This window comes from Citrobacter cronae, assembly GCF_016893685.1.
In the GTDB taxonomy this organism is placed as follows: domain Bacteria; phylum Pseudomonadota; class Gammaproteobacteria; order Enterobacterales; family Enterobacteriaceae; genus Citrobacter; species Citrobacter werkmanii.
In genome coordinates, this window is record NZ_CP069763.1 from 294,376 (window position 1) to 340,515 (window position 46,140).

44 protein-coding genes, 1 tRNA gene and 1 other RNA gene are annotated in these 46,140 nt (G+C 53.5%); 17 read left to right on the forward strand and 29 right to left on the reverse strand.

Features of this window, described 5'->3' with window-relative positions:
- Position 1: 1 nt before the first annotated feature.
- The 3 genes from JSN25_RS01305 to JSN25_RS01315 form a co-directional block, all read right to left on the reverse strand.
- A tRNA-Gly gene (locus tag JSN25_RS01305) sits at positions 2–75 on the reverse strand.
- Positions 76–154: 79 nt separating this feature from the next.
- A complete protein-coding gene (actS, locus tag JSN25_RS01310; protein ID WP_038642856.1) occupies positions 155–889 on the reverse strand; it encodes an amidase activator ActS in 735 nt (244 codons plus the stop codon).
- Between the two features lie 88 nt (positions 890–977).
- Entirely contained in the window at positions 978–1,841 is an 864-nt protein-coding gene (locus tag JSN25_RS01315; RefSeq protein ID WP_223229509.1) for a LysR family transcriptional regulator, read from the reverse strand.
- Here JSN25_RS01315 and JSN25_RS22310 point away from each other — a divergent pair.
- The 5 genes from JSN25_RS22310 to idi all read left to right on the forward strand — a co-directional run bounded on the left by JSN25_RS22310 (position 1,795) and on the right by idi (position 5,507).
- The gene (locus tag JSN25_RS22310; RefSeq protein ID WP_255366011.1) at positions 1,795–1,929 is read left to right on the forward strand and encodes a hypothetical protein; all 135 of its coding nucleotides are present in this window, start codon (positions 1,795–1,797) and stop codon (positions 1,927–1,929) included. The genes JSN25_RS01315 and JSN25_RS22310 overlap by 47 nt on opposite strands.
- A gap of 161 nt (positions 1,930–2,090) precedes the next feature.
- Positions 2,091–3,584 carry a UbiD family decarboxylase gene (locus JSN25_RS01320; protein WP_204525397.1) on the forward strand — a complete coding sequence of 498 codons (1,494 nt, stop codon included), beginning with the start codon at positions 2,091–2,093 and terminating at the stop codon, positions 3,582–3,584.
- A gap of 11 nt (positions 3,585–3,595) precedes the next feature.
- Entirely contained in the window at positions 3,596–4,174 is a 579-nt protein-coding gene (locus tag JSN25_RS01325; RefSeq protein WP_137351608.1) for a UbiX family flavin prenyltransferase, read from the forward strand.
- A gap of 14 nt (positions 4,175–4,188) precedes the next feature.
- Positions 4,189–4,905 carry a DUF554 domain-containing protein gene (locus JSN25_RS01330; protein WP_038633463.1) on the forward strand — a complete coding sequence of 239 codons (717 nt, stop codon included), beginning with the start codon at positions 4,189–4,191 and terminating at the stop codon, positions 4,903–4,905.
- Between the two features lie 53 nt (positions 4,906–4,958).
- The gene (idi, locus tag JSN25_RS01335; RefSeq protein ID WP_069324823.1) at positions 4,959–5,507 is read left to right on the forward strand and encodes an isopentenyl-diphosphate Delta-isomerase; all 549 of its coding nucleotides are present in this window, start codon (positions 4,959–4,961) and stop codon (positions 5,505–5,507) included.
- 85 nt (positions 5,508–5,592) lie between these two features.
- Here idi and lysS read toward each other — a convergent pair whose 3' ends face one another.
- The 5 genes from lysS to xerD all read right to left on the reverse strand — a co-directional run bounded on the left by lysS (position 5,593) and on the right by xerD (position 11,682).
- Positions 5,593–7,110, reverse strand: coding sequence for a lysine--tRNA ligase (gene lysS, locus JSN25_RS01340; protein ID WP_006686909.1), 1,518 nt, complete (start codon positions 7,108–7,110; stop codon positions 5,593–5,595).
- Positions 7,111–7,119: 9 nt separating this feature from the next.
- Positions 7,120–8,218 (reverse strand): peptide chain release factor 2 gene (gene prfB, locus JSN25_RS01345; RefSeq protein WP_100194817.1). Its coding sequence is split into 2 segments (ribosomal slippage): positions 7,120–8,142 and positions 8,144–8,218, totalling 1,098 coding nucleotides; the frame shifts between segments, so codons are not numbered across the junction.
- A gap of 91 nt (positions 8,219–8,309) precedes the next feature.
- Positions 8,310–10,043: a single-stranded-DNA-specific exonuclease RecJ gene (gene recJ, locus JSN25_RS01350; protein WP_069324822.1), complete on the reverse strand. Its 1,734-nt coding sequence runs from the start codon at positions 10,041–10,043 to the stop codon at positions 8,310–8,312.
- A 5-nt stretch (positions 10,044–10,048) separates the two neighbouring features.
- On the reverse strand, positions 10,049–10,762 hold the full coding sequence (gene dsbC, locus JSN25_RS01355; RefSeq protein ID WP_061382414.1) for a bifunctional protein-disulfide isomerase/oxidoreductase DsbC: 714 nt from the start codon (positions 10,760–10,762) through the stop codon (positions 10,049–10,051).
- Between the two features lie 23 nt (positions 10,763–10,785).
- On the reverse strand, positions 10,786–11,682 hold the full coding sequence (gene xerD, locus JSN25_RS01360; RefSeq protein ID WP_204525398.1) for a site-specific tyrosine recombinase XerD: 897 nt from the start codon (positions 11,680–11,682) through the stop codon (positions 10,786–10,788).
- Positions 11,683–11,795: 113 nt separating this feature from the next.
- On the opposite strand from xerD, the gene fldB reads away from it, so the two are divergent.
- Entirely contained in the window at positions 11,796–12,317 is a 522-nt protein-coding gene (fldB, locus tag JSN25_RS01365) for a flavodoxin FldB (protein WP_038633478.1), read from the forward strand.
- 100 nt (positions 12,318–12,417) lie between these two features.
- Here fldB and JSN25_RS01370 read toward each other — a convergent pair whose 3' ends face one another.
- Entirely contained in the window at positions 12,418–12,825 is a 408-nt protein-coding gene (locus tag JSN25_RS01370) for a protein YgfX (protein WP_038633481.1), read from the reverse strand.
- On the reverse strand, positions 12,806–13,072 hold the full coding sequence (gene sdhE, locus JSN25_RS01375; RefSeq protein ID WP_204525399.1) for an FAD assembly factor SdhE: 267 nt from the start codon (positions 13,070–13,072) through the stop codon (positions 12,806–12,808). The genes JSN25_RS01370 and sdhE overlap by 20 nt, the downstream gene beginning before the upstream one ends.
- 256 nt (positions 13,073–13,328) lie before the next feature.
- Between sdhE and ygfZ the strand changes: the two genes are divergently transcribed.
- Positions 13,329–14,309: a tRNA-modifying protein YgfZ gene (ygfZ, locus tag JSN25_RS01380; RefSeq protein WP_069324821.1), complete on the forward strand. Its 981-nt coding sequence runs from the start codon at positions 13,329–13,331 to the stop codon at positions 14,307–14,309.
- 94 nt (positions 14,310–14,403) lie between these two features.
- Here the strand turns inward: ygfZ and trhA are convergent, their stop codons facing one another.
- The gene (gene trhA, locus JSN25_RS01385) at positions 14,404–15,063 is read right to left on the reverse strand and encodes a PAQR family membrane homeostasis protein TrhA (RefSeq protein WP_038633489.1); all 660 of its coding nucleotides are present in this window, start codon (positions 15,061–15,063) and stop codon (positions 14,404–14,406) included.
- A 163-nt stretch (positions 15,064–15,226) separates the two neighbouring features.
- The gene (gene yqfB, locus JSN25_RS01390; RefSeq protein WP_085048763.1) at positions 15,227–15,538 is read right to left on the reverse strand and encodes a N(4)-acetylcytidine aminohydrolase; all 312 of its coding nucleotides are present in this window, start codon (positions 15,536–15,538) and stop codon (positions 15,227–15,229) included.
- 52 nt (positions 15,539–15,590) lie between these two features.
- Between yqfB and JSN25_RS01395 the strand changes: the two genes are divergently transcribed.
- Positions 15,591–16,319 carry a MurR/RpiR family transcriptional regulator gene (locus tag JSN25_RS01395; protein ID WP_061382417.1) on the forward strand — a complete coding sequence of 243 codons (729 nt, stop codon included), beginning with the start codon at positions 15,591–15,593 and terminating at the stop codon, positions 16,317–16,319.
- A gap of 120 nt (positions 16,320–16,439) precedes the next feature.
- Positions 16,440–17,873: a 6-phospho-beta-glucosidase BglA gene (gene bglA / locus JSN25_RS01400; protein WP_038633498.1), complete on the forward strand. Its 1,434-nt coding sequence runs from the start codon at positions 16,440–16,442 to the stop codon at positions 17,871–17,873.
- A gap of 93 nt (positions 17,874–17,966) precedes the next feature.
- Here bglA and JSN25_RS01405 read toward each other — a convergent pair whose 3' ends face one another.
- The 8 genes from JSN25_RS01405 to JSN25_RS01440 all read right to left on the reverse strand — a co-directional run bounded on the left by JSN25_RS01405 (position 17,967) and on the right by JSN25_RS01440 (position 28,174).
- Positions 17,967–18,710: an SDR family oxidoreductase gene (locus JSN25_RS01405; RefSeq protein WP_204525400.1), complete on the reverse strand. Its 744-nt coding sequence runs from the start codon at positions 18,708–18,710 to the stop codon at positions 17,967–17,969.
- 78 nt (positions 18,711–18,788) lie between these two features.
- Positions 18,789–21,662, reverse strand: coding sequence for an aminomethyl-transferring glycine dehydrogenase (gene gcvP, locus JSN25_RS01410; RefSeq protein ID WP_150345406.1), 2,874 nt, complete (start codon positions 21,660–21,662; stop codon positions 18,789–18,791).
- Between the two features lie 162 nt (positions 21,663–21,824).
- Positions 21,825–22,214, reverse strand: coding sequence for a glycine cleavage system protein GcvH (gene gcvH, locus JSN25_RS01415; RefSeq protein ID WP_006686886.1), 390 nt, complete (start codon positions 22,212–22,214; stop codon positions 21,825–21,827).
- Positions 22,215–22,238: 24 nt separating this feature from the next.
- Positions 22,239–23,333: a glycine cleavage system aminomethyltransferase GcvT gene (gene gcvT / locus JSN25_RS01420; RefSeq protein ID WP_110496904.1), complete on the reverse strand. Its 1,095-nt coding sequence runs from the start codon at positions 23,331–23,333 to the stop codon at positions 22,239–22,241.
- A 452-nt stretch (positions 23,334–23,785) separates the two neighbouring features.
- Entirely contained in the window at positions 23,786–24,988 is a 1,203-nt protein-coding gene (gene ubiI / locus JSN25_RS01425; protein WP_204525401.1) for an FAD-dependent 2-octaprenylphenol hydroxylase, read from the reverse strand.
- Between the two features lie 81 nt (positions 24,989–25,069).
- The gene (gene ubiH, locus JSN25_RS01430) at positions 25,070–26,248 is read right to left on the reverse strand and encodes a 2-octaprenyl-6-methoxyphenyl hydroxylase (RefSeq protein ID WP_204525402.1); all 1,179 of its coding nucleotides are present in this window, start codon (positions 26,246–26,248) and stop codon (positions 25,070–25,072) included.
- Positions 26,245–27,570 carry a Xaa-Pro aminopeptidase gene (pepP, locus tag JSN25_RS01435; RefSeq protein ID WP_085048758.1) on the reverse strand — a complete coding sequence of 442 codons (1,326 nt, stop codon included), beginning with the start codon at positions 27,568–27,570 and terminating at the stop codon, positions 26,245–26,247. Before pepP ends, ubiH begins: the two co-directional genes overlap by 4 nt.
- 25 nt (positions 27,571–27,595) lie before the next feature.
- Positions 27,596–28,174 (reverse strand): YecA/YgfB family protein, encoded by a 579-nt coding sequence (locus tag JSN25_RS01440; protein WP_087856780.1) that lies wholly within the window; start codon positions 28,172–28,174, stop codon positions 27,596–27,598.
- 167 nt (positions 28,175–28,341) lie between these two features.
- Here JSN25_RS01440 and zapA point away from each other — a divergent pair, with 167 nt between their 5' ends.
- From zapA to JSN25_RS01455, 3 genes are all read left to right on the forward strand, one after another.
- Positions 28,342–28,671, forward strand: coding sequence for a cell division protein ZapA (gene zapA / locus JSN25_RS01445; protein WP_003026980.1), 330 nt, complete (start codon positions 28,342–28,344; stop codon positions 28,669–28,671).
- A 41-nt stretch (positions 28,672–28,712) separates the two neighbouring features.
- Positions 28,713–28,896: non-coding RNA, 6S RNA (gene ssrS / locus JSN25_RS01450), on the forward strand.
- A 19-nt stretch (positions 28,897–28,915) separates the two neighbouring features.
- Positions 28,916–29,512 carry a 5-formyltetrahydrofolate cyclo-ligase gene (locus tag JSN25_RS01455; protein ID WP_038633522.1) on the forward strand — a complete coding sequence of 199 codons (597 nt, stop codon included), beginning with the start codon at positions 28,916–28,918 and terminating at the stop codon, positions 29,510–29,512.
- Positions 29,513–29,892: 380 nt separating this feature from the next.
- Here the strand turns inward: JSN25_RS01455 and serA are convergent, their stop codons facing one another.
- Together serA and rpiA are read right to left on the reverse strand one after the other, a co-directional pair.
- Positions 29,893–31,125, reverse strand: a complete 1,233-nt coding sequence (gene serA, locus JSN25_RS01460) for a phosphoglycerate dehydrogenase (RefSeq protein WP_006686878.1) — start codon at positions 31,123–31,125, stop codon at positions 29,893–29,895.
- A gap of 270 nt (positions 31,126–31,395) precedes the next feature.
- A complete protein-coding gene (gene rpiA / locus JSN25_RS01465; protein WP_016154364.1) occupies positions 31,396–32,055 on the reverse strand; it encodes a ribose-5-phosphate isomerase RpiA in 660 nt (219 codons plus the stop codon).
- 170 nt (positions 32,056–32,225) lie between these two features.
- On the opposite strand from rpiA, the gene argP reads away from it, so the two are divergent.
- The 5 genes from argP to JSN25_RS01490 all read left to right on the forward strand — a co-directional run bounded on the left by argP (position 32,226) and on the right by JSN25_RS01490 (position 38,772).
- Positions 32,226–33,119, forward strand: a complete 894-nt coding sequence (argP, locus tag JSN25_RS01470) for a DNA-binding transcriptional regulator ArgP (protein WP_032940465.1) — start codon at positions 32,226–32,228, stop codon at positions 33,117–33,119.
- A 233-nt stretch (positions 33,120–33,352) separates the two neighbouring features.
- Positions 33,353–35,497 carry a methylmalonyl-CoA mutase gene (gene scpA, locus JSN25_RS01475; protein ID WP_069324812.1) on the forward strand — a complete coding sequence of 715 codons (2,145 nt, stop codon included), beginning with the start codon at positions 33,353–33,355 and terminating at the stop codon, positions 35,495–35,497.
- A complete protein-coding gene (meaB, locus tag JSN25_RS01480) occupies positions 35,490–36,485 on the forward strand; it encodes a methylmalonyl Co-A mutase-associated GTPase MeaB (protein WP_137347451.1) in 996 nt (331 codons plus the stop codon). Before scpA ends, meaB begins: the two co-directional genes overlap by 8 nt.
- Before the next feature lie 10 nt (positions 36,486–36,495).
- Positions 36,496–37,281, forward strand: a complete 786-nt coding sequence (scpB, locus tag JSN25_RS01485) for a methylmalonyl-CoA decarboxylase (protein ID WP_038633533.1) — start codon at positions 36,496–36,498, stop codon at positions 37,279–37,281.
- Between the two features lie 24 nt (positions 37,282–37,305).
- Positions 37,306–38,772, forward strand: coding sequence for an acetyl-CoA hydrolase/transferase family protein (locus JSN25_RS01490; RefSeq protein WP_038633535.1), 1,467 nt, complete (start codon positions 37,306–37,308; stop codon positions 38,770–38,772).
- Here the strand turns inward: JSN25_RS01490 and srsR are convergent.
- The 7 genes from srsR to epd all read right to left on the reverse strand — a co-directional run bounded on the left by srsR (position 38,769) and on the right by epd (position 45,925).
- A complete protein-coding gene (srsR, locus tag JSN25_RS01495; protein WP_038633537.1) occupies positions 38,769–39,665 on the reverse strand; it encodes a LysR family transcriptional regulator SrsR in 897 nt (298 codons plus the stop codon). The genes JSN25_RS01490 and srsR overlap by 4 nt on opposite strands.
- 123 nt (positions 39,666–39,788) lie before the next feature.
- Complete coding sequence (locus tag JSN25_RS01500) at positions 39,789–40,535, reverse strand: oxidative stress defense protein (protein ID WP_003027002.1); 747 nt, start codon at positions 40,533–40,535, stop codon at positions 39,789–39,791.
- Positions 40,536–40,628: 93 nt separating this feature from the next.
- Positions 40,629–41,264 (reverse strand): arginine exporter ArgO, encoded by a 636-nt coding sequence (gene argO, locus JSN25_RS01505; protein ID WP_137347584.1) that lies wholly within the window; start codon positions 41,262–41,264, stop codon positions 40,629–40,631.
- 208 nt (positions 41,265–41,472) lie between these two features.
- Positions 41,473–42,333, reverse strand: a complete 861-nt coding sequence (locus JSN25_RS01510) for a small-conductance mechanosensitive channel MscS (protein WP_038633539.1) — start codon at positions 42,331–42,333, stop codon at positions 41,473–41,475.
- A gap of 192 nt (positions 42,334–42,525) precedes the next feature.
- On the reverse strand, positions 42,526–43,605 hold the full coding sequence (gene fbaA, locus JSN25_RS01515) for a class II fructose-bisphosphate aldolase (RefSeq protein WP_038633542.1): 1,080 nt from the start codon (positions 43,603–43,605) through the stop codon (positions 42,526–42,528).
- Positions 43,606–43,693: 88 nt separating this feature from the next.
- Positions 43,694–44,857 carry a phosphoglycerate kinase gene (pgk, locus tag JSN25_RS01520; protein ID WP_006686863.1) on the reverse strand — a complete coding sequence of 388 codons (1,164 nt, stop codon included), beginning with the start codon at positions 44,855–44,857 and terminating at the stop codon, positions 43,694–43,696.
- Between the two features lie 39 nt (positions 44,858–44,896).
- Entirely contained in the window at positions 44,897–45,925 is a 1,029-nt protein-coding gene (gene epd / locus JSN25_RS01525; RefSeq protein ID WP_038633548.1) for an erythrose-4-phosphate dehydrogenase, read from the reverse strand.
- Between the last annotated feature and the right edge of the window lie 215 nt (positions 45,926–46,140).

Sequence of the window (46,140 nt, forward strand, 5' to 3'; positions counted from 1 at the left end):
CTGGAGCGGGCGAAGGGAATCGAACCCTCGTATAGAGCTTGGGAAGCTCTCGTTCTACCATTGAACTACGCCCGCATTGAAGTGCGTAAGGGATTATAAACCTTACGCTCTTCTTGGCAAGGGACGAACCGACTGACTGGCGATTAATTCACCGTCAGCATTTTGGCTTACTGCCCTGCGGCGGTAAATAACGCAGCGGATCGATAGCCGTTGCGCGATAACGGATCTGGAAATGCAGACGCACCGTCGTCGCATCCGTGCTGCCCATCGTGGCGATCTTCTGCCCGGCTTTCACGTTTTGACCGTTGTTCACCAGCATGGTGTCATTATGCGCATAGGCAGTGATGTAATCCTCACTGTGCTTAATCATGATGAGGTTGCCATAGCCCCGCAGTTGATTGCCGACATAGACCACTTTCCCGGCTCCGGCCGCATAAATCGGCGTACCGCGTGCAGCAGAAATATCAATGCCCTTATTACCGCCGTCCGCCGTGGAATAAGGCAGGATCACCTTACCGCTGGCGGGCCACTGCCAGCAGCGTTGTCCTACCGGCGGCCAGGACGACTGAGGTACAGAAGAAGACGGTCTGACGGCAGCCGTTTTGGTAGAAGATTTGCTCGAGGATTTCGCGGTTGCTTTACGCGCTGTTGTACTGGTTTTCGCATCACCGTTAAGCTTCAGCTTTTGCCCCACCTCAATGGTATAAGGGGGGGAAATGTTGTTCAGACGGGCGAGATCCCGAACGCTGGTGCCAGTAGAGCGTGAAATGGCGTACAGCGTATCACCGCGCTTCACAGTATACGTGGAACCGGAATCAGATGAACTGGAACACCCTGCCAGGATCAGGCTGCTCACCAACATTATCGTGATATAAAAACGTTTATTCATCAGCCATTCTGCACTCAACACAACGTTTACCTCGAAATCAGAGGTCATTATCATACCAGCCAGCCGGACGATCCCCAATCGCTACGCTTCAATCGGTAGGGTTAAACGGATATCCCTGTGCGATAATATCCATTAACGCGGGTAGATAAGGCATAGAGGGTAATTTCACCAGCGCAGGATAAAATATTTGTGGCGAAGGAAAAACGTCTACCACGTAACATTGGCTAAGTTTATCAGCATCGACTTCCGAAGACGGTAATAACGTCGCAGCCTCAAGGCCGGACTCCAGCCAGTCGAGAATGACCCCCGGTTGCGTAATATGCATGATCACTTTTGCGCTTACTCCGGATTTACGAAACAGATCCATCAGCATCTCGTAAGTCCCTGAATCCTTTGCCCGATGCAGCAGCACCAACGGCATCTCCGCCAGCGCAGTGTAGTTATAGGGATTTGCAGGAGGGCCCGGCAGGCATTTTTTATTAATTACCGCCACCAGCTTAATCGGATCAAACGACACATAATCAAAGCCTTCACTGCGATAGGGACGCTGTATTAAAGCAATATCGATTCCCCCTTCCGTTAATAATGTCTCAAGATGGCTGGAGTCGGTAACAGAAATATTGATCGCCGTATCCGGATTACGTCGGTAAACTTCCATCAACAGTGCTTTAAAATAGTTCTGGTAGAGATGAGTTAAACCTATTCTTAATTCGGCTCTGTTTTTTTGTGCAATATCTGTCGTTTCCCTGGCGGTATCCTCCACCTGACGTAATATTTCACATCCTTTGCGATAGAGAAAAAAACCGGCCTCCGTGGGTTCAATACGATTTCCACGGCGAACAAAGAGCGAGACCTGAAGTTCTTCTTCCAGCTCCTGAATCCGCTTGCTGAGGGGGGGTTGCGCCATGTTCAACGATTTCGCCGCCTGGCTGACCGACCCTTGTTCCACCACCCGACAAAAATACCGTAAGCGCTTTAAATCCATCATCATCACCCGTGGTTTAACGTATCGCCAGTATCACACTTACCCAAAAAAATAAAAAGCCAGCCCGCTACATCTCATGTTAATTAATCATTATTTAACAGGTCATTAAAATAAACTTTTTTGATCTACTAACTATCCGGTAAACGGTATTTGTGTAAAAGCGCCACGGAAAATATTGTGCAGACAACGAAACATCTTTTCCGAAGGAACCATCCCATGGCAAATACTGATAACAAATCTCCCTCAACGGTGCATGATTTACGCTCTGCGCTCCAACTACTGAAAACACTTCCCGGTGAATACGTTGAAACCGATACCGAAGTCGACCCGCACGCGGAACTCTCTGGGGTGTATCGTTATGTGGGCGCGGGCGGAACCTGCCAGCGCCCGACCCGCAAGAACGGGCCGGTGATGGTATTTAATAAAATCAAAGGATTTCACGATATCAGCGTGGCAATTGGCCTCAACGGTTCGCGCCAGCGCGTCAGCCATTTTCTGCAGTGCGAACCAGCAAAACTAGGGCATCTGCTGAAAGATTCTGTGGAAAACGCCATAGCGCCAGTCATGACTCAGGGCGCGGCGGAATGTCAGGAAGTGGTGCATCTGGCGAGCGATGCCGATTTCGATCTGCGTAAACTATTACCCGCTCCGACCAATACAGAAGAAGACGCTGGTCCCTATATTACCATGGGCCTGTGCTACGCCTCAGACCCGGAAACTCACGAATCCGATATCACCATTCACCGCTTGTGTGTACAGAGCCGCGACGAACTGTCCATGTGGCTGACCCCTGGTCGCCATATTGATGCTTTCCGCATGAAAGCAGAAGCCGCAGGTCAGCCGCTACCGATTTCAATCAGCATCGGCGTGGATCCGGCGATTGAAATTGCCGCCTGTTTTGAGCCGCCAACCACCCCACTGGGCTTCAACGAATTGAGCATTGCGGGCGCGCTGCGCGGCAAAGCCGTTGAGATGGTGCAGTGTAAAACCATCAACGAAAAAGCTATCGCTCATGCGGAGATCGTCATTGAAGGCGAACTGCTGCCAAACGCACGCGTACGCGAAGATCAGAACACCCATACCGGGCGCGCAATGCCTGAGTTTCCGGGTTATACCGGCGAAGCGAAAGAGGCTATTCCGGTGATCAAAGTGAAAGCCGTTACTCACCGCATTAACCCCATCTGGCGCACCACCGTCGGACCTGGCGAAGAACATGTCAATTTGGCCGGTATTCCGACTGAAGCCAGCATTCTGGATATGGTAGAACGCGCCATGCCGGGCAAACTACTCAATGTTTTCGCCCACTCGGCGGGCGGTGGCAAACTTCTGGCGATTCTGCAGTTTAAAAAATCTTCTCCGACAGATGAAGGCCGGCAGCGCCAGGCTGCTCTACTGGCTTTCTCTGCATTCCCAGAACTCAAGCACGTCATCCTGGTGGATGAGGATGTAGATATTTTCGATAGCGACGACGTTCTCTGGGCCATGCAAACCCGCTACCAAGGGGATGTTGACACCATTACGATCCCTGGCGTTCGTTGCCACCCGCTCGATCCGTCACAGGTGCCGGAATACAGCCCGAGCATCCTGCAACAGGGAATGTCCTGCAAAACCATTTTCGACTGTACGGTGCCATTCCACCTGAAGCACAACTTCCAGCGTTCCAAATTTAAAGATGTGGACGTGAAGCGCTTCCTGCCGGATTTCGAGTAAAGGAGACCACCATGACAGCACGCATCATCATTGGGATCAGTGGGGCCTCCGGGTTTCAGTACGGCGTTAAGGCGCTGGAGTTGCTTCGCCAACACCCCGTTGAAGTCCATCTGGTGGTCTCAAAAGGAGCAGAAAAAACCTGCGAACTGGAGACAGATTACCGCCTGGACGATGTGACAGCGATGGCTGACGTGGTACATCCCATCGCGGATCTGGGGGCGGCTATCTCCAGCGGTTCATTTAAAACACTGGGGATGCTGATCGCACCATGTTCCATGCGCTCTTTGGGCGCAATCGCCCACTGCCTGACGGACAACCTGCTGACCCGGGCGGCGGACGTGGTGCTGAAAGAGCGTCGTCGTCTGGTGCTGCTGGCCAGAGAAACGCCGCTGAACCTCGGCCATATTCGCAATATGGCCTCAGTAACTGAAATGGGCGGGATCATCTTTCCGCCGGTTCCGGCGCTGTATCAGCGTCCGCAAACGGCGGACGACATCATCACCCATAGCGTTAATCGTGCGCTCGATCTGTTCGACCTTGAAGTCAACAATATCCCCCGCTGGGGTGAAGGCGAGCTAAATTTTACTTAACAGGACATTTCTCAATGTTAATCGGCCCATATGTAAATGGTTCCGCCGTCATTCTTGGCGGGCTAGTTGGCGCAATGGCGGGCGGCAAGCTCCCTGAACGTGTGAAAACGGCGCTGCCGATGACTTTCGGGCTTTGCTCCGTTGGTCTGGGTATCACGCTGGTACTGAAAGTGAAATATATGCCAGCAGTGGTGCTGGCAATGGTGATCGGCGCCATTCTCGGTGAATTGCTGCATCTGGAAAAAGGAATTGGTAAAGCCGCTGGCTCCACGCGCGGTTTAATCAACAAAGTTCTGCCGCCAGTTAATGGCCTGGGTCACGAAGAGTTCACAGAGAAATTTGTCGCCATCCTGGTACTGTTTTGCGCCAGTGGCACCGGGATTTTCGGGGCGATGACCGAAGGGATGAGCGGCGACCCATCAATTCTGTACATCAAAACGATCCTCGATCTGTTTACCGCAGGGATTTTTGCCACACTTCTCGGCTACGCGGTTATGACCATCGCCATCCCACAAATCATTATTCAGGTAGCGCTGGCGATGCTGGCAGTGATTATCCTGCCGATGATCACTCCTGACATGATGGCGGATTTCTCTTGTGCTGGCGGACTGCTGATGGTGGCCACCGGTTTGCGTATCTGTAACATTAAACTTTTCCCGGTCGCCAACATGTTGCCAGGGCTTGTTTTGGTAATGCCTTTGTCCCATTTATGGGCTACCCTAGTGGCCTGAGTGCATGACCCGGCGGGTTTGTGTCGGGTCATTTTTTATTTTCAGGAGTTGTCATGGCCGGGGAACATGTCATTTTGCTGGACGAGCAAAATAAACCGTCAGGCATGCTGGAAAAGTATGCCGCCCATACCTTCAACACCCCTTTGCATCTCGCGTTTTCCTGCTGGATATTTAACGACCAGGGACAACTGCTGGTGACGCGCCGTTCACTGCACAAAAAAGCCTGGCCTGGCGTCTGGACAAACTCTGTCTGTGGCCATCCGCAGTCGGGGGAGACAACCGAAGATGCCGTTATCCGCCGCGCCCGTTTTGAACTGAGCGCAGACATTACCGCGCTCGCCTCTGTATATGCGGATTTCCGTTATTGCGCTACGGATCCCAATGGAATTATGGAGAACGAAGTTTGTCCGGTCTATGCCGCGCAGCTTATCAGCCAACTACAGCCAAATGCGGATGAAGTGATGGATTACCAGTGGAGCAATCTTGAGGATGTGTTAAGCGGGATTGATGCAACGCCGTGGGCGTTTAGCCCGTGGATGGTGATGCAGGCTTCAAACGATAAGGCGCGAGAATTACTGCGCAAGTTTGCCAACGGGAATTAATTGCCTGATGGCGCTATGCTTACCTGGCCTACATAGCGAATTGTAGGCCAGGTAAGGCATCAGCCGCCATCGGGCATGTCACATCTTACTTAACCGGGCGCATCGCCGGGAACAGGATCACGTCGCGGATGGTGTGGCTGTTGGTGAACAGCATAACCATACGGTCGATACCAATACCCAGACCCGCAGTCGGCGGCAGACCGTGTTCCAGAGCGGTAACGTAGTCTTCGTCGTAGAACATCGCCTCGTCATCACCCGCATCTTTGGCGTTAACCTGATCCTGGAAACGCTGCGCCTGATCTTCTGCATCGTTCAGCTCGCTGAAACCGTTACCGATCTCACGTCCGCCGATGAAGAATTCAAAGCGATCGGTGATTTCCGGGTTTACGTCATTACGACGCGCCAGCGGAGAAACTTCGGCCGGGTACTCGGTAATGAAGGTCGGTTGAATCAGGTGCGCTTCCGCGACTTCTTCGAAGATCTCAGTCACGATACGGCCCAGACCCCAGCTCTTCTCAACTTTGATGCCGATAGATTCAGCGATCGCTTTAGCAGAGTCGAAGTTATCCAGATCGGCCATGTTGGTTTCCGGGCGGTATTTCTGAATCGCTTCGCGCATGGTCAGTTTTTCGAACGGCTTACCGAAGTCGAAGACTTCTTCGCCGTAAGGCACTTCGGTGGTTCCCAGTACGTTCTGCGCCAGCGTGCGGAACAGTGATTCGGTCAGTTCGATCAGATCTTTGTAGTCCGCATACGCCATGTAGAGTTCCATCATGGTGAACTCTGGGTTATGACGAACAGAGATGCCTTCGTTACGGAAGTTACGGTTAATTTCGAATACGCGTTCGAAGCCGCCAACCACCAGACGCTTGAGGTACAGTTCCGGCGCGATACGCAGGTACATATCCAGATCCAGCGCGTTATGATGGGTGATGAACGGACGCGCCGCCGCGCCGCCAGGGATCACCTGCATCATCGGGGTTTCTACTTCCATAAAGCCGCGACCCACCATGAACTGGCGGATGCCAGCCATAATCTGTGAACGCACTTTAAAGGTATTGCGGGATTCATCGTTAGAGATGAGATCCAGATAGCGCTGACGATAACGCGCTTCCTGGTCCTGCAGCCCGTGGAATTTATCCGGCAGCGGGCGCAGCGCTTTCGTCAGCAGACGCAGCTCGGTGCAATGAATGGACAGCTCACCGGTCTTGGTCTTGAACAACTTACCTTTCGCGCCGAGGATATCGCCCAGATCCCATTTTTTGAACTGCTCGTTGTAAACGCCTTCCGGCAGATCGTCACGAGCAACGTACAGCTGAATACGGCCGCCAACATCTTGCAGCGTAACGAATGAGGCTTTACCCATAATACGGCGGGTCATCATACGACCAGCAACGGATACCTCAATGTTCAGCGCTTCCAGCTCTTCGTTTTCTTTCGCGTCGAAGTCAGCATGCAGTTGGTCTGAGGTGTGATCGCGACGGAAATCGTTCGGGAACGGGATCCCCTGCTCACGCAGGCTCGCCAGCTTCTCACGGCGCGTTTTCAGTTCATTGTTAAGGTCGGCTACCGCGTCAGCGCCCTGTACGTGTTGTTCAGACATGTTGGTTCCTCATAACCCTGCTTTCAAACTTGCTTCGATAAATTGATCCAGGCTGCCATCCAGCACCGCCTGCGTGTTACGGGTTTCAACCCCGGTACGCAGATCTTTAATGCGGGAGTCATCAAGGACATAAGAACGAATCTGGCTACCCCAGCCGATATCTGACTTATTGTCTTCCATCGCCTGTTTCTCGGCATTCTTCTTCTGCATTTCCAGTTCATAAAGCTTCGCTTTCATCTGCTTCATGGCCTGGTCTTTGTTCTTGTGCTGGGAACGGTCGTTCTGACACTGCGTCACAATCCCGGTCGGAATGTGGGTGATACGCACCGCCGATTCTGTACGGTTAACGTGCTGACCGCCCGCGCCAGAGGCGCGATAAACGTCAATGCGCAGATCCGCCGGGTTGATGTCGATATCGATATCATCGTCAACTTCCGGATAGACAAACGCCGAGCTGAACGACGTATGGCGGCGACCGCCGGAGTCGAACGGGCTCTTACGTACCAGACGGTGTACGCCGGTTTCAGTCCGCAGCCAACCGTACGCATATTCGCCAGCAATTCTGATGGTCACGGATTTAATACCCGCCACTTCGCCTTCAGATTCTTCAATAATTTCAGTCTTAAAGCCGCGAGCTTCGGCCCAACGCAGATACATACGCATCAGCATGCTCGCCCAGTCCTGCGCTTCCGTACCGCCGGAGCCAGCCTGAATATCGAGATAGCAATCTGCGCTGTCATATTCGCCGGAGAACATACGACGGAATTCCAGCTGCGCCAGCTTATCTTCCAGGGTATCGAGTTCTGCTACGGCTTCGTTAAAGGTTTCTTCGTCGTCGGCTTCTACAGCCAACTCCAACAGGCCGGAGACATCTTCCAGGCCCTGGCTCATTTGGTCGAGTGTATCTACGATGGCCTCAAGGGAGGAACGCTCTTTACCCAGCGCCTGCGCGCGTTCGGGTTCGTTCCATACGTCCGGCTGTTCCAGCTCGGCGTTTACTTCTTCCAGACGCTCTTTCTTGGCATCATAGTCAAAGATACCCCCTAAGAACGTCAGAGCGCTCCGTGAGGTCCTGAATGCGGTTATTTACCGGATTAATTTCAAACATTGTCTGATTTCTTTTATTGGACTAGTCAAAATGCGGTTATAAGAGCGGGATTGTAACTAATCCACGCCCTTTTTTATAGCGATTAGTGACGCTAAAGTGGCCAGATATTATCGATTATTAGCTGCAAACTACGGTTGCCGCGAAACTCATTAATATCCAGTTTGTAGGCCAACTGAACATCGCGCACGCCGTTGTCCGGCCAGCAACTGGTATCAACGTTGAACGCAATTCCGTCCAGCAGAGGTCCGCCGCCAACCGGCTCCACCATCACCTTCAGATGACGCTCACCCACCAAACGCTGCTGAAGCAGACGGAAATGTCCATCAAACAGCGGTTCCGGGAACATTTGCCCCCACGGCCCAGCATCACGCAGCATTTGCGCGACCTCCATGGTCATCTCCGCGGCGCTTAGCGGGCCATCTGACACCACTTCGCCCTGCAGCAAGGCGGGATCCAGCCACTCGGTTACCAGTTCGCCGAAACGCTGCTGGAAACGCTCAAACTGCGCCTCTTCCAGCGACAAGCCCGCCGCCATGGCGTGACCGCCAAACTTGAGGATCATGCCAGGATGAAGGGTGTCCAGGCGCTCCAGCGCATCACGCATGTGCAGCCCCTGAATCGAACGCCCGGAGCCTTTGAGCGTACCGTCGCCGGCAGGAGCAAACGCAATCACCGGACGATGAAAACGCTCTTTAATGCGCGATGCCAGAATGCCGACTACTCCCTGATGCCACTCAGGATGGTACATCGCAAGGCCGCCCGGTAGCGTCTCGCTACTGCGCTCCAGTTTTTCACACAGGGTCAGCGCTTCCGCCTGCATGCCCTGCTCAATTTCTTTGCGTGTCTGATTGAGCGCGTCCAGTTCATTGGCCAGCATGCGTGCTTCGCCAATGTTGTCGCACAGCAACAGCGCCACGCCGACGGACATATCATCCAGACGGCCAGCGGCATTCAGCCGTGGCCCCAGCGCAAAACCTAAATCGCTGGCAGCCAGCTTAAGTGGGTCGCGGTTGGAAATCTCCAGCAGCGCCTTAATGCCGGGACGGCACTTTCCGGCACGAATACGGCTTAATCCTTGCCACGTCAGAATGCGGTTATTAGCATCCAGCGGGACCACGTCGGCCACCGTGCCGAGCGCGACCAGATCGAGCAAGTCCGCCAGGTTCGGCGGCGCAATGCCTCGTTCATCAAACCAGCCTTTGTCACGCAGGAAGGTGCGCAGCGCCAGCATCAGATAGAAGGCCACGCCAACCCCTGCCAATGATTTAGACGGGAATTCACAGTCGTGCAGATTGGGGTTGATGATTGCCTCTGCATTAGGCAGCGTATCCCCTGGCAGGTGGTGATCGGTCACCACCACCGGGATTCCCAGCGCTCTGGCATGTTCCACACCGGCGTGAGACGAGATGCCATTGTCTACGGTGACAATCAGCTGAGCGCCACGCGCATGCGCCTGCTCCACCACTTCCGGGCTTAAGCCATAGCCGTCTTCAAAACGATTAGGCACCAGGTAGTCAACGTTACCGCAACCTAACGCACGCATCGCCAGAATGCTGAGCGCCGTACTGGTCGCGCCATCGGCGTCAAAATCGCCGACCACAATAATGCGGGTTCCCGCGCGAAAGGCGTTATAGAGGATCTCAACTGCTTTTTCGACGCCGTTCAAATGCTGCCACGGCAGCATTCCTTTTACGCTACGTTCAAGTTCCTGGGCGCTGCGCACGCCGCGGCTGGCGTATAAACGACGCAGCAATGGCGGCAGGTCATCAGGTAGCTCGGTTGTCTCGTCGGCTTCACGCCGACGAAGTTGTATCTTTTGTTTCACGCGAATTATTTACCGCTGGTTTGTTTTGCATGTGCGTCGAGGAATTCTTTCATCTCTTTCGGGCCCTGATAGCCAGGCACGACATAGCCGTTGCTCAGCACAATCGCCGGCGTGCCGCTAACGCCAAACTGCACGCCCAGCGCGTAGTGGTTCGCGATATCCACATCGCAGGTTGCTGGTTTCACGTCCTTGCCTGCCATCGCGTCATCAAAGGCTTTGTTTTTATCCTTCGCGCACCAGATCGACTTCATGTCCTGCTCGGCCTGGCTTTCCAGACCCTGACGCGGGAAGGCCAGATAACGAACGGTGATCCCCAACGCATTATAGTCTTTCATCTCTTCATGCAGCTTGTGGCAGTAACCACAGGTGATGTCGGTGAAAACGGTAATGACGTGTTTTTCCTGCGGCGCTTTGTAGACGATCATCTCTTTTTCCAGCGCGTTCAAATGCTTCATCAGCAACTGGTTAGTAACATTCACCGGGCTTGCGCCGCTCACGTCATACATCGGTCCCTGAATAATATGTTTACCGTCTTCAGTCACGTACAGCACGCCGCTATTGGTCAGTACGGTTTTCATACCCGCCACCGGAGCAGACTGAATCTCGGTGCTCTGTACCCCCAGCTTTGCCAATGACTGGCGAATCGCCGCATCGTCTGCATGTACCATGCCGGAAAACGCCGTTGCCAGCAGGGTGAACATCATAAAACGTTTTTTCATAACCTATCCTTTCCTGTCAGCACTCACGCTCGCGGGTGATGCTGTTGATGTAGTTGACGCAAGCGCTCCGTTGCGACATGAGTATAAATTTGTGTTGTCGAGAGGTCGCTATGCCCCAGTAGCATCTGCACCACGCGCAGGTCAGCGCCATGATTGAGCAAATGCGTGGCAAAAGCATGCCGCAGGACGTGCGGTGACAGCTTCTCGCTGTCGATTCCCGCCAACACAGCATAGTGTTTAATACGATGCCAGAAGGTCTGACGGGTCATCTGTTGCGCCCGCTGGCTGGGAAACAGCACATCAATCGATACGCCATTGAGCAACCATGGACGCCCATGTTCCAGATACGTTTCCAGCCAGTAAACCGCCTCTTCACCCAACGGCACCAGGCGTTCTTTGTTGCCTTTACCGATCACCCGAACCACACCCTGACGCAGGCTGACGTCACTCATCGTCAGTCCCACCAGCTCAGATACGCGCAGGCCCGTTGCATACAATACTTCCAGCATGGCTTTGTCGCGTAGCTCCAACGGTTGCTCAATCAGCGGCGCCTGCAACAGTCGCTCCACCTGTGCCTCACTGAGATCTTTGGGCAGGCGCTGCGGAAGCTTCGGTGATGCAAGCGAGGCGCTGGGATCGTCTTCGCGAAATTTTTCGCGGTACAGATGCTGAAAAAAGCGCCGCGTGGTACTGAGCAAGCGAGCGGAACTGGTGGCTTTATATCCCCCATCCATCCGCTCGGCCAGTAATGCCTGCAGATCATCACTTTGCACCGTCGCCAGCGAGACGCCACGGTGATGTAACCATTCGACAAGCATGGTCAGATCGCGACGATACGCACTTAACGTGTTTTCCGCCAGATTTCGTTCCAGCCACAGGGCATCAAGAAACTGCTCGATGCGCGCCAGATCCTGTTCCACTCGCGCCCCTTATTCCACTCTCATTTTTGATGCATTATGCCTCATTGTGCCGGGATTGCGGCGATTCTGTTACACTACCCGCAACGCTACAGCAGAATTGAGATGTTTACGTCATGAACATGGGTCTTTTTTACGGTTCCAGTACCTGCTACACCGAAATGGCAGCAGAAAAAATCCGCGATATCCTGGGTCCCGAACTGGTGACACTGCACAACCTCAAAGATGATTCCCCGACCTTAATGGAGCAGTATGATGTGCTCATTTTGGGCATCCCGACCTGGGATTTTGGTGAAATTCAGGAGGATTGGGAAGCGGTCTGGGAGCAACTGGACGACCTCAACCTGGAAGGCAAAATTGTCGCGCTTTACGGGATGGGCGATCAGCTAGGATATGGCGAATGGTTCCTGGATGCGCTGGGGATGCTGCACGATAAACTGGTCACCAAAGGCGTCAAGTTTGTCGGTTACTGGCCAACCGAAGGCTATGAATTTACCAGCGATAAACCCGTCATTGCTGATGGACAGCTGTTTGTTGGTTTGGCGCTGGATGAAACGAACCAGTACGATCTCAGCGATGAACGCATCCAGAACTGGTGCGAGCAAATTCTTGGGGAAATGGCCGAACACTGGTCCTGATAAGCGTGTTGCCGGATGACGCCGTGAACGCCTTATCCGGTTTACCTCACGCATCAAACCTAAGGCCCTAAAGCGGCACGCCATCAGATATTTGTTGGCATTACCCCTGCTTGGCCTGTTGCAGCATTAACCGCCGTAAATCTCGCCACTCAGCCTCATCCATACTGTCTGCCGCCAGCCACAAATGCTGACGTTTCCCGGTATCTGAACGCAAACGCAGCATCATGCCTGTTTTGACCATCCAGGGCGCGCTAACGATAGTCCACTCCTGCCCTTGCCAGCGCAGACGGCCGTCCATCAACAGCCTAATCTCGCCCTGACAGGCATTAATTCTACGTTGGCTGCGTACGCTATCGAACACCACCAGAGAGAGCAGAACCATCCATAATGGGGTGTAGCTCAAAGGCCAGGGCATCAATAAAATAAATACCGCGACCAGCCCATGAACGAGCAACGAAAGCCACTGCGCGCGCCACGAAACGCGTAAATCAGATTGCCACTGGACCACGTTCCCGATTCCGTGTCTGGATAAGTCGCACCATCTGCTCCAACTGAGCATCAGCTGGTTTCCCATGATTCATCAACCAGTTAAATAAATCTGGATCGTCACATTCTAGCAGACGGATAAAGATACGTTTTTCTTCGTTACTTAAGCTGTCATATTCATGTTCGAAAAACGGCATGATAGAGATGTCCAGCTCGCGCATACCGCGGCGGCATGCCCAATGAATACGTGCTTTATTATTAATATCCATGTTCTTCTTCCTGTCTCGCGAAAACGAAGTATCCGGCTATTGTAACGTGTTTTTCACGCGCTTTTGCGGGATTATCAGCTAATGGAAGCACATTCGCTAAATAAAACCGCATTAAGTCAAAGGATTCATCATTTTTGGATGTCTCCTCGCAAAGCTAACTATATGGCACAAATAGCCTGTTTAAACCGCTTGCAATGGGCCATAGCTCTTTTACCATTAGTCATTATCACTGCGTTAAGCAAATCAGGACATTATTATGGCTTTTACATCTTTTCCTCCTCGCCAGCCTTTTGCGTCAACGCGTTTACCTCTGACGCTAATGACGCTCGATGACTGGGCGCTCGCCACCATTACCGGTGTCGACAGTGAGAAGTATATTCAGGGTCAGGTCACGGCTGATGTCAGCCAGATGACCGAGCATCAGCACGTGCTGGCAGCCCATTGTGATGCCAAAGGTAAAATGTGGAGCAATCTGCGCCTGTTCCGTAACAGTGACGGTTTTGCATGGCTTGAACGCCGCAGCTTGCGCGATGCGCAGCTTACAGAACTGAAAAAATATGCGGTCTTCTCGAAGGTAGTGATTGCGCCGGACGACGAGCGTGTTCTGTTGGGCGTAGCGGGATTTCAGGCACGAGCGGCGCTGGCCAATCTCTTTAGCGAATTACCGAACAGCGAAAAACAGGTTATTACCGAAGATACTTCCACAATACTGTGGTTCGAACACCCTGCCGAGCGTTTCCTGCTGATTGTTGATGTTGCAACGGCGGAAAGCCTGGTTGAGAAACTGCGCGGCGAAGCGGAGTTAAATAACAGTCAACAGTGGCTGGCGCTGGATATCGAAGCGGGTATTCCGGTCATTGATACTGCCAACAGCGGACAGTTTATTCCCCAGGCGACCAATATGCAGGCTCTGGGCGGGATCAGCTTCAAAAAAGGCTGCTATACCGGCCAGGAAATGGTGGCGCGCGCCAAATTCCGCGGCGCCAACAAACGCGCCATGTGGACTCTGGCAGGTACGGCCAGCCGGGTGCCGGAAGCTGGCGAAGATCTGGAACTGAAAATGGGTGAAAACTGGCGTCGTACTGGTACCGTACTCGCCGCAGTACAGCTCGCTGATGGCCAGATACTGGTGCAGGTCGTGATGAATAACGACATGGAAGCCGACAGCGTGTTCCGCGTTCGCGATGACGCAAAAACGCTGCATATTGTGCCGCTGCCGTATTCGCTGGAAGAGTAAAAGCTTAACGCCGGATGGCGGCTAACGCCTTATCCGGCCTACAGGCACATTTTGTAGGCCGGATAAGGCGTTAGCCGCCATCCGAAATCAAGGGTTACGCCTGTCCAACATACAAATAAATCGCCAGGAAGTGGCAAACGCTGCCGCCCAGTACAAAGCCGTGCCAGATCGCGTGGTTATATGGAATGCGCTTACAGACATAGAAAATAACGCCCAGCGAATACACCACACCACCAACGGCCAGCAAGGTCACGCCTCCCGCCGCCAGTTTAACCGCCAATTGATACACCACAATCAGCGATAGCCAGCCCATTGTCAGGTAAGTCACCAGCGACAGAACCTTAAAGCGGTGCGCAATGGTCAGTTTGAATAAAATACCGAGCAGCGCCAGGCTCCAGATAACAATCATCAGTCCACGTGCCAGCGGCGAATCAAGCCCCACCAGCAGAAATGGCGTATAGGTCCCGGCAATCAGCAGATAAATCGCGCAGTGGTCGAATTTTTTCAGCCAGACTTTCGCTCGCTGATGGGGGATCGCGTGATACAAAGTTGAGGCGAGAAACAGCAGGATCATGCTGCCGCCGTACAGGCTATAACTGGTAATCGCCATAGCGCTGGCGTTGGTATCCACTGCCTGAACCAGTAACAACACCAGCCCGACAATCCCAAACACCAGCCCGATACCGTGACTGATGCTGTTGGCTATTTCCTCTGCCAGCGAATATCCCTGCGCGATTAATGGTTTCTGAACCATAGCTTACTCCCGAGAAACGAACACTTTCGTTATTGCCCCTCTAGCGTAACTGAGAATGGTTCCAGTGAACACCTGTTAGCTGTAATATTTATCTTAAAATAAATAGTTCATAAAAATCATATAATTAATTTTAATCTTTCAGCTAACAAGTGCACGCATTAAATCAAACACATTTAAAATCAATCACATAAAATTGCGTTTGATCCGGGTAAATTTCGGCAATCACACGTTTCAGTTCTTCAAGCGACATGTTTTCCTGCTGAGCATGTTTTTCAGTCAGCGTATCCAGCGTGACGGTTGAGGTGCCAACAACTTCAATCGTGCAGAAGTATCCCTCATCTTCAAAGCGTCCAACCCGTAGAATGTCACCGGTTTTGAAGTGTGATTCGGACTCGTCACGAATAGTGATGGTTTTGCGTCCGGCCAGTATGTCATCCTGGAAACGCTGAAAAAAAGTGATGTCATTTGGCTGCATGTTATTATTCCCTGTAGATGAAGTCTGATGAGTGAGTTTTGCTATTGTGAGTATGTTCTCCCACGCTGCCATCGCCAGTCTCAACAATCTTGAGATGCTGGTCTACAACTATGTCATCAAAAATCGTGACAAAGTCATGTACATGACCATTCGCGAACTGGCCGATGCCGTGGGCGTTTCCACTACCACCGTACTGCGCTTTTGCCGCAAGCTTAAGTGTGAAGGTTACTCAGAATTTCGCGTACGCTTCAAATTATATTTAGAGCAGAATGAACCGCAACAGGCTAATTTCGGCGCCAGCGAAATTATCAGCTTTTTTAAAAGCGTCAATAACGACGAATTCGATAAACTGCTCGATCAGGCTGTTGATATTATATTATCTTCCGAACGTATTATATTTGTTGGCGCAGGAACGTCAGGAGCGCTTGCGAAATACGGCGCGCGTTTTTTCTCCAACGTTGGAAAATTCAGTAATCATATTGACGACCCTTATTTTCCGGTAACCAATGATATGGCCAGAAACGCGCTGGCAATCGTGCTTTCCGTCTCCGGCGAAACAGAGGAGATCCTGCGTTTTGCCAGCCAGTTCAGCCTGCACAACTGTAAAGTGCTGTCTGTAACCAGTCATGAACACTCACGTCTGGCGAAACTCGCCGACTTTAATCTCTCCTGGCACGTTCCACAAACACGCATTGCCGGGGTATACGATATAACCACGCAAATCCCCGTTATTTATATTCTGGAATCGCTTGGCCGCAAACTGGCGAAAAGAATAGCGTAAAAAAACAATCTGTTTTTTTGATGTAACAAATCACATTAATGCTATTTTGTTATATCGTGACATTTAGGTTTCCTTTGTTAGACTCAAAATCAGATTGTATTAATTTGAGACTGAGCGCAGATGAAAAAACTTACCTTAGCAAAAGATTTTTTATGGGGCGGCGCGGTTGCGGCGCACCAGGTCGAAGGTGGCTGGAACAAAGGTGGCAAAGGCCCCAGCATTTGCGACGTACTGACCGGTGGGGCACACGGCGTTCCACGAGAAATCACTCAGGAAGTCGTGCCCGGTAAATACTACCCCAACCACGAAGCCGTCGATTTTTACGGTCATTACAAAGAAGACATTAAGCTGTTTGCCGAAATGGGCTTCAAATGTTTCCGTACCTCCATCGCATGGACCCGTATCTTCCCCAATGGGGACGAAACCCAGCCGAACGAAGAAGGTCTGAAGTTCTATGACGACATGTTCGATGAATTACTGAAATACAACATCGAACCGGTCATCACCCTTTCCCACTTCGAAATGCCGCTACATTTGGTTCAACAGTATGGGAGTTGGACCAATCGCAAAGTTGTTGATTTCTTTGTTCGATTTGCCGAAGTCGTCTTTGAGCGTTACAAACACAAAGTCAAATACTGGATGACCTTCAACGAGATCAATAACCAACGTAACTGGCGCGCACCGTTGTTTGGCTATTGCTGCTCCGGTGTGGTGTATACCGAGCATGAAAACCCGGAAGAGACCATGTACCAGGTGCTGCATCACCAGTTCGTGGCCAGCGCGCTCGCAGTGAAAGCCGCACGCCGCATCAACCCGGAAATGAAAGTGGGCTGCATGCTGGCTATGGTGCCGCTCTATCCATTCTCCTGTAAGCCCGAAGATGTCATGTTCGCCCAGGAGTCAATGCGTGAACGCTACGTCTTTACTGACGTCCAGCTGCGCGGCTACTACCCAAGCTATGTGTTGAACGAGTGGGAACGTCGCGAATTTAACATCAGGATGGAAGACGGCGACGAGCAAATCCTGCGTGAAGGCACCTGCGACTATCTCGGATTTAGCTACTACATGACCAACGCGGTGAAAGCGGAAGGCGGTAGCGGTGATGCCATTTCCGGTTTTGAGGGTAGCGTGCCGAACCCGCACGTCAAAGCGTCCGACTGGGGCTGGCAGATTGACCCGGTTGGCCTGCGCTATGCTTTATGTGAGCTGTACGAGCGCTATCAGAAGCCGCTGTTTATCGTTGAAAATGGGTTTGGCGCCTACGATAAAGTGGAAACAGATGGCAGCATCAATGATGACTACCGCATCGATTATCTGCGCGCCCACATCGAAGAGATGATGAAGGCGGTCACCTATGATGGCGTAGATCTGATGGGCTACACGCCGTGGGGCTGCATTGACTGCGTTTCGTTCACCACCGGTCAGTACAGCAAGCGCTACGGCTTCATCTATGTGAATAAGCACGATGACGGCACTGGGGATATGTCGCGTTCACGCAAGAAGAGTTTTGAGTGGTATAAAGCGGTGATCGCCAGCAACGGCGAGAATCTGTGATTTTTCGCCGGATGGCRGCGTAAACGCCTTATCCAGCCTACAGGTATGATCCCGTAGGCTGGATAAGCGCAGCGCTATCCGGCCATTAAATCCCTACTTCCCGCCGGCCAGCTCCAGAAAACTGCCCGTGACGTAAGATGCCTTCTCGCTCAGTAGCCAGCAAATCGCCTGCGCGACTTCTTCCGGCTGCCCACCACGCTGCATAGGCAACATGGATTTCACGCGATCAACCCTTCCCGGCTCTCCACCCGACGCATGCATTTCAGTGTAGATCAGGCCTGGACGTACGGAGTTTACGCGGATCCCCTGCGCCGCCACCTCCAGTGCCAGGCCGGTGGTGAGCGTGTCCACCGCACCTTTTGAAGCGGCATAATCTACATATTCGAATGGCGCACCGAGCCGTGATGCCGCCGAAGAGACATTCACAATCGCCCCACCCTGACCGCCGCGCTTAAACGACATGCGCTTTACCGCTTCCCGACAGCACAGAAAATAGCCGGTAACATTGGTCGCCAGTACGCGGTTAATTCGCTCTGCAGTTAAGTTTTCCACCGTGGTCTGTTCAAATAAAATCCCGGCATTATTGACCAGCGCAGTCAGCGGTTCCCCTTCACGGTCGATCGATTCAAACATCGCCAGCACCTGACTTTCATCACTGATATCCGCACGCAGCGCAAATGCCTTACCACCTGCCGCGACGATGTGGTTCACCACCTCGGTTGCCGCACGAATATTGTGATGAAAATTAACGGCGACCGTGTAACCCTCCAGTGCCAGTTGCAGCGCGGTTGCTCGCCCAATACCGCGACTGCCGCCAGTAACAAGTGCGATTCCCATAGAGACCTCCAGATATGAAAAAGCCGGGAGGCGGCTTCGCCTTACCCGGCCTGGAAATTGTTTAACTACGCGGAAAAGTTACTGATATTCGCTCATCGGCACGCAGGAGCAGAACAGGTTACGGTCGCCGTAAACGTCATCAAGACGCTTCACGGTAGGCCAGTATTTGTTCGCCACGCCTGCCGGGAAGACTGCGATTTCGCGGCTATAACCGTGGTTCCACTCGCTCACCAGCTCATTCTGGGTGTGCGGCGAGTTTACCAACGGGTTATCTTCCAGCGACCACTCACCGGCTTTCACGCGCTCGATCTCAGCGCGGATTGCCAGCATCGCGTTAATAAAGCGATCCAGTTCCACTTTGCTTTCAGATTCGGTCGGTTCCACCATCAGCGTACCTGCTACCGGGAACGACATGGTTGGCGCATGGAAACCATAGTCGATCAGACGTTTGGCAATATCCAGTTCGCTGATGCCGGTCTCTTCTTTCAGTGGGCGAATGTCGAGAATACATTCATGCGCTACACGGCCATCGCGACCGGTATACAGCACCGGATAGGCATCTTTCAGACGGCTGGCAATGTAGTTAGCGTTAAGAATAGCGACCTGGCTTGCCTGCTTCAGACCTTCTGCGCCCATCATACGGATGTACATCCAGCTGATTGGCAGAATGGATGCGCTACCGAACGGTGCGGCAGACACCGCGCCCTGACGGGTAAGCATCCCTTCAATCTGTACCACGCTGTGGCCAGGCACAAACGGTGCCAGATGCGATTTAACGCCGATCGGTCCCATGCCCGGGCCGCCGCCGCCGTGCGGAATGCAGAAGGTTTTATGCAGGTTGAGGTGCGAAACGTCCGCGCCGATAAAGCCCGGCGTGGTGATTCCAACCTGGGCGTTCATGTTCGCGCCGTCGAGGTACACCTGGCCGCCGAACTGGTGCACAACTTCACACACTTCGCGGATCGTTTCTTCATATACGCCGTGGGTGGACGGATAGGTCACCATGATGCAAGAAAGGTTCGCAGCATGTTGTTCTGCTTTTGCCCGCAGATCGTCGAGGTCGATGTTGCCGTTCTTATCACAGGCGACTACCACCACCTGCATCCCCGCCATTTGTGCGGAAGCCGGGTTAGTACCGTGAGCAGAGGCCGGGATCAGGCAGATATCGCGATGGCCTTCGTTACGGCTTTCGTGATAATGACGAATCGCCAGCAGGCCAGCGTATTCGCCTTGTGCGCCGGAGTTCGGCTGCATGCAGACTGCGTCATAGCCGGTCAGTTTTACCAGCCACTCGGAAAGCTGACCGATCATCTGGTGATACCCTTCCGCCTGCTCTGGCGGGCAGAACGGATGCAGTTCAGCGAATTCCGGCCAGGTGATAGGAATCATCTCGGCGGCGGCGTTCAGCTTCATGGTGCAGGAACCCAGCGGGATCATCGCCTGATTCAACGCCAGATCTTTACGCTCCAGCGAGTGCATGTAGCGCATCATCTCGGTTTCGCTGTGGTAGCGGTTAAACACCGGGTGGCTGAGGATCGCGTCGTCACGCAGCATGCTGCTCTGAATGGAACGGCTGTCGAGCGCCACGTCTTTATCCAGTGTGTCGATGCTCAGGCCGTGGCTGTCGCCCAGCAGAACATTGAACAACTGCACCACGTTTTCACGGGTGGTGGTTTCGTCGAGCGTAATACCTACCGCGTTATGAATATCGCTGCGCAGGTTGATCTCTGCCGCTTCCGCACGCGCCAGTACCGCAGCTTTATCGGCCACTTCAACACACAGCGTGTCGAAGTAGTGCGCATGACGCAGCTTTAAGCCTTTCTGTTGCAGACCAGCCGCCAGAATATCGGTCAGGCGGTGGATACGATTAGCGATGCGCTTCAGACCGACCGGACCATGATAAACGGCATACAGGCTGGCGATGTTAGCCAGCAGTACCTGTGAGGTACAAATGTTGGAGTTCGCTTTCTCACGACGGATATGCTGCTCGCGAGTCTGCATCGCCATGCGCAGTGCGGTATTGCCCGCCGCATCTTTTGATACGCCGATAATACGGCCTGGCATGGAGCGTTTGAATTCGTCTTTGGCGGCAAAGAATGCCGCGTGTGGGCCACCGTAACCCATCGGTACGCCGAAGCGTTGCGCAGAGCCGAAAACGATATCCGCGCCCTGTTTGCCCGGTGCGGTCAGCAGAACCAGCGCCATAAAATCGGCAGCGACGCTGACCACAACTTTACGAGATTTCAGCTCAGCAATCAGTTTGCTGTAGTCGTGCACTTCACCAGTGGTACCAACCTGCTGCAACAGCACGCCGAACACATCCTGGTGATCCAGTGCTTTCGCTGCGTCATCCACAATAACGTCAAAACCAAAGGTTTCGGCGCGAGTGCGAACCACATCCAACGTTTGCGGATGAACATCAGCCGCCACAAAGAAACGGTTGGCGTTTTTCAGTTTGCTGACGCGTTTGGCCATCGCCATGGCTTCGGCCGCCGCGGTGGCTTCATCCAGCAGAGAGGCGGAGGCCATGTCCAGCCCGGTCAGGTCCAGCGTGACCTGTTGGAAGTTCAGCAGCGCTTCCAGGCGTCCCTGAGAGACTTCCGGCTGATACGGCGTATACGCGGTGTACCAACCCGGATTTTCCAGCATGTTACGCAGGATAACCGGTGGCAACTGCACGGCGGTGTAGCCCATGCCGATGTAGGACGTGAAGCGCTTGTTACGCCCGGCGATGGCTTTTAATTCGGCCAGCGCAGCGTATTCTGTCGCCGCCTCGCCTACCTGCGGCGGGGTTGCGAGCTGAATGTCTTTCGGCACAATCTGGCCGATCAGCGCGTTTAACGACTCGGCGCCAACCGCATTCAGCATCTCTTGCTGCTGCGCGGCGTCCGGTCCGATGTGGCGTTCAATGAAAGCGCCGCTGTTTTCAAGCTGGCTTAACGTCTGTGTCATGGGCGATGGTTCCTGAAACGTGCAGTGAATCGTGATTGTCTCTAACTCAATTGCCCGGTGGCGCTGACGCTTACCGGGCCTACGCGTGCGAAAACGAATACGCAAAATAATTCGCGTTGCAGTGAGTAGGCCGGATAAGCATTAGCGCCATCCGGCACAACATTATTCGTCTTCTAACAATGCTTCGTACGCAGTGGCATCCAGCAGCGATTCGATTTCGCTTTCATCGCTGGCTTTGATTTTGAAGATCCAGCCACCGGCATACGGTTCGCTGTTAACCAGTTCCGGGGAGTCGCTGAGCGCGTCGTTAACCGCAACAATCTCACCGCTTACCGGCGCATAAATATCAGAAGCCGCTTTTACGGATTCCGCAACGGCGCAGTCATCGCCCGCGCTGACGGTGGCACCAACTTCTGGCAGGTCTACGAAAACCATGTCACCCAACAGCTCCTGAGCATGTTCGGTGATACCAACGGTGTAAGAGCCGTCAGCTTCTTTGCGCAGCCATTCGTGTTCTTTGCTGTATTTCAGTTCTGCAGGTACGTTGCTCATCAATCAATCTCCAAAAAGGATGAATCACGCGACGGCTTTGCCGTTACGCACAAAAACAGGTTTAGTGACTTTTACTGGCATTTCGCGGTTACGGATCTGCACGATCGCTGTCTCACCGATACCCGCAGGGACACGCGCCAGCGCGATGCTGTAGCCCAGGGTTGGGGAGAATGTTCCGCTGGTGATAATGCCTTCATGTTGGTTACCGGAAGTGTCAGTGAAACGGACTGGCAGTTCATTACGCAGCACGCCCTTCTCGGTCATCACCAGTCCGACCAGCTGTTCATGGCCTTTGTCGCGCTGCATTTCCAGTGCTTCACGACCAATAAAGTCGCGGTCGGCAGGTTCCCACGCAATGGTCCAACCCATGTTGGCTTCCAGCGGAGAAATCCCTTCGTCCATCTCCTGACCATACAGGTTCATACCCGCTTCCAGACGCAGCGTGTCACGCGCGCCCAGACCGCAAGGTTTGACGCCTGCTTGTACCAGCGCACGCCAGAAATCAGCCGCTTTTTCATTCGGCATGGCGATTTCATAGCCTGCTTCGCCGGTATAACCGGTGGTTGCGATAAACAAATCACCCGCCTGAACGCCAAAGAACGGCTTCATACCTTCCACCGCATGGCGCTGTTCGTCAGTAAACAACGTGGCTGCTTTTTCCTGCGCGTTTGGCCCCTGCACCGCAATCAGCGACAGGTCGTCACGAACGGTGATGTCGATGGCGTAGGGTTCAGCGTGTTGGGTAATCCAGGAGAGGTCTTTTTCGCGGGTGGCGGAGTTTACAACGAGGCGGAAGAAATCTTCAGTGAAGTAATAGACAATCAGGTCATCTATCACACCGCCCGATGCGTTAAGCATACCGGAGTAGAGGGCTTTACCCGTCTTCGTTAGCTTCGCAACGTCGTTTGCCAGCAGATAACGCAAGAACTCCCGGGTGCGGCTGCCGCGCAGGTCGACGATGGTCATATGCGACACATCAAACATACCGGCATCGGTGCGAACAGCATGGTGTTCATCGAGCTGAGAACCGTAATGCAGTGGCATCATCCAGCCATGGAAATCTACCATGCGCGCGCCACATAGCGTGTGTTGTTCGTACAAAGGAGTCTGTTGAGCCATCTTTTCCTCGTTGAATAAGCGGGGCTACCAACTCTTTCGCGGTGAAATTTTCGCCACGAAACCCAGCACCGCAGCCGCTCCAGGGGCTACGACGCAAACGTTCTCTTTGTCCTGAACTTACCACCGAAACAGACGCTAAACCATAAGGCAAAATTAGCCATCACATTAGCTTATGGCAAAAAATGGCCAGATCGACGACAGAATAAAAATCCACAAGTACGCAAATAAATCAGAACAACAAACAGCATAGAGAAGAAAAAATCAGCATCAAACCACATTAAATATGGAAAAAATGTCAAAAATGGCGTTATGAAAAAAACGTGATATTAAAAAAACTAATGCGAAAAAAGGTGTGGAATTAGATTATTTCAAATGAGAGAAGCATCCCGGCGCGAGGGCCGGGAGAGGAAAATGTGACGGGTCTCAAACTCTTAAGATTGTCCTTACGGACGCTAGCGTAGCCACTCGGGAAGATCGTTCAGCCCCATCGCCTGACGGATGAGCTGCGGTTTTACACCCGGAAGGGTATCGGCCAGTTTCAGACCAATATCACGCAGCAGTTTTTTCGCCGGATTCTCGCCGGCAAACAGTTCACGGAAGCCCTGCATACCGGCCAGCATCATTGCTGCGCTGTGCTTACGGCTGCGCTCATAACGACGCAAATAGAGATACTGGCCAATATCTTTGCCCTGACGTTGTAGCCGCTTAAGCTCATCGATAAGCTCTGCCGCATCCATAAAGCCGAGGTTAACCCCCTGGCCCGCCAACGGATGGATGGTATGCGCCGCATCCCCCACCAGCGCCAGACGATGGGCGGCGAACTGACGAGCATAGCGTCCCGTTAGCGGAAACGTCTGCCGTTCGCTTTCAACGTTGCACAGGCCCAGACGGTTATCAAAAGCGATATTCAGCGCCTGATTAAACTCATCAACGCTTGCCTGCTGCATGCGTTCGGCTTCCTGCGGAGAAAGTGACCAGACGATAGAGCACAGATGCGGGTCACTGAGCGGCAGGAATGCCAGGATACCCTCGCCGTGAAACGCCTGGCGCGCAACCGCGCCGTGAGCTTCCTGCGTACGGATCGTCGCCACCAGCGCATGATGACGGTAATCCCAGAAGGTGAGCGGAATGTCTGCTTTATTACGCAGCCAGGAGTTAGCGCCATCCGCGCCGATCACCAGGCGAGCCGTCAGCATTGTGCCCTCTTTCAGAGTCAGAAATGCCTCGTTCTCCCCCCAGGCTACCTGCTGTATTTCAGCGGGCGCCAGCAGCGTAATATCCGGCGAACGCTGCGCCTTTTGCCATAGCGCGTAATGGATCTCTGCGTTTTCGACGATGTGGCCCAAATGGCTGTAGCCCATGCTCTGGTCGTCAAACTCAATGCGCCCGAAGCTGTCTTTGTCCCAGACTTCCATACCGTGATAGCAGCACGCGCGACGGGCAGCGATATCTGACCAGACGCCCAAACGAGTAAGCAGTTTTACACTGGCGGCATTGATTGCCGACACGCGGAGCTGAGGAGGTGCATCCACCGCCAACGGCTGCGGAACATGTTGTTCTAACACCGCAACGCGTAACCCGCTGCCCTGCAAGCCGCAGGCAACCGCCAGTCCCACCATGCCGCCACCGACAATTGCTACATCAACACTTTGCACTGTTTACTCCTGGAAACCGGAACAATCAAAACCGTAGGCCGGATAAGGCGTTTRCGCCGCCATCCGGCCTACAGGCCATATTTATCGCGCAACCCAACCCAGGGTCCGCTCCGCCAGCGCATCGCGCGCGGGTGTGAATAACTCCATCGCCATCAGCCCGGCATTTCGCCCAACAACCAGCGGGGCCCAGCGGTTGGCAAACAGATACACCAGATTGTTGGTTACGCCAATTGTCGTTTCGCGATCGCGCTCACGACGTTGCTGATAGCGTGCCAGCACTGCGTAATCACCAATATCTTCCGCGCAGTTTTGCGCCTGAGTTAACGTCTCAGCCAGGCTCATTACGTCGCGCAGACCAAGGTTGAAACCTTGTCCGGCAATGGGATGTAGCGTCTGAGCGGCGTTCCCCACCAGCACGGTACGATGGGTAATCGCCTTCAGCGCAGTGGTTAATGACAGCGGATAAGCGCTGCGTTTACCGGCCTGGGTAATACGTCCCAGCCGCCAGCCAAACGCGGTTTGCAATTCACGGCAAAACCGTTCGTCGGACCAGGCCATGATCTCATCGCGCTGATCCAGCGGATGGCACCACACCAGCGAGCAGCGACCATCAGACATCGGGAGCATTGCCAGCGGGCCATACTGCGTGAAACGTTCAAACGCGCGCCCATCGTGGGGAACGGAGGTCGAGACATTGGCGATTACCGCCAGTTGTTCATAAGGCTGCTGCAGCCAGTCCACGCCGCAGGCGGTAGCCAGCGCGGAACGTGTACCGTCAGCGGCGACCACCACGCGACCGGTAATGGCCTCGCCATTTTCCAGTGTGACCTCAACATGGCCCTGCGTACGCGACACGCTGGCTACGCGATCGGGACAATGCAGCGTGACGCCCGGCGCTTTACGCAGTAGCGCAAACAGACGCAGCCCAACATCGTGGAGTTCCACCACCTGACCCAGCGCCGGGAGACGATATTCCTGCGCATCCAGCGTAACAAATCCGGCATGGCCGCGATCGCTGACGTGGACCGTTTTGATTGCCGTTGCGCAATCGGCAATCGCCTGCCACACGCCAATTCGCGCCAGCTGCTGACAGGTTCCTGCCGCCAGCGCAATCGCCCGGGCGTCAAACCCAGGATGACGGTCAGTTTCAGGTTCGCTCGCTTCTATCAGATGAACTGGCAGCGTCCCATGACTAAGCTGGGAAATGGCCAGCGCCAGCGTCGCGCCGACCATGCCACCACCAACGATAATTACGCTCATTGCAGTCGCGCCGCAGCCATTAAGGCTTCAATATCATCCGCTTTCTTCACCACGCTGGCGGTCAGATTTTCATTACCGTCTTCGGTGATAAGGATGTCATCTTCTATACGAATGCCAATGCCCCGATAAGCAGCCGGTACATCGGCATCCGGCGCGATATATAACCCTGGCTCGACGGTCAGCACCATTCCTGGCTCAAGGATACGCGAACGATCCTGACCATAAACGCCAACATCGTGCACATCCAGCCCCAGCCAGTGGCTAAGGCCATGCATAAAGTATGGCCGGTGCGCATTCTCGGTAATTAACTGGTCGACGTCACCGCGCAATATGCCAAGCTTCACCAGACCGGTAATCATGATGCGCACAACTTCACCGGTGACGTCCTGAATGGAAGTTCCGGGGCGATACAGACGTAGGCTGGTCTCTAAGGATTCCAGCACGATATCGTAGATTTCGCGCTGCGCGGGGGTAAATTTGCCATTAACCGGAAAAGTACGCGTAATGTCGCCCGCATAGCCTTTGTATTCACAGCCAGCGTCAATCAGCACCAGGTCGCCATCGCGCATTTCACTTTCATTTTCGGTGTAATGCAGGATACAGCCGTTTTCACCGCTTCCGACAATGGTGTTATAGGACGGATAACGCGCGCCGTGGCGGGTAAATTCGTGGTGAATCTCCCCTTCCAGTTGGTATTCAAACATCCCCGGACGGCATTTTTCCATCGCGCGGGTATGCGCCAGGGCGGTGATCTCTCCGGCACGGCGCATGATCGCAATCTCTTCTGGTGATTTGAACAGGCGCATTTCATGCACCATCGGACGCCAGTCGATGATCGCGCCAGGCGCGTGCAGATTTTGTCTGGAACCTTTGCGTAGTTTATCCAGCGCCGTGCAGACAATTTCGTCCGCCCAAGCGTATTCGCCCTGTGCGTGATACACCGCGTCCAGGCCATTGAGCAGCAAGTGCAGCTGTTGGTTGATTTCACTGAAGGCCAGCGCCCGGTCAACGCCGAGTTTTGCCGGCGCGGCATCCTGGCCCAGACGGCGGCCAAACCAGATCTCCGCCGTCAGATCGCGAACCCGGTTGAACAAAACGCTGTGGTTATGAGTATCATCACTTTTAATCAGCACCAGCACGGCTTCAGGCTCGTTAAAGCCGGTGAAATACCAGAAATCACTGTTCTGGCGGTACGGGTATTCACTGTCCGCGCTGCGCGTCGCTTCCGGCGCGGCAAAAATCAGCGCGGCGCTGCCGGGCTGCATTTGTGCCAGCAAAGCCTGACGACGACGCTGGAATTCTTGCTGAGATATCTCACTCATAACACTCTCCTTGGCGTTGTTGTATTTAGTGCAGAGTCGGTTTACGGACTTCCGGCGCAGTCGGCTGCTGACGCGTAAACGTGTCATGGCACAGCAAGGCGGCTACACGCACGTATTCGATGATCTCTTCGAGCGACATTTCCAGCTCTTCCTGATCTTCGTCTTCGTCATAGCCCAACTGGGCGATATTGCGCAGGTCGTCAATCGCTTCACCGGTTTCGCCGGTCACTTTGTCGAGCTTAGGCTGCGTGACGCCGAGGCCCAGCAGGAAGTGGTTTACCCAGCCAGCCAGCGCATCGGCGCGATCGAATACGCTGACGTCATCACCTTCAGGCAGAAAAAGCTGAAAAAGGAAGCCGTCGTCCTCAAGGGCATCGCTGGTAGCAGAGTGCATTTTCAGCAGCGCCTGAGCCAGCTCGTGACCAAAGGCCAGACCTTCGTTCGTCAGGTCGTGCAACAGCGGCTGCCATGAGCTGTCGTTGTTACCGCCACAAATTATCCCGCTGATTAAGCCGTGCATTTCGGCCGGGGTTAATCCAGCCCCTTGTTGGTTCAAAAACTGGCTAACTTCGCTGTAGCCAGGCATTTCGTTCTGTATAGACATAAGCATTCGTCATCAAAGGGAGGAATATTCATGATATGCTACCACTTTGGACCCTGGTGGACCAGAAAAGGGCTTGTATCTTGATACCAGGGTAGCTATAGTGTCGCCCCTTCGCGGACCCAAGGTCTGGAGACGAAGGCAGCGCAGTCAATCAGCAGGAAGGTGGCATGTCTGCACAACCCGTCGATATCCAAATATTTGGCCGTTCACTGCGAGTGAATTGCCCGCCTGAACAAAGGGATGCGTTGAATCAGGCTGCGGACGATCTCAATCAGCGATTGCAAGATCTGAAAGTTCGCACTAGAGTCACAAATACTGAGCAGTTGGTTTTCATCGCCGCGTTGAACATCAGCTATGAATTAACTCAGGAAAAAGCGAAGACGCGTGAGTACGCGGCGAGCATGGAACAACGTATTCGGATGCTGCAACAGACCATCGAACAAGCGTTGCTTGATCAGGGTCGCATAACCGAAAAAACGGGCCAAAACTTTGAATAACACTTTTCGGTTTACTGTGGTAGAGTGACCGTGAAGACAAAATTTCTCTGAGATGTTTGCAAGCGGGCCAGTCCCCTGAGCCGATATTTCATACCACAAGAATGTGGCGCTCCACGGTTGGTGAGCATGCTCGGCCCGTCCGAGAAGCCTTAAAACTGTGACGACACATTCACCTTGAACCAAGGGTTCAAGGGTTACAGCCTGCGGCGGCATCTCGGAGATTCCCTTCTACCTGGCAACAGCCATGACACTACTTTCTGAACTCCCTTTATCCCGACAAGAAATACGCACACTGATTCGTCAGCGTCGCCGTGCGCTTACCAGCGATCAGCAACAACAATTTGGTCAGCAAGCCGCGACCAGAATGCTCAGTTTTCCCCCTGTTGTTCTTGCCCATACCGTAGCGGTGTTTCTCTCTTTCGATGGCGAACTCGACACCCAACCGCTGATCGAACAGCTGTGGCGAGCGGGTAAGCGCGTCTACCTTCCGGTTCTTCATCCCTTCAGCCCTGGCAACCTGCTGTTCCTGCACTATCATCCGCAGAGTGCGCTGGTGACCAACCGCTTAAAGATCCAGGAGCCGCGACTTGATGTCCGCGACGTATTGCCGCTGGCAAAGCTGGATGTACTGGTTACGCCGTTAGTCGCGTTTGATGAAGACGGGCAGCGCCTGGGCATGGGCGGCGGATTTTATGACCGTACGTTGCAAAACTGGCAGCAGCATAAGATCCAGCCCGTGGGCTACGCGCATGATTGCCAGTTAGTGGAAAAGCTGCCTGTCGAAGAGTGGGATATCCCACTGCCTGCGGTGGTAACGCCGTCCAAAATTTGGCAGTGGTAGCCGTTTTTTGCCGATTGACAGCGCCGTTTTTTTGACCTAAATTCCTCGGTGAAGGGTGAGGGAGGCGAACCTCCCTCCTGCGTACTCTCTGTTAATATGCTGGGCAAGCGATGATTAACAGGATCAGCAGCATGATGACGTATCTCATCATCGTCCCTTTCCTTTTTAGAGCCCCTGCTTCGGTAGGGGCTTTCCCGTTTCAGCGCGATGCTGAGCCCCTATCGTAAATTTCTTTTAGTGCTGTACAACACGCAGCACTGCCTTTAGTTGCCAATTGCGGCAAGGCTCGAAAACAGAATGTATGCGTTACAGAAAGAAATTTTGAGGCAGGGAAATCAGAGGAAAGATGGGCAGGTCATCGCCTGCCCATTTAGAGGAAATTAGTACAGCAGACGGGCGCGAATGGTTCCCGGAAGGGCTTTCATCGCCAGCAGCGCTTTTTCCGCCACATCTTCATCCGCTTCAATATCGATGACCACATAACCTACCTGCGCGGAAGTCTGCAGGTACTGCGCGGCAATGTTGACGCCCTGCTCGGCAAAAATCTGGTTCAGCGCGGTCAGAACGCCAGGACGGTTTTCGTGAATGTGCATTAGACGACGACCTCCGTGCAGCGGCAGCGAAACTTCCGGGAAGTTAACCGCAGACAGCGTGGAGCCGTTGTCGGAATACTTGATCAGTTTCCCCGCCACTTCCAGACCGATATTTTCCTGTGCTTCCAGCGTGGAACCACCAATATGCGGCGTCAGGATCACGTTGTCGAAATCACACAGCGGCGAAGTGAACGGATCGCTGTTCGTTGCCGGTTCGGTTGGGAACACGTCAATTGCCGCCCCTGCAAGATGTTTGGTCGCTAACGCGTCGCACAACGCAGGAATATCAACCACCGTACCGCGTGCGGCGTTAATCAGCAGAGCGCCCGGTTTCATCAGCGAAATCTCACGCGCGCCCATCAGGTTTTTGGTAGAGGCATTTTCCGGCACGTGCAGGCTCACCACGTCGCTCATATTGAGCAGATCGGAAAGATGCTGAACCTGCGTGGCGTTACCCAGCGGAAGTTTATTTTCAATATCATAGAAATAGACATGCATCCCCAGCGATTCCGCCAGAATGCCTAACTGAGTACCAATGTGCCCGTAGCCGATGATCCCCAGTTTTTTGCCGCGCGCTTCAAAAGAGCCAGTAGCCAGTTTATTCCACACGCCGCGGTGCGCTTTGGCGTTCGCTTCTGGTACACCGCGTAGCAGTAGCAGCAGTTCGCCAATCACCAGTTCAGCAACGGAACGTGTGTTAGAGAATGGCGCGTTAAACACCGGGATCCCGCGCTTTGCCGCAGCGCTAAGATCAACCTGGTTGGTGCCGATGCAGAAGCAACCAATCGCGACCAGTTTTTCTGCGGCGGCAATTACATCTTCAGTCAGATGGGTACGGGATCGCAGGCCAATGAAGTGAGCATCACGGATGGACTCTTTCAATTGTTCGGTGTCCAGAGCGCCTTTGTGAAACTCGATGTTGGTATAACCTGCTGCACGAAGGCTCTCGAGTGCTTTTTGGTGCACGCCTTCTACCAGCAGAAATTTAATCTTATCTTTCTCCAGTGATACCTTTGCCATTTCCCCGACCCTGTCTTTTTTGTCCAATCTGATGTGTTGTGTGTGGGATTTTCATCCGCCTCTTCAACATATCAAAAAATAATATTGCAGCAATATGAACGTTTGCGTCGTCATGCTGAGGAAATGTCATTCAGCGGGAAATGTCAGAGGAAAATACTGGCGATAACTTTTTCTTTGGAGAGATCGGCAGGGCAATATTGTAAACGTGACACAAGTCACCAAATTTGCCCTGCCAAAATTTTTTTAACGGGAGAAGACGCTCCCATCAGATCATTTTACGATAGTTTTCACGCCGTCTGGGGTACCGATCAGCGCGACATCCGCACCACGGTTAGCGAACAAACCTACGGTTACCACGCCCGGAATCGCATTAATGGCGTTTTCCAGCGCGATAGCATCGAGGATTTCCAGACCATGCACGTCAAGGATCACGTTACCATTGTCAGTTACCACGCCCTGACGGTATTCAGGGCGACCGCCCAGCTTCACCAACTGGCGAGCCACTGCGCTACGCGCCATTGGGATAACTTCTACCGGCAACGGGAAGTTACCGAGAATATCGACTTCTTTGGACGCGTCAGCGATGCAAATAAATTTCTTCGCCACAGAAGCAATGATTTTTTCACGGGTCAACGCTGCGCCACCGCCTTTAATCATCTGCATATGGCCGTTGATTTCATCTGCGCCGTCAACGTAGACGCCGAGGCTGTCCACTTCGTTAAGATCGAACACGTGGATGCCAAGGCTTTTGAGTTTTTCGGTCGAGGCGTCAGAACTGGACACCGCGCCTTCAATCTGACCTTTCATTGTGCCCAGCGCATCAATAAAGTGTGCGGCTGTTGAACCTGTACCTACGCCCACAATGGTACCGGGCTGTACATACTGAAGTGCCGCCCATCCTACTGCTTTTTTCAGTTCATCCTGCGTCATGATCGTTTCGCCTGTGGTGTGAATATGGTGGGAAAATTCACGCGCATTATAGAACATTGTGCAGAAAAATGTCCCCACACCCGCTCCCGGGTGGCTGATTTCGTCTTTACCCAACCAAAATTTGTGTCATAGTGCAGAACAAGCAAAAATTTCAGGAGTGCGCCAAAGCAATGAAACGTCCGGACTACAGAACACTACAAGCACTGGATGCGGTTATTCGTGAACGAGGATTTGAGCGCGCGGCGCAAAAGCTGTGCATCACGCAATCCGCCGTTTCACAGCGCATAAAACAGCTTGAGAATATGTTCGGACAGCCGCTGCTGGTGCGTACCGTACCGCCTCGCCCGACTGAACAAGGGCAGAAACTCCTGGCGCTCTTACGCCAGGTTGAACTGCTGGAAGATGAGTGGCTGGGTGATGAGCAAACTGGCTCCACGCCGCTGCTGCTTTCGCTGGCGGTGAACGCCGACAGTCTGGCAACCTGGTTGCTTCCGGCGCTGGCCCCGGTACTGGCTAATTCGCCGATTCGCCTGAACCTGCAGGTTGAGGATGAAACGCGCACGCAGGAACGTCTGCGCCGTGGTGAAGTGGTCGGTGCGGTGAGTATTCAACATCAGGCGCTGCCAAGCTGTCTGGTGGATAAACTTGGCGCGCTGGATTACCTGTTTGTGGGTTCAAAAGCGTTCGCCGAGCGCTATTTCCCGAACGGCGTCACTCGCTCTGCCCTGCTGAAAGCCCCGGCGGTCGCGTTTGACCATCTTGATGATATGCATCAGGCGTTCCTGCAACAAAACTTCGATCTGCCGCCAGGCAGCGTGCCTTGCCATATCGTTAACTCATCAGAAGCCTTCGTCCAGTTGGCCCGTCAGGGCACGACCTGCTGCATGATCCCGCACTTACAGATAGAAAAAGAGCTGGAAAGCGGTGAGCTCATCGACTTGACGCCGGGCCTGTTCCAGCGTCGGATGTTGTACTGGCACCGTTTTGCGCCGGAAAGCCGCATGATGCGCAACGTTACCGACGCGCTGCTGGCTTACGGTCACAACGTACTGCGTCAGGATTAAACTGTTTGTAGCCTCTGAGTGCCGGATGGCGGCGTAACGCCTTATCCGGCCTACCCCCTCTTACCGCTTTTTCATGTTATTCCCGCCACGTCTTTGAAATACATCACAAAATAAAACATACCACGCGGCAAAAAACGACGCCCTGTTGGCTATTTTTTGCTGGCGACAAGCCAAATGAAAAAGCTCACCGTATCTCGTAAAGATTCAACTTATTGCGTAATACGGAGCAAAAAATGGCTAACGTGCAAGAGTGGCAAACACTTGCCAATAAAGAACTCAGTCGACGGGAAAAAACCGTTGAGTCGCTGGAAAGACAGACGGCGGAAGGGATTGTCATCAAGCCGCTGTACACCGAGGCTGACCTCGATAATCTGGAAGTCACGGGCACCCTGCCCGGCCTGCCGCCTTACGTGCGCGGCCCACGCGCCACCATGTATACCGCGCAGCCGTGGACCATCCGCCAGTATGCCGGTTTCTCTACCGCCAAAGAATCCAACGCCTTTTACCGTCGCAACCTCGCCGCCGGACAAAAAGGACTTTCCGTTGCCTTTGACCTTGCCACCCACCGCGGCTATGACTCTGACAACCCGCGCGTGGCGGGCGATGTCGGCAAAGCGGGCGTGGCGATCGATACCGTCGAAGATATGAAGGTGCTGTTTGATCAGATCCCGCTGGATAAGATGTCGGTGTCGATGACGATGAACGGCGCGGTGCTGCCGGTCCTGGCGTTTTATATCGTCGCGGCTGAGGAGCAAGGCGTAACGCCGGAACAGCTCACCGGGACCATTCAGAACGATATTCTGAAAGAGTATCTGTGCCGCAACACCTACATCTATCCACCAAAACCTTCAATGCGCATCATCGCCGACATCATCGCCTGGTGCTCCGCCAATATGCCGCGCTATAACACCATCAGTATCAGCGGTTATCACATGGGGGAAGCCGGAGCGAACTGCGTCCAGCAGGTAGCGTTTACGCTGGCTGACGGCATTGAGTACATCAAAGCCGCACTGTCTGCCGGGCTGAAAATTGATGACTTCGCCCCGCGTCTGTCATTCTTCTTCGGTATCGGCATGGATCTGTTTATGAACGTCGCCATGCTGCGCGCGGCTCGCTATTTGTGGAGTGAAGCCGTCAGCGGTTTTGGCGCAACCAACCCGAAATCTCTCGCTCTGCGTACCCACTGCCAGACCTCCGGCTGGAGTCTGACCGAACAGGATCCCTACAACAACGTGATCCGCACAACCATTGAAGCACTCGGCGCCACGCTTGGCGGTACCCAGTCTCTGCATACCAACGCCTTTGATGAAGCGCTCGGTCTGCCCACCGATTTCTCCGCCCGCATCGCGCGTAATACGCAGATCATCATCCAGGAAGAGTCAGAGATCTGCCGCACCGTCGATCCGCTGGCCGGATCGTACTACGTGGAGTCATTGACCGATCAAATCGTGAAGCAGGCGCGCACGATCATTAAACAAATTGATGAAGCGGGCGGCATGGCGAAGGCGATTGAAGCTGGACTCCCCAAACGGATGATCGAAGAAGCTTCGGCGCGCGAGCAGTCGCTGATCGACCAGGGCAAACGCGTCATCGTTGGCGTGAACAAGTACAAGCTGGATAAAGAAGACGAAACGTCGGTACTGGAAATCGACAACGTGAAGGTGCGCAACGAACAGATTGCTTCGTTGCAGCATATCCGCGCAACTCGCGACAATGATGCCGTCAACGCCGCGCTGACGGCGCTGACCCACGCCGCGCAGCATAATGAAAATCTGCTGGCCGCCGCCGTTAACGCCGCCCGCGTTCGCGCCACGCTCGGTGAGATCTCCGACGCGCTGGAAGCCGCTTTTGACCGCTATCTGGTGCCCAGCCAGTGCGTCACCGGCGTGATTGCGCAAAGCTATCACCAGTCCGACAAATCCGCCAATGAGTTCGACGCCATTGTTGCGCAAACCGAACAGTTCCTCGCGGAAAATGGTCGCCGACCTCGGATCCTGATCGCCAAGATGGGCCAGGATGGTCACGATCGCGGCGCGAAAGTGATCGCCAGCGCCTACTCCGATCTCGGCTTCGACGTCGATCTCAGTCCGATGTTCTCCACGCCAGAAGAGATCGCCCGTCTGGCGGTAGAAAACGATGTACATGTCATAGGCGCATCGTCACTGGCTGCCGGGCATAAGACGCTGATCCCTGAACTGGTCACGGCGCTCAAAGGCTGGGGACGCGCAGATATCTGCGTGGTGGCAGGCGGTGTGATACCACCACAGGACTACGCCTTCCTGTACGAGCATGGCGTGGCAGCCATTTATGGCCCCGGCACGCCAATGCTCGACAGCGTCCGCGATGTATTGACCCGGATCAGCCAGCATCATGATTAACGCCGCCACGCTTGACGATGCCGTCCGACGCTTGCGGCGCGGTGAACGGGCCACGCTTGCCCAGGCTATGACGCTGGTTGAGAGCAGCCACCCGCGCCACCAGCCACTGAGTACGCAATTGCTGGACGCGATAATGCCGTTCACCGGTAACGCGCTGCGTCTGGGCATCACTGGCACGCCGGGCGCGGGCAAAAGCACCTTTCTGGAGGCGTTCGGTATGCTGTTGATCCGTCGGGGATTACGGGTGGCAGTGATTGCGGTCGATCCCAGTAGTCCCGTTAGCGGCGGCAGCATTCTTGGCGATAAAACCCGGATGACGGAACTGTCCCGCGCAGAATCGGCATTTATTCGCCCGGTTCCTTCCAGCGGTCATTTAGGCGGCGCCAGCCAGCGTGCTCGTGAATTAATGCTGTTGTGCGAGGCGGCGGGCTTTGAGGTGGTGATTGTGGAAACCGTCGGCGTCGGGCAGTCAGAAACTGAAGTCGCCGGCATGGTGGATTGCTTTATCTCACTGCAAATTGCCGGCGGTGGCGACGATTTGCAGGGCATCAAAAAGGGCCTGATGGAGATGGCGGATCTGGTCGTCATCAACAAGGACGACGGTGATAACCGTAACCAGGTTGCCATCGCCCGCCATATGTACGAATCCGCCCTGCATATTCTGCGCCGCAAGTATGACGAGTGGCAGCCGCAGGTTCTGGCCTGTAGCGCTCTGGAAAAACGTGGCATCGAGGAGATTTGGCAGGCGATAACTGACTTTAAAACGTGCCTTACCGTCAGCGGTCGACTGGAAAAAGTCCGCCAGCAGCAAGCGGTGGACTGGTTACACAAGCAGGCTGAAGAAGAAGCTTTGCATCTGCTGTTTACCCGGACTGATTTCGACCGTTATTTCCAGCAGACACTGCAGGCCGTCAAAAATAACGACCTTTCGCCGCGTACCGGTTTGCGTCACATCAGTGAATTTATCCAGCATCATTACTTTGAATAAAGAGAACATTATGTCTTATCAATACGTCAACGTAGTCATCATCCAGAAAGTCGCGGTCATTGAGTTCAATTACGCCCGCAAGCTCAATGCGCTGAGCAAAGTGTTTATCGACGATCTGATGCAGGCGCTGAGCGATCTTAATCGTGCGGAAATTCGCTGCATCATTTTGCGCGCCCCGAGCGGGGCCAAAGTGTTCTCTGCCGGACATGATATTCATGAACTCCCCTCCGGACGTCGCGATCCGCTCTCCTATGACGATCCGCTGCGCCAGATCACCCGCATGATCCAAAAATATCCAAAACCAGTGATCTCCATGGTCGAAGGCAGCGTCTGGGGCGGCGCGTTTGAGATGATCATGAGTTCCGATCTCATCATCGCCGCTGAAACCTCTACCTTCTCGATGACACCGGTCAACCTCGGGGTACCGTATAACCTGGTCGGCATCCACAACCTGACCCGCGATGCTGGATTCCACATCGTGAAAGAGCTGATCTTTACCGCCTCGCCGATTACCGCTCAGCGTGCGATGGCCGTCGGGATCCTCAACCATGTGGTTCCTGTCGACGAACTGGAGGATTTCACTCTGCAAATGGCGCACCACATCTCGGAGAAAGCGCCGCTGGCCATCGCCGTCATTAAAGAAGAACTGCGCGTGCTGGGCGAAGCGCACACCATGAACTCAGACGAATTTGAGCGTATTCAGGGCATGCGCCGCGCGGTGTACGACAGCGAGGATTATCAGGAAGGGATGAACGCGTTTATGGAAAAACGTAAACCCAATTTTGTCGGCCATTAATCACGCCCGAGGAAGGAGACGGCCATGAAACGGATGAGTGCCGAAGAAGCGGCAGAAATTATCCAGCACGACGATATGGTGGCATTCAGCGGCTTTACCCCTGCGGGTTCGCCAAAAGCATTACCTAACGCAATTGCTCAACTCGCCTGCGAACGGCATCAGGTCGGGCAACCTTTTCAAATCCGCCTGCTGACAGGAGCTTCAATTGGCGCTGCCGCTGATGATGCGTTATCCGCGGCGGATGCCGTTTCCTGGCGGGCTCCCTATCAAACATCATCGGGCCTGCGCGAGAAAATTAATCAGGGTCAGGTGAGGTTTGTCGATCTCCATTTGAGCGAAGTGGCGCAAATGGTCAATTATGGCTTTTTTGGCGAGATCGATGTTGCCGTCATTGAAGCCTCCGCCATTGCGCCAGATGGTCGGATTTGGCTTTCCAGCGGCATCGGCAACGCGCCGACCTGGCTGCTGCGGGCGAAAAAGGTGATTATCGAACTGAATCATTACCATAACCCGCGCGTGGCGGAGTTTGCCGACATTGTGATACCCGGCGCGCCGCCGCGGCGAAACAGCGTACCGATTTTTCACACCATGGATCGCGTGGGCAGCCAGTGTGTGCAGATAGACCCGAAAAAAATTATCGCGGTCGTGGATACCGAACTACCCGATGCCGGAAATGCCGCGGATAAAAGCAACCCGGTCAGCCAGCAAATTGCCGATAACGTGGTGACATTTCTGCTGGCGGAAATGGCGCACAAACGCATCCCAGCGGAATTCCTGCCCTTACAAAGCGGCGTGGGCAATATCAACAACGCGGTAATGGCGCGACTGGGCGAGAACCCGGATATTCCACCCTTTATGATGTATTCCGAGGTGTTGCAAGAATCTGTGGTGCATCTGCTGGAAACGGGCAAGATAACCGGCGCCAGCGCCTCCAGTTTGACCATTTCAGCCCCATCGCTGCAGAAGATTTATGACAACATGGACTTCTTCGCCAGCCGGATTGTGCTGCGCCCGCAGGAGATTTCCAATAACCCGGAAATCATTCGTCGGCTGGGCGTCATTGCGCTCAATGTCGGTCTGGAGTTTGACATCTACGGTCATGCCAATTCCACACACGTAGCAGGTGTGAACCTGATGAATGGCATTGGCGGCAGCGGTGATTTCGAGCGCAACGCCTACCTGTCGATCTTTATGGCGCCGTCGATTGCCAAAGGCGGGAAAATCTCCACCATCGTACCGATGTGCAGCCATGTCGATCACAGCGAACATAGCGTCAAAGTGATCGTTACCGAACAGGGAATTGCCGATCTGCGTGGGTTATCTCCGATGCAGCGGGCGCACACGATTATCGATAACTGTGCGCATCCTCTGTATCGGGACTACCTGCACCGTTATCTGGAGCGAGCGCCCGGCGGGCATATCCATCACGATCTCAGCCATGCGTTCGATCTGCATCGTAACCTGATCGAAACCGGATCGATGCTCGTTTAACTTGCCGTACCCTCACGATCTTCAGCAATATGCTGAAGCATCGTGGCGGTATAACGATGGTTTTTCAGCGAATAGAGAAATTCCTGCATATACATAGGGCTGCCGGGCGCATCAAAATATTTCAACGTCGAGGGGTTAACCAGCCGCCAGGCAAAATGGGGGATCACCGTCAAAAACTGCCCACGCTCCACCGCGCTAATCTTGGCCATAAAGCTGTACGGGCGGTAGATAATCGTCGGATGAATTCCGCAGGGCCGCATGTAAGCATCGAGCATCGCCTCAAAGTTGGCGCGATTCTGGAAGCGCATTTGCAGCCATGGCAGCTCACGTAGCAGCTCATGCGGCTGTTTTTCTTCGTAGCGCCGGGAAACGAGAAACCCCAGACGCAGCGGAGACAACTCGCTAATCGCCAGATTTTCCAGTTCCTGCACGCGAGGGGAAACGTGCTGCGGTGAGATAATAAAATCCAGTTTCCGATCGAACAGGTTATCGATCACCCCATTCTCGCTGAATTCAATGGCCTGAGCCGTCACACCATCGTACTTGTCGCCAAGGCTAATCAACTGGTCGAAAATAATCGTTGGATAGGTATTGTCGATGCCGATGACGATTTCTCGCGAGCGGCGAGAGGCGTTATGGATTTCGTTATCAATAGCAGAGAGACGCTGATAAACAGGGAACAGTTTCTGATAGAGCTCCTGCCCGGCTTTATTCAGGCTGATGTTGTTATCTTTGCGGGTAAACAGCGTATAGCCGATTTGATCTTCCAGTGCAGCAATGCTTTTACCGAAAGGCGATGCGGTCATATGGATTTTTTCTGCCGCTCTGGCGATGTTATTGGTTTGCGCCAGCAGAATGAAATTACGCATCTTTTTCGAGATAAAAATATCCATAGCGTCCCCTTAAAAATCGCTATGGCCTATCCTCATTACGGCGAAAAAAAAGACTGGATGTGAGATCTCATTTTTACAGTTGCTCACAGAAAAAACCCGGCTGGAAGGCCGGGTTTGAAAAGATTACTGGGTTTTGGCAGGTGTTGCTGCCGGCTGCCCCGCAGTCGGTTCAATCTGGAAGACCACATCAACCTGATCGTCAAACTGGATAACCGGCTGTTCGTAGGTTTCCTGAGCGGATGCCGCAGGCGCTGCATCTGCTTTCATCATCCGTACCATCGGGCTCGGCTGATAATTGGACACGTGGTAGCGCACACTATAAACGGGTCCCAGTTTGCTGTTAAAGCCTGCCGCCAGCTGTTCAGCCTGATGAATTGCATCATCAATTGCCGCTTTACGCGCCTTATCTTTGTAGGCATCCGGTTGGGCGACGCCAAGCGATACCGAACGGATCTCATTCAGACCAGCCTTTAGCGCGCCATCAAGCAGAGCGTTGAGTTTGTCCAACTGACGCAGCGTCACTTCAACGGTACGCACCGCACGATAACCTTTGAGGATGCTTTTGCCGTTCTGGTAATCGTAGTCCGGCTGCGTGCGCAGGTTGGCAGCGCTAATGTCTTTCTTCGCTATCTGATTCTGCTCAAGGAAGGACAGATATTGCGCCACGCGCTCATCGGCTTGCTTCTTCGCTGAAGCCGCATCCTTCGCAGCAACATTGACTTCAATCGCCAGGGTGGCGATATCAGGCGTTGCATCCACGCTTGCCGTTCCGGAAGTCACGATGTGCGGTCCGTTTGGCAGCTCATTTGCCTGTACCGATAGTGCGCTGAATCCGACTAATGCCGCCAGGGCCATTATTTTGAACTTCACGGTCGTTCCTCCATGTTTCATTAATTACCCCGAAACTCAGGGCACATGCAGGCAAGCTTAGCCGATCTCGCTGCGTTGTCCATCAGACAACACTTAGTTGAACAGCGCATGAACATGCGTAACACCTTCTTTTGCCAGCTGAAAAGCGATAAACCACATCACTAATCCTACTAAGATATTGATGACGCGCTGTGCTTTAGCAGTGCGCAGACGCGGCGCCAGCCAGGCCGCCAGCAATGCCAGACCAAAGAACCACAGGAACGAGGCGCTGACGGTACCCAGCGCAAACCAGCGCTTAGGTTCAACGTCCAGTTGGCCTCCGAGACTCCCCAACACCACAAAGGTATCCAGATAAACGTGTGGGTTAAGCCAGGTCACCGCCAGCATAGTGGCGATGATTTTCCAGCGCCCCTGCTTCATTACTTCAGCGCTGGCCAGTTCCAGATTACTGCTCATCGCCGTTTTTAACGCACCGAAACCGTACCAGAGTAGAAACGCCACTCCCCCCCAGGTGACCAGCGCCATCAGCCACGGTGACTGCATCAGCAAGGCGCTACCGCCAAAAATCCCCGCGCAAATCAGCACCAGATCGCTGATGGCACAGAGTAATGCAATCATGATGTGATACTGGCGACGAATGCCCTGATTCATTACAAAGGCGTTTTGCGGACCAAGCGGCAGTATCATGGCCGCGCCAAGCGCAAGCCCTTGAAAATAATAAGATAACACGTTACTCATCCCGAACTATTTCTCTTAGGAGCAGACTATAGCGCGGGAGAATCATTAGCGGAAATTGATAATATTAATCGTAGATTAGAGAAATTAATGAGAGGATATTTTGCCGGATAGCAGCTAACGCCTTCTCCGGCCTACAGTATAGAAATCTGACCAGGCCGGATAAGCGAAGCGCCATCCGGCACCGTGGTGCAGAAAAAGATTACTCTGCCGCGTTCTCTTTCACACGCTTGAAGTTCACATCCATCTGCGGATACGGGAAGCTGATGCCGTTGGCGTCAAACTCGCGCTTAATACGCTCCAGTACGTCCCAATAGACGCTTTGCAGATCGCTGCTGTTGCTCCAGACGCGTACAACGAAATTAATCGAAGAAGCGCCCAGTTCATTCAGGCGCACCGTCATTTCACGATCTTTAAGGATACGCTCGTCGGATTGGATGATATCGGTGAGGATTTTCTTCACCTGATCGATATCGGAATCGTAGGCCACGCCGATAATGAATTCGTTACGGCGAACCGGTTCGCGAGAGAAGTTAATGATGTTCCCGGCAATGATTTTTCCGTTTGGGATCACCACAATCTTACCGTCTACGGTACGCATGGTGGTAGAGAAAATCTGCACGTTAAGTACGGTTCCCGCTACGCCGCCGAGGTCTACATACTCACCCGCGCGGAACGGACGGAACATCACCAACAGCACGCCTGCGGCAAGGTTGGACAGCGAACCTTGCAGCGCCAGACCCACGGCTAAACCTGCGGCACCGAGAACGGCGATCACGGAGGCGGTTTGCACCCCAACGCGGCCCAGCGCGGCAATCAGCGTGAACGCGATAATACCGTAGCGCACCAGTGCGGAGAGAAAATCGGCAACCGTTGCATCAATTTTCCGCGACACCATCAGACGATTAACGGTGTTTGATACGATACGCGCCACAATCATACCGATGATAACAATGGCGATGGCCGCAACGATGTTGACGGCATAGCTCAACAGCAGTTCCTGATTGCGGACCAGCCAGGTGCCCGCCCCGTTTATGCTGTCGACAACATTCAAATCTTCCATTCACTATTCCTTTTTTGCTTACCCAAATGGGAAAAAATAAAGCCGCCCCGCCGGGACTGGCAATCTGACAAGAGTAAACAATAAACCTGATTTTTGCCAAACAGATCACAGAAATCTCTGCCAGCAGCCTGTTGAAATGGCAATAAAAAAGGCCCGCATTGGCGGGCCTCATGTCACGTAGAACGGCGTAAATTACAGAACGTCAACCGCGTTCAGTTCTTTGAAAGCCTGTTCCAGACGGGTGATCATGCTTGTCTGACCAGCACGCAGCCAAACGCGCGGATCGTAGTATTTCTTGTTCGGCTGATCTTCGCCTTTCGGGTTACCCAGTTGGCCCTGCAGGTAAGCTTCGTTTGCTTTGTAGTAGTTCAGAACACCTTCCCAGGTCGCCCATTGGGTATCGGTATCGATGTTCATTTTCACTACGCCGTAGCTTACGGAGTCTTTGATTTCCTGAGCAGTAGAACCGGAACCGCCGTGGAAGACGAAGTTCAGGCTGTTGTGCGGCAGGTTATGTTTCTTAGAAACATAGTCCTGAGAGTCGCGCAGGATGGTCGGGGTCAGAACCACGTTACCCGGCTTGTAAACGCCGTGTACGTTACCGAAGGAAGCGGCGATGGTGAAACGCGGGCTGATTTTGCTCAGCTCGGTGTACGCATAATCAACGTCTTCCGGCTGGGTGTACAGTGCGGAAGCGTCCATGTGGCTGTTGTCCACGCCGTCTTCTTCGCCACCGGTGCAACCCAGTTCGATTTCCAGGGTCATGCCCATTTTGGACATGCGCGCCAGGTATTTGGAGCAGATTTCGATGTTCTCTTCCAGAGACTCTTCAGACAGGTCGATCATGTGAGAAGAGAACAGCGGTTTGCCGGTTGCTGCGAAGTGTTTTTCACCCGCGTCCAGCAGACCGTCGATCCACGGCAGCAGTTTCTTCGCGCAGTGGTCAGTGTGCAGGATAACCGGAACACCGTAGTGTTCAGCCATCTGGTGAACGTGATGCGCGCCAGAGATAGCACCCAGGATTGCAGCGCCCTGAGGCACGTCGGACTTCACGCCTTTACCCGCGATGAAAGAAGCACCACCGTTGGAGAACTGTACGATTACCGGCGCTTTAACTTTTGCAGCGGTTTCCAGTACGGCGTTGATGGAGTCGGTACCAACGCAGTTAACAGCTGGCAGAGCAAAGTTGTTTTCTTTAGCTACCTGGAAAACTTTCTGTACGTCATCACCAGTGATTACGCCTGGTTTTACGAAATCAAAAATTTTAGACATGTTGCGAGTCCTGTATCTTCGGCCTTGGAAAGGGCGCGCGCTCTAAAGCGCGCTAATAATTGGGCAGGTTACCCTGCCCATTAAATGCTTACTTTTTAGCGCGCTCTTCGAGCATCGCTACTGCTGGCAATACTTTACCTTCCACGAATTCGAGGAATGCGCCGCCGCCAGTGGAGATGTAGGAGATTTTGTCAGCAATGCCGAACAGGTCGATTGCTGCCAGGGTATCGCCGCCGCCCGCGATGGAGAACGCTTCGCTGTCTGCGATAGCGTTAGCAACGATTTCAGTACCTTTACGGAAGTTCGGGAATTCGAACACGCCAACCGGGCCGTTCCACAGAATGGTTTTCGCATTCTTCAGGATTTCAGCCAGCTGCTGTGCAGAAGCGTCGCCGATATCCAGGATCTGCTCGTCTTCTTTCACGTCGCTAACGGATTTCAGCGTCGCCGGCGCAGTTTCGGAGAACTCAGTCGCTACGCGAACGTCGGTCGGAACCGGGATATCGCAAGTGGTCAGCAGACGCTTAGCTTCGTCAACCAGGTCGGCTTCGTACAGGGATTTACCGACGTTGTGGCCTTGAGCGGCAACGAAGGTGTTCGCGATACCGCCGCCAACGATTAGCTGGTCAGCGATTTTAGACAGGGAGTCCAGAACGGTCAGTTTGGTAGAAACTTTAGAACCACCAACGATAGCAACCATCGGACGAGCCGGTTCTTTCAGCGCTTTGCCCAGCGCGTCCAGCTCAGCAGCCAGCAGCGGACCCGCGCAAGCTACATCAGCGAATTTGCCGATACCGTGGGTAGAAGCCTGCGCACGGTGAGCCGTACCGAAAGCATCCATGACGAATACGTCGCACAGCGCCGCATATTTTTTGGACAGAGCTTCGTCGTCTTTCTTCTCGCCTTTGTTGAAGCGAACGTTTTCCAGGACCACCAGCTCACCGGCAGCGACTTCAACGCCGTCCAGATAATCTTTTACCAGGCGAACCGGAGCAGACAGTTTGTCTTTCAGGTAGTTAACAACCGGCAGCAGAGAGAATTCTTCGTTGTACTCGCCTTCGGTAGGACGACCCAGGTGGGAAGTTACCATCACTTTAGCACCCTGCTTCAGGGCCAGTTCGATGGTCGGCAGGGAAGCACGGATACGCGCGTCGCTGGTTACTTTCCCTTCTTTAACTGGTACGTTCAGGTCGGCACGGATAAAAACGCGTTTACCAGCCAGATCCAGATCGGTCATCTTAATTACAGACATGGTGAATCCTCTCGTTGATACTTAAAGTTTTGTCGACGCTCAAGCGTCGAGCCTGAAACCAATAGCAGCCATCGCTAACGTTGTGTCGAGCATACGGTTAGCAAAGCCCCATTCATTATCACACCAGACCAGAGTCTTGATCAGGTGAGCACCACTCACGCGCGTTTGCGTACCATCAACGATGGCGCTGTGCGGGTCATGGTTAAAATCTACAGAGACCAACGGTAATTCCGTATAGTCAACTATACCATGAAATGCACCTTGTGCTGCTTTTTGCAGCAACTGGTTGACTTCGCTGGCTTTTACCGGTTTTTTCACCGTCACGCTTAAGTCGATCGCCGTCACATTTATGGTCGGTACACGCACCGCGATCGCTTCAAAACGATCGTTAAATTGCGGAAAAATTCGCGTAATACCCGCCGCCAGTTTGGTATCAACCGGAATAATTGACTGGCTGGCCGCTCGCGTACGACGCAGGTCAGGATGATAGGCATCAATCACCTGCTGATCGTGCATCGCAGAGTGGATCGTTGTAACGGTACCAGACTCAATGCCGTAAGCATCATCCAGCAATTTAATGACGGGAATTATACAATTCGTGGTGCAGGAGGCGTTGGATACAATTCGGTGCTCAGCGCGCAGCTGATCCTGATTAACGCCAAATACAACCGTTGCGTCGATGTCGGGACTGCCAGGATGTGAAAAGAGCACTTTTTTTGCACCGGCGGCAATATGCGCCTCGCCGTGTTCGCGGTTACCGAAGACGCCCGTACAATCCAGCACAACGTCAACACCCAGTTCACGCCATGGCAGCGCGTCGAGCGTTCGCTCATGCAAAATGCGGATCGCGTCATCACCAACGATGAGCTGGTCACGTTCCTGACGAACATCCCAGGCAAAACGCCCATGGCTGGTGTCATATTTCAACAAATGCGCCATGCCTGCAGCATCCGCCAGTTCGTTGATTGCCACCACGGTGATTTCCGCCCGACGCCCGGATTCATACAAAGCACGAACCACGTTGCGTCCGATGCGACCGAAACCATTAATCGCTACGCGTACGGTCATAGGTCTCCTGCAAGGATTTCTCAGAAACGATGTGGCAGACAGAGTAATGCAGCAAATCGCTCAGGGAAACCTTACCTGTCGCAAACTGCGACTAATTGGTTAATTGTCGAACATTTAATCGACTGAAACGCTTCAGCTAGAATAAGCGAAACGCGGAATAAAAGGAATGATTGTCCAGCGACAGAACGCAGTTATCTGACTTATGTCACATTTTA

Coding starts and splice junctions, on each gene's coding strand:
- actS (WP_038642856.1), bottom strand. CDS start 889: ATGAATAAACGTTTTTATATCACGATAATGTTGGTGAGCAGCCTGATC.
- JSN25_RS22310 (WP_255366011.1), top strand. CDS start 1,795: ATGTTCAACGATTTCGCCGCCTGGCTGACCGACCCTTGTTCCACCACC.
- JSN25_RS01320 (WP_204525397.1), top strand. CDS start 2,091: ATGGCAAATACTGATAACAAATCTCCCTCAACGGTGCATGATTTACGC.
- JSN25_RS01325 (WP_137351608.1), top strand. CDS start 3,596: ATGACAGCACGCATCATCATTGGGATCAGTGGGGCCTCCGGGTTTCAG.
- JSN25_RS01330 (WP_038633463.1), top strand. CDS start 4,189: ATGTTAATCGGCCCATATGTAAATGGTTCCGCCGTCATTCTTGGCGGG.
- idi (WP_069324823.1), top strand. CDS start 4,959: ATGGCCGGGGAACATGTCATTTTGCTGGACGAGCAAAATAAACCGTCA.
- lysS (WP_006686909.1), bottom strand. CDS start 7,110: ATGTCTGAACAACACGTACAGGGCGCTGACGCGGTAGCCGACCTTAAC.
- dsbC (WP_061382414.1), bottom strand. CDS start 10,762: ATGAAAAAACGTTTTATGATGTTCACCCTGCTGGCAACGGCGTTTTCC.
- fldB (WP_038633478.1), top strand. CDS start 11,796: ATGAACATGGGTCTTTTTTACGGTTCCAGTACCTGCTACACCGAAATG.
- sdhE (WP_204525399.1), bottom strand. CDS start 13,072: ATGGATATTAATAATAAAGCACGTATTCATTGGGCATGCCGCCGCGGT.
- ygfZ (WP_069324821.1), top strand. CDS start 13,329: ATGGCTTTTACATCTTTTCCTCCTCGCCAGCCTTTTGCGTCAACGCGT.
- trhA (WP_038633489.1), bottom strand. CDS start 15,063: ATGGTTCAGAAACCATTAATCGCGCAGGGATATTCGCTGGCAGAGGAA.
- yqfB (WP_085048763.1), bottom strand. CDS start 15,538: ATGCAGCCAAATGACATCACTTTTTTTCAGCGTTTCCAGGATGACATA.
- JSN25_RS01395 (WP_061382417.1), top strand. CDS start 15,591: ATGTTCTCCCACGCTGCCATCGCCAGTCTCAACAATCTTGAGATGCTG.
- bglA (WP_038633498.1), top strand. CDS start 16,440: ATGAAAAAACTTACCTTAGCAAAAGATTTTTTATGGGGCGGCGCGGTT.
- JSN25_RS01405 (WP_204525400.1), bottom strand. CDS start 18,710: ATGGGAATCGCACTTGTTACTGGCGGCAGTCGCGGTATTGGGCGAGCA.
- gcvP (WP_150345406.1), bottom strand. CDS start 21,662: ATGACACAGACGTTAAGCCAGCTTGAAAACAGCGGCGCTTTCATTGAA.
- gcvH (WP_006686886.1), bottom strand. CDS start 22,214: ATGAGCAACGTACCTGCAGAACTGAAATACAGCAAAGAACACGAATGG.
- gcvT (WP_110496904.1), bottom strand. CDS start 23,333: ATGGCTCAACAGACTCCTTTGTACGAACAACACACGCTATGTGGCGCG.
- ubiH (WP_204525402.1), bottom strand. CDS start 26,248: ATGAGCGTAATTATCGTTGGTGGTGGCATGGTCGGCGCGACGCTGGCG.
- pepP (WP_085048758.1), bottom strand. CDS start 27,570: ATGAGTGAGATATCTCAGCAAGAATTCCAGCGTCGTCGTCAGGCTTTG.
- JSN25_RS01440 (WP_087856780.1), bottom strand. CDS start 28,174: ATGTCTATACAGAACGAAATGCCTGGCTACAGCGAAGTTAGCCAGTTT.
- zapA (WP_003026980.1), top strand. CDS start 28,342: ATGTCTGCACAACCCGTCGATATCCAAATATTTGGCCGTTCACTGCGA.
- JSN25_RS01455 (WP_038633522.1), top strand. CDS start 28,916: ATGACACTACTTTCTGAACTCCCTTTATCCCGACAAGAAATACGCACA.
- serA (WP_006686878.1), bottom strand. CDS start 31,125: ATGGCAAAGGTATCACTGGAGAAAGATAAGATTAAATTTCTGCTGGTA.
- rpiA (WP_016154364.1), bottom strand. CDS start 32,055: ATGACGCAGGATGAACTGAAAAAAGCAGTAGGATGGGCGGCACTTCAG.
- argP (WP_032940465.1), top strand. CDS start 32,226: ATGAAACGTCCGGACTACAGAACACTACAAGCACTGGATGCGGTTATT.
- scpA (WP_069324812.1), top strand. CDS start 33,353: ATGGCTAACGTGCAAGAGTGGCAAACACTTGCCAATAAAGAACTCAGT.
- meaB (WP_137347451.1), top strand. CDS start 35,490: ATGATTAACGCCGCCACGCTTGACGATGCCGTCCGACGCTTGCGGCGC.
- scpB (WP_038633533.1), top strand. CDS start 36,496: ATGTCTTATCAATACGTCAACGTAGTCATCATCCAGAAAGTCGCGGTC.
- JSN25_RS01490 (WP_038633535.1), top strand. CDS start 37,306: ATGAAACGGATGAGTGCCGAAGAAGCGGCAGAAATTATCCAGCACGAC.
- srsR (WP_038633537.1), bottom strand. CDS start 39,665: ATGGATATTTTTATCTCGAAAAAGATGCGTAATTTCATTCTGCTGGCG.
- JSN25_RS01510 (WP_038633539.1), bottom strand. CDS start 42,333: ATGGAAGATTTGAATGTTGTCGACAGCATAAACGGGGCGGGCACCTGG.
- fbaA (WP_038633542.1), bottom strand. CDS start 43,605: ATGTCTAAAATTTTTGATTTCGTAAAACCAGGCGTAATCACTGGTGAT.
- pgk (WP_006686863.1), bottom strand. CDS start 44,857: ATGTCTGTAATTAAGATGACCGATCTGGATCTGGCTGGTAAACGCGTT.
- epd (WP_038633548.1), bottom strand. CDS start 45,925: ATGACCGTACGCGTAGCGATTAATGGTTTCGGTCGCATCGGACGCAAC.